Origin of the sequence: Kitasatospora sp. NPDC059146 (assembly GCF_042786665.1) — a bacterium.
GTDB lineage: Bacteria > Actinomycetota > Actinomycetes > Streptomycetales > Streptomycetaceae > Kitasatospora.
The window spans coordinates 1-55497 of the sequence record NZ_JBHZCY010000013.1; the positions used below are offsets into that span (position 1 = coordinate 1).

At 73.6% G+C, this 55497-nt stretch carries 51 protein-coding genes (1 of these 51 only partly in view); 20 read left to right on the forward strand and 31 right to left on the reverse strand.

Features of this window, described 5'->3' with window-relative positions:
• Positions 1-78 precede the first annotated feature (78 nt).
• From ACFXPX_RS08155 to ACFXPX_RS08170, 4 genes are all read right to left on the reverse strand, one after another.
• A complete protein-coding gene (locus ACFXPX_RS08155) occupies positions 79-1050 on the reverse strand; it encodes an L-tyrosine/L-tryptophan isonitrile synthase family protein (RefSeq protein ID WP_380640093.1) in 972 nt (323 codons plus the stop codon).
• Positions 1051-1113: 63 nt separating this feature from the next.
• Positions 1114-2472 carry a cytochrome P450 gene (locus ACFXPX_RS08160; protein WP_380640095.1) on the reverse strand — a complete coding sequence of 453 codons (1359 nt, stop codon included), beginning with the start codon at positions 2470-2472 and terminating at the stop codon, positions 1114-1116.
• A gap of 39 nt (positions 2473-2511) precedes the next feature.
• On the reverse strand, positions 2512-3888 hold the full coding sequence (locus tag ACFXPX_RS08165; RefSeq protein WP_380640097.1) for an MFS transporter: 1377 nt from the start codon (positions 3886-3888) through the stop codon (positions 2512-2514).
• Positions 3889-4178: 290 nt separating this feature from the next.
• Positions 4179-4742 (reverse strand): sigma-70 family RNA polymerase sigma factor, encoded by a 564-nt coding sequence (locus ACFXPX_RS08170; protein WP_380520846.1) that lies wholly within the window; start codon positions 4740-4742, stop codon positions 4179-4181.
• A gap of 70 nt (positions 4743-4812) precedes the next feature.
• Between ACFXPX_RS08170 and ACFXPX_RS08175 the strand changes: the two genes are divergently transcribed.
• Positions 4813-5079 carry a zf-HC2 domain-containing protein gene (locus ACFXPX_RS08175; protein WP_380640099.1) on the forward strand — a complete coding sequence of 89 codons (267 nt, stop codon included), beginning with the start codon at positions 4813-4815 and terminating at the stop codon, positions 5077-5079.
• Between the two features lie 337 nt (positions 5080-5416).
• On the opposite strand, the gene ACFXPX_RS08180 is transcribed toward ACFXPX_RS08175, so the two are convergent.
• Complete coding sequence (locus ACFXPX_RS08180; RefSeq protein WP_380590905.1) at positions 5417-6343, reverse strand: hypothetical protein; 927 nt, start codon at positions 6341-6343, stop codon at positions 5417-5419.
• Positions 6344-6601: 258 nt separating this feature from the next.
• On the opposite strand from ACFXPX_RS08180, the gene ACFXPX_RS08185 reads away from it, so the two are divergent.
• A complete protein-coding gene (locus ACFXPX_RS08185) occupies positions 6602-7861 on the forward strand; it encodes a cytochrome P450 (protein WP_380640101.1) in 1260 nt (419 codons plus the stop codon).
• A gap of 62 nt (positions 7862-7923) precedes the next feature.
• Here the strand turns inward: ACFXPX_RS08185 and ACFXPX_RS08190 are convergent, their stop codons facing one another.
• Positions 7924-8619, reverse strand: coding sequence for an N-acyl homoserine lactonase family protein (locus tag ACFXPX_RS08190; protein ID WP_380520854.1), 696 nt, complete (start codon positions 8617-8619; stop codon positions 7924-7926).
• A gap of 227 nt (positions 8620-8846) precedes the next feature.
• Between ACFXPX_RS08190 and ACFXPX_RS08195 the strand changes: the two genes are divergently transcribed.
• Both ACFXPX_RS08195 and ACFXPX_RS08200 read left to right on the forward strand, forming a co-directional pair.
• Positions 8847-10337, forward strand: coding sequence for a CoA transferase (locus ACFXPX_RS08195; protein ID WP_380640103.1), 1491 nt, complete (start codon positions 8847-8849; stop codon positions 10335-10337).
• 98 nt (positions 10338-10435) lie between these two features.
• Positions 10436-11074 carry a DUF6461 domain-containing protein gene (locus tag ACFXPX_RS08200; protein ID WP_380640105.1) on the forward strand — a complete coding sequence of 213 codons (639 nt, stop codon included), beginning with the start codon at positions 10436-10438 and terminating at the stop codon, positions 11072-11074.
• Between the two features lie 28 nt (positions 11075-11102).
• On the opposite strand, the gene ACFXPX_RS08205 is transcribed toward ACFXPX_RS08200, so the two are convergent.
• Positions 11103-11783: an HdeD family acid-resistance protein gene (locus tag ACFXPX_RS08205; protein ID WP_380520860.1), complete on the reverse strand. Its 681-nt coding sequence runs from the start codon at positions 11781-11783 to the stop codon at positions 11103-11105.
• Positions 11784-11855: 72 nt separating this feature from the next.
• On the opposite strand from ACFXPX_RS08205, the gene ACFXPX_RS08210 reads away from it, so the two are divergent.
• Complete coding sequence (locus tag ACFXPX_RS08210; protein WP_380640107.1) at positions 11856-13736, forward strand: NAD-binding protein; 1881 nt, start codon at positions 11856-11858, stop codon at positions 13734-13736.
• A gap of 149 nt (positions 13737-13885) precedes the next feature.
• Here ACFXPX_RS08210 and ACFXPX_RS08215 read toward each other — a convergent pair whose 3' ends face one another.
• The 5 genes from ACFXPX_RS08215 to ACFXPX_RS08235 all read right to left on the reverse strand — a co-directional run bounded on the left by ACFXPX_RS08215 (position 13886) and on the right by ACFXPX_RS08235 (position 20496).
• Complete coding sequence (locus ACFXPX_RS08215; RefSeq protein WP_380640109.1) at positions 13886-14677, reverse strand: enoyl-CoA hydratase; 792 nt, start codon at positions 14675-14677, stop codon at positions 13886-13888.
• Positions 14678-14819: 142 nt separating this feature from the next.
• Entirely contained in the window at positions 14820-17549 is a 2730-nt protein-coding gene (gene aceE, locus ACFXPX_RS08220; protein WP_380640111.1) for a pyruvate dehydrogenase (acetyl-transferring), homodimeric type, read from the reverse strand.
• A 207-nt stretch (positions 17550-17756) separates the two neighbouring features.
• The gene (locus ACFXPX_RS08225) at positions 17757-18434 is read right to left on the reverse strand and encodes a GntR family transcriptional regulator (RefSeq protein ID WP_380640113.1); all 678 of its coding nucleotides are present in this window, start codon (positions 18432-18434) and stop codon (positions 17757-17759) included.
• A 103-nt stretch (positions 18435-18537) separates the two neighbouring features.
• Entirely contained in the window at positions 18538-19662 is a 1125-nt protein-coding gene (locus ACFXPX_RS08230) for an enoyl-CoA hydratase/isomerase family protein (RefSeq protein WP_380640115.1), read from the reverse strand.
• Between the two features lie 189 nt (positions 19663-19851).
• Positions 19852-20496 (reverse strand): TetR/AcrR family transcriptional regulator, encoded by a 645-nt coding sequence (locus ACFXPX_RS08235; protein ID WP_380640117.1) that lies wholly within the window; start codon positions 20494-20496, stop codon positions 19852-19854.
• A 95-nt stretch (positions 20497-20591) separates the two neighbouring features.
• On the opposite strand from ACFXPX_RS08235, the gene ACFXPX_RS08240 reads away from it, so the two are divergent.
• Positions 20592-21365: an SDR family oxidoreductase gene (locus tag ACFXPX_RS08240; RefSeq protein WP_380640119.1), complete on the forward strand. Its 774-nt coding sequence runs from the start codon at positions 20592-20594 to the stop codon at positions 21363-21365.
• 157 nt (positions 21366-21522) lie between these two features.
• Here ACFXPX_RS08240 and fahA read toward each other — a convergent pair whose 3' ends face one another.
• The 5 genes from fahA to ACFXPX_RS08265 all read right to left on the reverse strand — a co-directional run bounded on the left by fahA (position 21523) and on the right by ACFXPX_RS08265 (position 27735).
• On the reverse strand, positions 21523-22743 hold the full coding sequence (gene fahA, locus ACFXPX_RS08245) for a fumarylacetoacetase (protein WP_380640121.1): 1221 nt from the start codon (positions 22741-22743) through the stop codon (positions 21523-21525).
• Positions 22740-23609 (reverse strand): hypothetical protein, encoded by an 870-nt coding sequence (locus ACFXPX_RS08250; protein WP_380640123.1) that lies wholly within the window; start codon positions 23607-23609, stop codon positions 22740-22742. The genes fahA and ACFXPX_RS08250 overlap by 4 nt, the downstream gene beginning before the upstream one ends.
• Positions 23606-24808: a homogentisate 1,2-dioxygenase gene (locus tag ACFXPX_RS08255; protein ID WP_380520880.1), complete on the reverse strand. Its 1203-nt coding sequence runs from the start codon at positions 24806-24808 to the stop codon at positions 23606-23608. Before ACFXPX_RS08255 ends, ACFXPX_RS08250 begins: the two co-directional genes overlap by 4 nt.
• Before the next feature lie 66 nt (positions 24809-24874).
• Positions 24875-26089 (reverse strand): 4-hydroxyphenylpyruvate dioxygenase, encoded by a 1215-nt coding sequence (gene hppD / locus ACFXPX_RS08260; protein ID WP_375890714.1) that lies wholly within the window; start codon positions 26087-26089, stop codon positions 24875-24877.
• 269 nt (positions 26090-26358) lie between these two features.
• Positions 26359-27735, reverse strand: coding sequence for a phosphoribosyltransferase family protein (locus ACFXPX_RS08265; protein ID WP_380640125.1), 1377 nt, complete (start codon positions 27733-27735; stop codon positions 26359-26361).
• 347 nt (positions 27736-28082) lie between these two features.
• On the opposite strand from ACFXPX_RS08265, the gene ACFXPX_RS08270 reads away from it, so the two are divergent.
• Genes ACFXPX_RS08270 through ACFXPX_RS08280 form a run of 3 tightly spaced genes read left to right on the forward strand, consistent with a single transcriptional unit; the run spans position 28083 to position 29640 of the window.
• On the forward strand, positions 28083-28523 hold the full coding sequence (locus ACFXPX_RS08270) for a hypothetical protein (RefSeq protein ID WP_380640127.1): 441 nt from the start codon (positions 28083-28085) through the stop codon (positions 28521-28523).
• Positions 28520-28930, forward strand: coding sequence for a hypothetical protein (locus tag ACFXPX_RS08275; RefSeq protein ID WP_380520887.1), 411 nt, complete (start codon positions 28520-28522; stop codon positions 28928-28930). The genes ACFXPX_RS08270 and ACFXPX_RS08275 overlap by 4 nt, the downstream gene beginning before the upstream one ends.
• A 26-nt stretch (positions 28931-28956) precedes the next feature.
• On the forward strand, positions 28957-29640 hold the full coding sequence (locus ACFXPX_RS08280) for a hypothetical protein (RefSeq protein WP_380520889.1): 684 nt from the start codon (positions 28957-28959) through the stop codon (positions 29638-29640).
• Between the two features lie 26 nt (positions 29641-29666).
• Here ACFXPX_RS08280 and ACFXPX_RS08285 read toward each other — a convergent pair whose 3' ends face one another.
• Both ACFXPX_RS08285 and ACFXPX_RS08290 read right to left on the reverse strand, forming a co-directional pair.
• Complete coding sequence (locus ACFXPX_RS08285) at positions 29667-29891, reverse strand: hypothetical protein (protein WP_380520891.1); 225 nt, start codon at positions 29889-29891, stop codon at positions 29667-29669.
• Positions 29892-30069: 178 nt separating this feature from the next.
• Complete coding sequence (locus ACFXPX_RS08290) at positions 30070-32169, reverse strand: ATP-binding protein (protein WP_380520893.1); 2100 nt, start codon at positions 32167-32169, stop codon at positions 30070-30072.
• A gap of 229 nt (positions 32170-32398) precedes the next feature.
• Between ACFXPX_RS08290 and ACFXPX_RS08295 the strand changes: the two genes are divergently transcribed.
• The gene (locus ACFXPX_RS08295; protein ID WP_375890700.1) at positions 32399-33094 is read left to right on the forward strand and encodes a response regulator; all 696 of its coding nucleotides are present in this window, start codon (positions 32399-32401) and stop codon (positions 33092-33094) included.
• Positions 33095-33204: 110 nt separating this feature from the next.
• Here ACFXPX_RS08295 and ACFXPX_RS08300 read toward each other — a convergent pair whose 3' ends face one another.
• A complete protein-coding gene (locus ACFXPX_RS08300; RefSeq protein ID WP_380520896.1) occupies positions 33205-34905 on the reverse strand; it encodes an acyl-CoA dehydrogenase family protein in 1701 nt (566 codons plus the stop codon).
• A 143-nt stretch (positions 34906-35048) separates the two neighbouring features.
• Positions 35049-35615: a PadR family transcriptional regulator gene (locus ACFXPX_RS08305; protein WP_380395886.1), complete on the reverse strand. Its 567-nt coding sequence runs from the start codon at positions 35613-35615 to the stop codon at positions 35049-35051.
• A 188-nt stretch (positions 35616-35803) separates the two neighbouring features.
• Here ACFXPX_RS08305 and ACFXPX_RS08310 point away from each other — a divergent pair, with 188 nt between their 5' ends.
• Positions 35804-36274, forward strand: coding sequence for an SPW repeat protein (locus tag ACFXPX_RS08310; protein WP_380395887.1), 471 nt, complete (start codon positions 35804-35806; stop codon positions 36272-36274).
• An 88-nt stretch (positions 36275-36362) separates the two neighbouring features.
• Here the strand turns inward: ACFXPX_RS08310 and ACFXPX_RS08315 are convergent, their stop codons facing one another.
• Together ACFXPX_RS08315 and ACFXPX_RS08320 are read right to left on the reverse strand one after the other, a co-directional pair.
• Positions 36363-37769, reverse strand: a complete 1407-nt coding sequence (locus ACFXPX_RS08315) for a class II fumarate hydratase (protein ID WP_380640129.1) — start codon at positions 37767-37769, stop codon at positions 36363-36365.
• Between the two features lie 53 nt (positions 37770-37822).
• Complete coding sequence (locus tag ACFXPX_RS08320; RefSeq protein WP_380640131.1) at positions 37823-38620, reverse strand: carbon-nitrogen hydrolase family protein; 798 nt, start codon at positions 38618-38620, stop codon at positions 37823-37825.
• Positions 38621-38915: 295 nt separating this feature from the next.
• Here ACFXPX_RS08320 and ACFXPX_RS08325 point away from each other — a divergent pair, with 295 nt between their 5' ends.
• On the forward strand, positions 38916-40784 hold the full coding sequence (locus tag ACFXPX_RS08325) for a cholesterol oxidase substrate-binding domain-containing protein (RefSeq protein WP_380590954.1): 1869 nt from the start codon (positions 38916-38918) through the stop codon (positions 40782-40784).
• Between the two features lie 93 nt (positions 40785-40877).
• On the opposite strand, the gene ACFXPX_RS08330 is transcribed toward ACFXPX_RS08325, so the two are convergent.
• On the reverse strand, positions 40878-41468 hold the full coding sequence (locus ACFXPX_RS08330; RefSeq protein ID WP_375890687.1) for a helix-turn-helix domain-containing protein: 591 nt from the start codon (positions 41466-41468) through the stop codon (positions 40878-40880).
• Between the two features lie 198 nt (positions 41469-41666).
• On the opposite strand from ACFXPX_RS08330, the gene ACFXPX_RS08335 reads away from it, so the two are divergent.
• Together ACFXPX_RS08335 and ACFXPX_RS08340 are read left to right on the forward strand one after the other, a co-directional pair.
• Positions 41667-42422 (forward strand): AzlC family ABC transporter permease, encoded by a 756-nt coding sequence (locus ACFXPX_RS08335; protein WP_380590957.1) that lies wholly within the window; start codon positions 41667-41669, stop codon positions 42420-42422.
• Positions 42422-42730: an AzlD domain-containing protein gene (locus ACFXPX_RS08340; protein WP_375890767.1), complete on the forward strand. Its 309-nt coding sequence runs from the start codon at positions 42422-42424 to the stop codon at positions 42728-42730. The genes ACFXPX_RS08335 and ACFXPX_RS08340 overlap by 1 nt, the downstream gene beginning before the upstream one ends.
• A gap of 86 nt (positions 42731-42816) precedes the next feature.
• On the opposite strand, the gene ACFXPX_RS08345 is transcribed toward ACFXPX_RS08340, so the two are convergent.
• Together ACFXPX_RS08345 and ACFXPX_RS08350 are read right to left on the reverse strand one after the other, a co-directional pair.
• Complete coding sequence (locus ACFXPX_RS08345; protein WP_380395893.1) at positions 42817-43131, reverse strand: hypothetical protein; 315 nt, start codon at positions 43129-43131, stop codon at positions 42817-42819.
• Positions 43132-43190: 59 nt separating this feature from the next.
• Positions 43191-43730: a GNAT family N-acetyltransferase gene (locus tag ACFXPX_RS08350; RefSeq protein WP_380590960.1), complete on the reverse strand. Its 540-nt coding sequence runs from the start codon at positions 43728-43730 to the stop codon at positions 43191-43193.
• 89 nt (positions 43731-43819) lie between these two features.
• On the opposite strand from ACFXPX_RS08350, the gene ACFXPX_RS08355 reads away from it, so the two are divergent.
• The 6 genes from ACFXPX_RS08355 to ACFXPX_RS08380 all read left to right on the forward strand — a co-directional run bounded on the left by ACFXPX_RS08355 (position 43820) and on the right by ACFXPX_RS08380 (position 49852).
• Positions 43820-45007, forward strand: coding sequence for an acyl-CoA dehydrogenase family protein (locus ACFXPX_RS08355; protein ID WP_380640133.1), 1188 nt, complete (start codon positions 43820-43822; stop codon positions 45005-45007).
• Positions 45008-45080: 73 nt separating this feature from the next.
• Positions 45081-45458 (forward strand): hypothetical protein, encoded by a 378-nt coding sequence (locus ACFXPX_RS08360; RefSeq protein WP_375890678.1) that lies wholly within the window; start codon positions 45081-45083, stop codon positions 45456-45458.
• Positions 45459-45463: 5 nt separating this feature from the next.
• The gene (locus ACFXPX_RS08365) at positions 45464-46261 is read left to right on the forward strand and encodes an ATP-grasp domain-containing protein (RefSeq protein ID WP_380590963.1); all 798 of its coding nucleotides are present in this window, start codon (positions 45464-45466) and stop codon (positions 46259-46261) included.
• Positions 46262-46434: 173 nt separating this feature from the next.
• Complete coding sequence (locus ACFXPX_RS08370; RefSeq protein WP_380520916.1) at positions 46435-47313, forward strand: alkaline phosphatase family protein; 879 nt, start codon at positions 46435-46437, stop codon at positions 47311-47313.
• Positions 47314-47832: 519 nt separating this feature from the next.
• Positions 47833-48315, forward strand: coding sequence for a hypothetical protein (locus ACFXPX_RS08375; protein WP_375890675.1), 483 nt, complete (start codon positions 47833-47835; stop codon positions 48313-48315).
• A 220-nt stretch (positions 48316-48535) separates the two neighbouring features.
• Positions 48536-49852: a multidrug effflux MFS transporter gene (locus tag ACFXPX_RS08380; RefSeq protein WP_380520918.1), complete on the forward strand. Its 1317-nt coding sequence runs from the start codon at positions 48536-48538 to the stop codon at positions 49850-49852.
• A 97-nt stretch (positions 49853-49949) separates the two neighbouring features.
• On the opposite strand, the gene ACFXPX_RS08385 is transcribed toward ACFXPX_RS08380, so the two are convergent.
• The 5 genes from ACFXPX_RS08385 to ACFXPX_RS08405 all read right to left on the reverse strand — a co-directional run.
• Positions 49950-52004: a glycosyl hydrolase family 18 protein gene (locus ACFXPX_RS08385; protein ID WP_380590966.1), complete on the reverse strand. Its 2055-nt coding sequence runs from the start codon at positions 52002-52004 to the stop codon at positions 49950-49952.
• A 494-nt stretch (positions 52005-52498) separates the two neighbouring features.
• Positions 52499-53071, reverse strand: a complete 573-nt coding sequence (locus ACFXPX_RS08390; protein ID WP_380590969.1) for a hypothetical protein — start codon at positions 53069-53071, stop codon at positions 52499-52501.
• A gap of 196 nt (positions 53072-53267) precedes the next feature.
• Positions 53268-54245, reverse strand: a complete 978-nt coding sequence (locus tag ACFXPX_RS08395; protein WP_380640135.1) for an ABC transporter substrate-binding protein — start codon at positions 54243-54245, stop codon at positions 53268-53270.
• Between the two features lie 50 nt (positions 54246-54295).
• Positions 54296-54973 (reverse strand): ABC transporter permease, encoded by a 678-nt coding sequence (locus tag ACFXPX_RS08400; protein ID WP_375890664.1) that lies wholly within the window; start codon positions 54971-54973, stop codon positions 54296-54298.
• Positions 54970-55497, reverse strand: partial view of an ABC transporter permease gene (locus tag ACFXPX_RS08405; protein ID WP_375890662.1) — the 3' portion only. Its footprint extends 141 nt past the window's final position; only the last 528 of its 669 coding nucleotides appear in the window; the start codon falls outside the window, past its right edge — the gene reads right to left on this strand; its stop codon occupies positions 54970-54972. The genes ACFXPX_RS08400 and ACFXPX_RS08405 overlap by 4 nt, the downstream gene beginning before the upstream one ends.

A 55497-nucleotide genomic window follows, 5' to 3' on the forward strand; every position in this document is an offset into this window, starting at 1 on the left:
GGCCGGTGCCGACCCGGCGGGTGCTGACCCGGCCGGGTCAGCACCCGCCGGGTCCGTCGTGCCGCGGAGGTCCGGGGCTCAGGGCCTGGCCGGGTAGCCCTCGTAGTGGCTCGGGCGGCCGTCGCGCAGCACCGGCCGGCCGAGCCGCGCGGCCTCCTCGTTGCGCAGCAACTCCCAGCCGCCGTCCGACCGGTGGAGCACGGCGGAGTGCCAGGGCGTCATCCAGGCGTCGGCGGCGGCGAGCAGCCGGATGCCGAACTTGGGCGCCCCGGCCAGCTGTGGATGGATCGACAGCCGCACCGCCCGAGGATGCTGCTCGGCGATCAACTCGCCCCAGGCGCGGCTGCGTTGGATCACTCCGTAGGCGCGCCGGCGGCACTCCCGCTGGAGGGCCGACCTGGTGCCGGGGAAGTTCACGGCGTCCTCGGTGAGGAAGCGGGTGATGCCCCGGTAGAGCCGCAGGGTCTCCTGCTCGGTCAGCACCTGCTCGCGCAACTCCTCGACGCTCGGCGCGTACCGCGCGTGCACCCGGGCGCGCTTCTCGTCGTACGGCAGGTCGCCGAGCACCGCCCGCAGGTCGAAGGTGTCCAGGTGGCGCAGGCCCTCGCGCTCGATCATCGCGGTCAACTCGTCGGAGTACTCGTCGATGTGGTGGTCCGGGACGTCGATCAGGTCGCCGAAGATGTGGCCGTCCGAGCAGATCAGGATCCGGGCGCCGGGCGGGTGGATCCGGGCTATCCGCCGGCAGAGCCCGTCCAGGAAGGTCAGCGACAGCCGCTCGCCCTCGTCGGGCAGGTGGCCGAGCACCTTGGCCGGGTTCGGCGACTTGCAGGGGAAGCCCGGGAGGGTGAGGGCGATCGGCTCACCGGCCGCGATGAAGTCCGCCAACTGCGCCAGCTGGAAGGGGAAGTGCTCGGGCCGGGCGTCGAACTCCGGGTCGGAGGCGCGGCGGTGCGGGAGCAGCAGGCCGAGGACGCGGGCGGCGAGCTGCGCCGTCGACGGCTGACCGGGGGCGCTGGTGGCGAGGGTGGCGGTGCCGACGGGCGGCATGATGGATCTCCTCCGGGGGCGGCGGGTAGGGCTGGTCGGTGGGTGTGGCGAGGGGCGGGGGGCTCAGCGGCGCCGGTCGTAGGCGACCGGCAGCCGGTTCACCCCGCGGGCCAGGACGGCCGGGATCCAGGCGAGTTCGTCCAGGCCGTCCCCGGGCGCACCGGCCGGGCGCAGCCCGTCCAGTCGGCCGACCAGGGCGTGGACGGCGATCTGGAGCTCGGCCCGGGCCAGGGCGGCGCCCGGGCAGTAGTGGATGCCGTGGCCGAAGGCGAGGTGGGCGTTCGGCGTACGGTCGAGGTCGAGGCGGTCGGCCTCCGGGAACTGCGCGTCGTCCCGGTTGGCGGCGCAGAGCGAGACGATCACCGAGTCGCCGGCCGGCACGGTGGTGCCGAACAGGTCGCTGTCCTCGGCGAAGAAGCGCCAGGTGGTGAGCTCGAACGCGGCGTCGTGGCGCAGCAGTTCCTCCACCGCCCGGGCCAGTCGGCCGGGCTCGTCGAGGCCGGCGCGCAGCGCGGCCAGCTGCTCGGGGTGGCGCAGCAGGGTGATCAGCATGGTGGTGATCTGGTTGGTGACCGGCTCCTGGCCGGCGACCAGCAGCTGGAACACGATCGAGTCGAGCTCCTCGCGGCTCAACTCGCCCGCGTCGTGGGCGGCGACGAGCCGGCCCAGCAGGTCCTCGGCCTCGGTCCAGCCCGGCTCCCGGCAGTCCGCGCGCTTGCGGGCGACCACTTCGGCGATGTACGTCTGCAGCCCGCGCAGCCGTGCCTCGTACGCCGGTCGGCCAGGGTCCTGCGGGCCGACCGGCTGGACCACCTTGCCCCAGTCGCGGTCGAAGCGCTCGGCCAACTCGGCGGGCAGGCCGATGACTTCGGCCAGCACCCGGAAGGGGTAGTGGGCCGCGAAGCCCGCCACCAGGTCGGCGCCGCCGGTGGCGGGCAGGCCGTCCACCAGCGAGTCGGCGAGCTCCCGCAGCCGCGGGCGCAGCGACTCCACCCGGCGCGGGGCGAAGGCGTCCAGCACCAGGCGGCGCATCACGGTGTGCTTGGGCGGGTCCTGGTGCAGCAGGTGGACCTGGAGCTGGGAGTGCTGCGGCTCCGGCATGATCGAGGCCAGCCGGCGCCAGTTCTCGTTGCCCAGGCTGTGGTTCTTGCCGAGCCGGGGGTCGTTGAGGGTCGCGTGGGCGGCCTGGTGGCCGGTGACCAGCCAGGCGTGGATGCCGCTCGGGAACTCCACCCGGTGCACCGGCCCGGCCTCGCGCATCCGGGCGTAGAGCGGGTACGGGTCGCTCTTGTAGGCCTCGCCGTACAGCGGGACGGGACTGGGGAGCCGGTCGTGCCCGTACGGGCAGCGCGGGGGTTCGGCCTCGGCCGGGGCCTGCGCCCCGGTTCCGGACGTGGTGGGCATGGGGGCGGTGTCGGTCATGGGTGTGCTTCCTCCGAGGGGGCGGATGTGTCGGGGGCCCTACGCGCGCGGGCGGCGGCCGTGCAGGGCGAGCAGCGGTACGGCGGTGGCGGCGGCCACGGTGGCCAGGGCGATGCCCGCGTGGGTGCCGGTGGTGGCGCGGTCGCCCGCCAGGGCGGCGGCGGTGGCCAGGGCCGGGCCGAGGGCGAAGCCCAGGCTGCGGGAGAGTTGGACGGCGGAGCCGGCGGTGGCGAGCTTCCCGGGCGGGGCGGCGGTCATCACCAGGGCCTGGGTCGGGCCGCCGTTGAGGCCCATGCCGGCGCCCGCGACGGCCAGCCGGACGGCGATGTCGAGGGCCGACCAGTCGCCGCCCACCGGAATGAGCGAGGCCAGGCCGCAGGTGGTGACGACGGCGCCGGTGAGCGCCGTCGGCCGGGCGCCCCAGCGGTCGGCCAGCCGACCGCCGACCCGGCCGGCCAGCACCATGCCGAGCGGGAAGGCCAGCATGGTCAGCGCGGTGGCGGTGGCGCTCTCGTCCCGGGGGCCGCGCAGCTGCTGGACCAGCAGGTACTGGCAGGCCGCGAAGCCGGCGGCGAGCGCGAGCACCGAGGCGTTCACCCCGGTCGTTCGGGCGGCCCGCAGCACCTCGGCGACCGGCCGCCCGCCCGGGCGGCGCAGCCACCGCAGCACCAGGGGGACGGCGGGCAGCGCGAGCAGCAGCCACGCCGGGGCCGTGGGTGCCAGGGTGAGCCCGAGCAGCACGGCGGCCACGGCTCCGCCGATCAGGGCGGCGTCGCCGAGCGAGCCCCGGTCGGGCAGGCGGAGCCCACCGCGCCGCGGGGCGTGGCGGTGCACGATCAGTACGGCGGCCAGGCAGACTGGCAGCTTCACCAGGAAGACCGCCCGCCAGCCGAAGTGGTCCAGCAGCAGGCCGCCGACCACCGGGCCGGTGACGGCGCCGAGCGGCCCCAGCGTCGCGGGCACGCTCATCGCCCGCCCGCGCAGCTCGGGCCGGACGGAGGTCGCGGCCAGGACCGGCATCAGCACGAACAGGACGGCCCCGAAGGCACCTTGCAGCAGCCGTGCGGCTATCAGCCAACTCGCCCACGGGGCAAGGGCGGCCAGCACGCTGCAGGCCGCGAAGCAGCTGACGGCGAGCAGGAGCGCGGACCGGGTGCCCACCTGGTCCAGCCACCGCCCGGCCGGCAACAGCAGCGCCACCAGGGGGAGTTGGTAGCCGAGCGCGGCCCACTGCGCGACCCCGGCGGAGACGTGCAGGCCGGAGGCCAGGTCGGTGAGCGCCAGGTTGACCACGTTCATATCGAGCATCGCGACGAACGAGAGCATCCCTGCGGCCACGACCAGGCTCCACCGGTCCACCGGTTCGATCTGATGGTCCGTCAGGTCGTTCGTGGCCGAGGGGCGTTGCGCTCGCATGAAGGTCCTCCGTTCCCCGCTGCCGTACCGGCACCGCCTCGGCGGCGGCGTCCGGTACAGCAGTCGGAGGCGGGCGGGCTCCAGTTCCGAACACTTGGGGGATTTTTCGGCGGAGGCCGTCGCGGCGTCGGCGGCGAACAGATGACAGCAGACGGATAACAGATGACAGAGTTCGAAATCTGTCATCTGTTATCCGTTATCTGTTCGCTGTCATCTGTTCGCCGTCGGTCGTCGGTCGTCGGCCGCCGACTGTTGGATGTCAGCCGTCAGCCGTCGGCTGCGCCCGCCCCTCAGCAGGCCGCCGCGAGTTCCCCGGCCTCGGCGGCCCGCAGGCGCGCGACCAGTTCCTCCCGTGCCCGGGCGACCCGGGAGCGGACGGTGCCGATCGGGCAGCCGGCGACCTCGGCCGCCTCCGCGTAGCTCAGGCCGACCACCTGGGTCAGGACGAAGGCCTCCCGTCGCTGGGCGGGTACCCGTTCGAGCAGGTCCCCGAGGGCGATCCCGTCCTCGAACCCGGCCGTCGGGGTGCCGCCCTGCCGTTCCGCCGCCTCCTGCCAGTCCGGCAGCGCCGCGCAGCGCGGCCGGGCGGCGGCCATCCGGTACCGGTCGATGACCGTGCGCCGGGCGATCGACAGCAGCCAGGTGCGGGCCGAGGAGCGACCGGCGAAGGCGGGCAGGCCGCGCAGGGCCCGTAGGAAGGTCTCCTGGGCGAGGTCGTCGGCGGACTGCACGTCGGTCAGGTGGGCGACGAAGCGCCAGACGTCCCGCTGGGTCGCCCGGACGAAGGCCTCGACGTCCGCCGCCCGGCCCGAGCGGGCGGTCAGCGCGAGTGCGGTGAGCTGGTCGTCATCCACGGCGGCCCCCGATCCGGCCCGCGCTGCCCCGGCCCGTACCACCCTGGTCGCCGTGCGGGACGATGGTCATATGAGATGCGCGCAGTTCCGTACCGCTCTGTCCGCCCGGCTCGACGGCGAACCGAGCGGCCTGCCCGGCACCCGGCTGGACAAGCACCTGGCGCGCTGCGCCGGCTGCCGCGACTGGCTGGACCGGGCCGAGCGACTGCGCGCCCAGGTGCGGGCGGCCGCCGACGACGGCCCGGCGCCCGAGTGGGCGGCCGGGCTGTCCGCCCGGCTGGGGCTGGAGGGCCCGGTCGGCCCCGCGCCGGAGGCGCCGCAGGCCACGGAACGGTAGGACGGTGGCGCCGGTGTGAACCGGTGCGCCGTCGAAGTGAGGCATGGGAAGGTCCCGAGGGGAAGGCAGGGAGCGGCGCCGCGCACAGCGGCACCGCAGGCGTCCATGGGCCGGCCGCGCGGCGCTGCGCACCTCCCGCGGAGGTGTCGGCGGTCGCGGATCCGGGCCCGGGCCCCGACGGCACCCACGGCGCGGGAGGCGACGACACGGGACGTGACGGCGCAAGGGCGCGGTGGAGCGGCAGGGCGACCTGCCCGACGGCGGGGTCCCGGAAGTTCCGGCAGCGGGGCCGGTCACCGACCGGTCATCGGCCGGATGGGGGAGCGCGTCGGGCGCGTCAGCAGGCGAGGGCGAACGCCGGTGGGCCGCGCCGGACGACGGCATGCGTGAGCAGTACCGACCGGGCCAGGCCGTCCGGCCGTTCGACGGGCCGGGGGACGACCGGCGGCCGGTACCCGAAGGGGCGGGCGAACAGCGTCAGCAGCGGAAGCGGCAGCGCCCCGGCGACGACCGCCCCGAGGGCGGCGAGCAGCTCGAAGACCCGGACCAGCGCGGCGTCACCGCGCCAGAGCAGCAGTGCGCAGGCCAGCGCCGCCAGGACGTGGGCGAGTGCCATCCCGGGCGACATGCCGTGCGCCATGTCGTGGCCCATCCCGTGACTCATCCCGTGGGACGTCCCGTGGGCCGGGCCCGTCGGCAGTGCGTGAGACATCCCCGGCATGTCCGGCATCCCGGACATGCCCATGTCCATGGACGCCCCGTCGGCCATCCCGCCCCCGCCCCCGCTCCCGGGAGCGACCCCGGTCCCCGCCGTCGCTCCGTGGTGCATGCCCGCCATCGGCCGCAGGCTGCCCGCGGCCGGGGGGACGTCCGGGTCGATGCCCGCCATCCGGGCCAGCTCGGCGGGCGAGAGCCCGCCGGCCGTCCGGTCCGGGTTGCAGAGCAGCAGGGCGGCCCAGTCCGTGGCGGCGAGCCGGCCCAGGCCCCCGCCCCCGCGGCCGAGCGTCGCGGCGTGTTCGAAGAGCAGGTGCAGGGCGGCCTGCGCCGAGACCATCCAGGCGCTGATGACCCCGAGCCCGCGCCGCTTCCCGGCCAGCAGCCAGGTCAGTCCGAGGACCGCCCCGAACGCGCCGAGCAGGACCGGAGCCGAGACCCCGGCCCCGGCCATGGCGACGTGCGCCGCGGCGGCCATCGCCACGCACAGCGCGGCGAAGACCGCGGCGCGCAGCAGGCGGATCCGGTCGGTCATCACGATGGCACTCATCGTCGCACCCGCCACGCCCCGCCCGTGCCGCACCCTCCGGTGATGGCCGGTTCCGGCCCGTGAGACCATGCCCGGCCCGTCGGGTCGACCGGCCACCGGCCTCTAACACCACCCCGCACCACGGTCCAACCGGCTTGACACGCGCACCCTCCACTCACTAAATGTGCACACTCCGGCACGGAACGTGTGCGCCGGAACGAACCCTGACCGAACCGGCACGAGTCGGCGCGAACCCGACCGGAAGCAGGAGGCACGGCCATGGACACCCCGACGGAGGTCTCCGCCCCGGCGGCAGGCACCCCCGACCTCACCGACCCCCGCTTCTGGCAGCTACCCGCCCCCGCCCGCGCCGCCGCCTTCGCCGAGCTCCGCCGCCGCCCCGCCCCCGTCTACTTCGGCGACCGCGCCACCGGCCGGGGCTTCCACGCCCTGGTCCGGCACGCCGACGTGGTCGAGGCGAGCCGCAACCCCGCCGTCTTCCGCTCCGCCCCCGGGGTGACCACCCCCGAACCGGCCCGCTGGGTCCGGCTGCTGTTCGGCGACTCGATGGTCAACCTCGACGACCCCCGGCACGCCCAGCTGCGCCGGATCGTCTCCCGGGCCTTCACCCCGCGGCTGCTCGGCCGGGTCGAGGAGGACATCCGGCACGTCTGCACCGCCCTGGTCGACGCGGTCGAGCGCGACCGGCCCGAGGACTTCGTCCGCTCGGTGGCCGCCCAGCTCCCGTTCCAGGTGATCTGCACCATGATGGGCATCCCCGAACAGCCCCGGCGCACCATCCTCGACCTGGTCGACCGCAACTCCGCGGACGTCGGCGTGGCCCGGCCGCTGCGCCGACGGCTCCGGGTGCCCGGGCGAGGCCTGGCGGCGCTCGCCCGGATGCAGGGCATCGTGGCCGCGGTCGGCCGCGAGCGCCGACGCCGTCCCGCCGAGGACCTGATCTCCGCGCTGGTCGCCGCCGACGTGGACGGCCGCCGGCTCACCGGCCGCGAGCTGGGCGCCTTCTTCTCGCTGCTGCTGGTCGCCGGGGTCGAGACCACCCGCAACGCGCTCGCCCACGGGCTGCACCTGCTGACCGTCCACCCCGAACAGCGCGCGCTGCTGCTCGCCGACCTGGACGGCCGGCTCCCCGGGGCGGTGGACGAGATGGTCCGCCACGCCACCCCGATCGTCCAGTTCCGCCGGACCGTCGCCGTCGACCACGAGCTCGGCGGCCCCGGCGGCCCGCTGCTGCGGGCGGGGGAGAAGGTCACGCTGTACTACGGCTCGGCGAACCGGGACGAGGCGGTCTTCCCCGATCCGGAGGCCTTCGACATCACCCGCACCCCCAACCCCCACCTCGGGTACGGCGGCGGCGGGCCGCACTACTGCCTGGGCGCGCACCTGGCCCGGCAGGAGATGACGGCGCTGTTCCGCGAGCTGTTCACCCGGCTGCCCGGGGCGCGGTCGGTCGGCGAACCGGTGCTCGTCCCGTCCAGCTTCGACCACCGGGTCCGCTCACTGGGCTTCACCTTCTGAACCCGCACCGCTCGGCTTCCGGACCAGCACGGCTCGGCCGGACCCGCACGGCTCGGCGTCGGCTAGACCGACAGCTCCCACACCGCGTGGTCGTGCGCGAACATCGCGTGGCACGGCCGGTGCTCCGCGACCCGGTCCAGCCAGGCCCGGTAGCCGGGCAGCGGCGCCGCCACCCCGTCGCGCGCGGCCTGCCGGGCCAGCACCGCCTGTCCGTACTCGGAGGCGAAGTCGTACGCCTGCCCGGCCAGCAGCACCCTGGAACCGTCCATGCGCTCGACCAGCAGCGACTGGTGCCCCGCGGTGTGGCCGGGCGTGGGCAGCACCCGGACGCCGGGCCAGAGTTCGGTCTCGCCGTCGAGCTCCTGGTGGACGGCGCCGGGGAAGTCGACCAGGGCGTCGATGGTGTAGCCGCCGCGCCGGGCGGTGGCCAGTTCCCCGGCCTGGACGAGGACCGGTGTCCCGGCGAAGAGCGGATTGCCGCCGCAGTGGTCGAAGTGCAGGTGGCAGTTGACCACCAGGTCGATGTCCGAGACCGCGACGCCGGCGGCCGCGAGCGCCTCCGGCAGCGGACGGCGGGACGGGCGGTAGTGCGCCTCGGTCTCCGGCGAGCCCGCGCCGATCCCGGTGTCGAACAGCAGCAGCGACCCCGGGCCGCGGACGAGGTACGCGAGCACCGGCTCCACCCGCGGTTCGGGGCCGCCCACCTCGGCGGCCGGCCGGACTATGTGGCCCAGGTCCAGACGGCGGATCGTGTGCATGCGTCCCCCTTTTCGCTCAGCCCCCGTGTGCCGGCCGTGGCGGCCGCCGTTCGCACCCTACCCGGCGTCCGGAAGCCGCCGGCCGGACTTCGGCTGCTCGTCCGTCAGGGCTGCTCCGGCGGGCAGGAATGCGGGGCGGAGTGGGCGGCGTGGGCGGCGCGGACGGTCGGCAGGCGCGGTGGCGTGCGTCACGGCGGGCGGTCCGGATGCGGAGCACAATGCGCGGCATGACCGATCGTCCGACACCGCCCGAGTCCGCGCCCGAGTCCGCGTCTGCACCCGAGCCCCGGCCCGAGCCCTGGCCCGAGTCCCGGTCCGCGGGCGGCCCTGCCGCCGACCGTCCCACCGCGGAGGTCTGGGCCGCCCTCGGCGGGTCGGCCGGGCTCCTCGACCGGGTGGCCTTCCACGGCCCGCAGGGCGGCCTGCCCTCGGGCCTGCCGGTGAGCCGGTTCGCCCGGGCCACGGTGGCCGCCTGCTCGCTGGCCGCCGCCGAACTCGCCGCGCTCCGCAGCGGCGGGCCCGTCCCCGCGGTCCGGGTGGACGAGGGGGCGGTCGCCACCTCCTTCGTCAGTGAGCGCCACCTGGAGATCGACGGCCGCAAGCCGGTCGGCTTCGCCCCGCTCTCCGGCTTCTGGCGCACCGCCGACGGCTGGATCCGCACCCACGCCAACTACCCGCACCACCGGGACCGGCTGCTCGCCGTCCTCGGACTCGCCCCCGGCGCCGGGCCCGAGCAACTCGCCGAGGCGCTCGGCAAACTGCCCGGCGAGCAGGTGCAGGAGCGCGCGTACGCGGCCGGGGCGCTCGCCGTGGCAGTCGCGCCGGTGAGCACGGCCGCGCACCCCCTGGTGGAGTGCCGGGAGATCGGCGCCGCGCCCGTGCGCCCGCTCGCCGCGGCCCCGGTGGACCGCCCCGCCGCCGGGATCCGCGTCCTCGACCTCAGCCGGGTGATCTCCGGACCGGTCGCCACCCGCACCCTCGCCCTGCTCGGCGCCGACGTGCTGCGGATCGACTCGCCCCGGCTGCCCGAGGCCGAGGACGCCCACACCGACACCGGCTTCGGCAAGCGCTCCACCCGCCTCGACCTCGCCGACCCGGCCGATCGCGCCACCTTCGAGGGCCTGCTCGACACCGCCGACGTCGTCGTCAACGCCTACCGGCCCGGCTCCCTCGACGCCCACGGCCTCGCCCCCGAGGCGCTGTTCGCCCGTCGGCCCGACCTGGTCCTCGCCCGGATCAGCGCCTGGGGCTGGACCGGCCCATGGGCCGGACGCCGCGGCTTCGACAGCCTGGTCCAGGCCGGTGTGGGGATCGCCGCCCACGAGGCAGGGCCCGACGGCCGGCCCGGGGTGCTGCCCGCCCAGGCACTCGACCACGGCACCGGCTACCTCCTCGCCGCCGCCGTCCTGCGCGCCCTCACCGAGCAGCGCACCCACCGCCCCGGCGGCCGCCACCTGCGCTTCTCCTTCGTCGGCTCGGCCTCCTGGCTGATGCACGGCATCCCGGCCGGGCCGGCCGAACCGGTTGACCAGGGCGGCCCGGCCGGACCGGGGCTGCCGGGCACCGAGCCGTACGACCCGGCGCGCTGGCTCACCGAGACCGACTCGGCGTACGGGCGGCTGCGGTACGCCCTGCCGCCGATCGGCTACGCCGGCGCCCCCACGGACTGGGCCCGCCCGCCCGGGCGCTGGGGGACGGACGCGCCGGTCTGGCGCTGAGCGGGGTCGGGCCGGGGCATGGGCCGGGCCGGGCCGGGGTGTGGGCGGGGGGCGGGGGCGGGGTGGGCGGTGTCGGTGAGGTCTGACAGCATCACCGCATGACCGCCCCGCACGCCACCGACTTCACCTGGTTCGACCAGCGCTACCCCGTCCTGGGCGAGGCCTACTGCCTCACCCACGTCCAGGCGGTGACCGGTGAGGAACTGCTGCCCCGCTTCGACGCCCTGACCGGCCGGGAGGTGACCGGGCTGAACGCGGTCGTCGCCGCCTGGGAGACCTTCGACGACGGCGAGGACGCGGAAGCCGAGGAACTCTTCGACCTGGACGAGGACCGGCTGCTCGTCGCCGTCACCGAGCTCGACGGCTGGGCCCTCGCGATCGAACCGTACGGATACCTCGGCAGCCTGCCCGAGGTCATCTCCCGGCTCACCGAGGGCACCCGGCTGGTCTCGCACTTCCGCAACGCCAACGCGGTGGACCACTTCAACTGGTGGGAACGCGCCGCCTGCCGCCTGCAGTTCGAGCCGCTCTTCGCGGACCAGCGGCACGGCGCCGACGCCGACGCCCCGGGCATCCCCGAACTGCTCACGGCCTGCGGCTTCCGGCTGGACGGGGAGCGCGGCGCGCTGCACACCGAGGCCGCGTTCGCGCTCGCCGAGCGGCTCACCGACGTGCGGCTCACCCCGGAACGGCTGGAGGCCGCCACCTTCCGCCTCGGCTACGCGCGCCGACCGTAAGCCGCGGCCTCCCCGCGGTGGCGGTGGGTCAGACCCCGGAGGGGATCCGCTTGGCCCGACCGCGCACCTGGACGGCGGTCGCGATCTCGACCAGGCCCAGGATCACCAGCCAGCACCCGGCCAGCACGGTCAGCGCGGCGATCGAGCCGACCGGCCAGACCATCAGCAGCACGCCGGCCAGGGTGTTGGCCGCGCCCGCGAAGGCCTGCCAGCCGCGGGCGGGCATCAGCGGGTCGGAGATCGCGGCGGCGAGCTGGGTGATGCCGCGGAACAGCCAGCCGATCCCGATCCAGAGGGCGAGCAGCAGCAGCGACTGGACCGCGCTGCGGAAGCAGAGCAGCCCGAGCAGCACGCAGATCGCGCCGCTGATGAAGGCCAGCACCCGCAGGGCGGTGGTGGCGTGGGTGCCGAACGCGGCGACCAGCTGGACGACGCCGATGACCAGCAGGTAGAGGCCGAACAGCACGCCCACCACCAGCAGCGTCTCCCGTGGCCAGGCGAAGACGACGATCCCCAGCGCGAGCGAGGCCACTCCCGCGGCCAGCAGCACCTGCCAGGCGGCCTTGGCGAGCAGGCCGAGCGGGCCCTGGACCGGGGTTCCGTCGGGGGTGATGATGGGAGGGGCCACGGCGGCGTACTCCTCGTGGTCGGGGGCGGAGAACGAACCCCAGCCTCCGCGCACCGTCACCGGACCGCCCGTCAGGTACATCCGTTCGAGTGATCCCCCTCGGTCTCCGGATTGACACCCTCCGGTCACCTGCCGTCGATACCATCCGTCGGTATGACTTCTGAAGGGTGGGGGACCCCTCCGGTCGAGCCGATCAGCCAGCACTACATCGTGTGCGGGGGCAATGCCCTGGCGCACCGGCTGGTCCTGGAACTCGTCGAGCACTACGAAGTCCCGGTCGTCGTCCTGGTCACCGACCGCACCCGGGACCACGCACCGCGGATCGAAGAGATCACCGGCGTCGCCGCCGTCGTCGAATACCCAAACATCACCGAGGAGGCACTGCGCGCGGTCTCCGTCGACACCGCCCGCGGCCTGGCCCTGGTCGAGGGGAGCGACCAGGAGAACATCCACGCCGCGCTCAGCGCCCAGGGCCACAACCCGAACATCCGGATCGTCTTCCGGATGTTCAACCAGCGCCTCGGCGAGAACATCGAACGGCTGCTCAGGAACGGCGCCGCGCTCTCCGGCTCCGCCACCGCCGCCCCGGCCTTCGCCGCGGCGGCGCTCGGCCGGCCCAACTCGGTCGAGATCGGCGGCCGTTACCTGCACATCGCGTTCGACGACGCCATCACCCCGGACCGGATCTGCGTGGTCGCCGACCAGATCGACCGGCAGGACCTCAGCAAGATTCGCCTGCTGCCGGAACAGGAGGGCGACTCGGCCGAGTTCGTCCGGCTCGCCTCCGAGTTCGGCGGCGACGGGCCGGTCCGGCCCGGCGGGGTCCGCCGCGAGGCGGCGCAGGGGCCTGAGCCCGAGCCGGTGCCCGAGCCTGTGCCGGGGCCTGGCCTTGAGTCGGAGCCCGAGCCGGAGCCCGAGCCCGAGGAGTCGCCGGGTGGGATCGCCGCCCTCCAGGCGCTGCGGATGGAGCCCGGGGAGCCGATCACCTGGGCGCGGCGGCTGCGCTGGCGGGTGCTCGACACCATGCGCTTCTTCACCAGCGCCCGGATGCGGCTGGTGCTGCTCACCGCGCTCGCTGCCGTGCTGCTGGCGTTCAGCGTGCTCTGGTACCTCAGCCGGGACTTCGGCTGGACGGTCTACATCTCCCTGCTCGACCTGGCCGGCGCCGCCCAGCCCGACCAGCAGGCCGACATCGCCGCCGGGACGGGTACGGGCGGGGCCTGGCAGCGGGTCGCCCAGGTGGTGATCACCCTCTGCGGGATCACCTTCGCACCGGTCGCCACCGCCATCGTCGTCGAGGTGCTCGGCTCCGGACGGCGCGGACTTCCGCGCAACCCGAGCGCCGGCACCCGGGACCACGTGATCGTCGTCGGGCTCGGCAACGTCGGCACCCGGGTCGCGACCCAGCTGCACGAGATGGGGGTGCCGGTGGTCTGCATGGAGCGCGACCCGCAGGCCCGCGGCATCGCCGCCGCCCGGGCGCTCGGCATCCCGGTCGTCCTGGGCGACGGGCCGTTCGAGGAGCAGCTGCGCCGGGCCCGGTTGAAGCACAGCCGGGCGGTGGTCGCGGTCAGCGGGGACGACGCCACCAACCTGGAGGCGGCGCTGGAGGCGCGCCACGGCAATCCCGAGGTCCGGGTGGTGGTCCGGCTCTTCGACGACAACTTCGCCGGCCACTTCTACAAGACGCTGGACAACGCGGCCTCCCGTTCGGTCTCCTACCTGGCGGCGCCCGCCTTCGCCGCCGCGCTGATGGGCAGTGAGGTGCGCGGGACGCTCTCGGTCTTCCGGCACGCGCTGCTGATCGCCGAGCTGACGGTGGAGGACGGCAGCGGACTGATCGGCCTGAACCGGCACGACCTGGAGGACCCGGGCGGCGTCCGGGTCATCGCGGTCCGCTTCGCCCGCAGCAACCAGCTGCACTGGGGCTTCGCCGACCGCACCCGGCGACTGACCCCGGGCGACCGCATCGTGGTCGCCGCCACCCGCAGTGGGCTGGCGCGGCTGAACACGGTGCTGGTGGAGGAGGGCTGACGGCGAACAACTGACAACAAACAGATGACAGCGAACAGATTTCATCATCTGAAATCTGTTCGCTGTCATCTGTCGTCTGTTATCTGTTCGCCGCCACCCGCCACCGGTCACCGGTCACCCGTGGTCGGTCGTCGACCGCCTGTCGGCCGTCAGCGGTTCTCGAACTTCGGCGCCCGCTTCTCGGCGAAGGCGGCCATGCCCTCCTTCTGGTCCGCCGTGGCGAACACCGAGTGGAACAGCCGGCGTTCGAAGCGGACGCCCTCGGCGAGCGTCGTCTCGAAGGAGCGGTTGACGCTCTCCTTGAGCATGACCGCGGCCGGGCTGGACATCGCCGCGACGGTCTCGGCGGTGGCCAGCGCCTCGGTGAGCAACTGGTCGGCCGGGACGATCCGGGCGACCAGGCCGGCCCGCTCGGCCTCCTCGGCGCCCATCATCCGGCCGGTGAGGCACAGGTCCATCGCCTTGGCCTTGCCGATGGCGCGGGTGAGGCGCTGCGAGCCGCCGATGCCCGGGAGGACGCCGAGCTTGATCTCCGGCTGCCCGAACTTCGCGGTGTCCGCGGCCAGCAGGATGTCGCACATCATCGCCAGCTCGCAGCCGCCGCCCAGCGCGAACCCGGCGACCGCCGCGACCACGGGCTTGCGCAGCGCGCCGAAGCGGTCCCACGGGCCCAGCCAGTCGTCGAGGTAGACGTCCGGGAACCGGTTGCCCTGCATCTCCTTGATGTCGGCGCCGGCCGCGAAGGCCTTCTCCGAGCCGGTGATCACCAGACAGCCGATCTCCGGGTCCCGGTCGAACGCGGTGGCCGCCGCCACGACCTCGTTCATCAGCTGGGTGTTCAGCGCGTTCAGCGCCTTCGGCCGGTTGAGCGTGATCAGCCCGACCCGGCCCTTGCGCTCGACCAGGATCGTCTCGTAGGTCTCGGTCCCGCTCTCGGTCATCGCCGCACTTCCCATCCGCTGCTCGGCCATTCCACTGCTCGCCGCCCTAGGGGCGCGCCCTGACCACCCAACGATCTACGACGCGCCCCGTCGCGCGCCAGTCCCGGCATGCGAGACGCCGGTCACCAGCGCGGCGGGGGGTTCAGAACCGGACGCCGTACCGTTCCGCGGCCTGCCGTACGGTCTCGGCCTTGACCTCGCCCCGGCGGGCCAGTGCGGCCAGCGCGGCGACCGTGACCGACTCGGCGTCCACCCCGAAGTGCCGCCGGGTGGCCGCCCGGCTGTCCGAGAGGCCGAAGCCGTCGGTGCCCAGGGAGGTCCAGTCCTGCTCGACCCAGGGGCGGATCTGGTCCGGCACCGCGCGCATCCAGTCGCTGACCGCCAGCACCGGGCCGGGTGCCCCGGCCAGCGCCCGGGTGACGTACGGGACGCGGTCCGCCGCGCCGGTGCCGGCCGCGGCCCGGGCCAGGTTGGCGGCGTCGCAGTCGAGCGCCTCCCGGCGCAGCTCGGTCCAGGACGGTGCGGACCAGACGTCGGCCGCCACGCCCCACTCCTCGCCGAGCAGCCGCTGTGCGGCGAGTGCCCAGTGCACGGCGGTGCCGGAGGCGAGGAGTTGGAGCGTCGGTGCGTCGGTGGGCAGGTGGTCGGCGTCGGCCGCGCGGTACCGGTAGAGCCCGCGCAGGATGCCGTCGACCACTCCCTCCCCGGCCACTCCGTTCGCGGCCGCCGGGCCGTCCGGGAGCGCGGGCTGGGGCAGTGGCTCGTTGTAGACGGTCAGGTAGTAGAACACGTCCTCGCCGTCCGGGTGTTGCTCGCTACGGCCGTACATCCGGCGCAGTCCCTCGCGGACGATCACGGCGACCTCGTAGCCGAAGGCCGGGTCGTAGGAGAGTGCGGCCGGGTTGGTGGAGGCGATCAACGGGGAGTGGCCGTCGGCGTGTTGCAGGCCTTCGCCGGTCATGGTGGTGCGCCCGGCGGTGGCGCCGATCAGGAAGCCGCGGCCCAACTGGTCCGCCAGCGCCCACATCTGGTCGGCGGTGCGCTGCCAGCCGAACATCGAGTAGAAGATGTAGAACGGCACGACCGGCTCGCCGTGGGTGGCGTACGAGGTCGCGGCGGCGGTCAGCGAGGCCATCGAACCGGCCTCGGTGATGCCCTCGTTGAGGATCTGGCCGCTCACCGACTCCTTGTAGTGGAGGAGTTGGTCGCGGTCGACGGGGTCGTAGGTCTGGCCGAGCGGGGAGTAGATCCCGGCGGTCGGGAAAAGCGACTCCATGCCGAAGGTGCGCGCCTCGTCCGGGACGATCGGCACCCAGCGGTGGCCGGTGGCCCTGTCCCGGACGAGGTCCTTGACCAGCCGGACGAAGGCCATGGTGGTGGCGATCTCCTGCGTGCCGGAGCCCTTGAACAGTGTCTCGAAGGGCTTGGCGGGCAGTTCGGGCAGCGGGGTGAAGCGCACCCGGCGGGCCGGGGCGGGGCCCCCGAGCGCGGCGCGCCGTTCACGCAGGTAGCGGACCTCGGGCGAGTCCGGGCCCGGGTGCGCGTACGGGACCAGCTCGGCGTCCAGGGCGCTGTCGGGGATGGGGAGTTCGAGCAGGTCGCGCATGGCGCGGAACTGCGCCCCGGAGAGCTTCTTCATCTGGTGGTTGGCGTTGCGGGCCTCGAAGCCGGGGCCGAGGGTCCAGCCCTTGACGGTCTGCACCAGCACCACGGTGGGGGCGCCCCGGTGCTCCAGGGCGGCCCGGTAGGCGGCGTACACCTTGCGGGGCTCGTGGCCGCCGCGGGAGGTGGCGACGATCTCGGCGAGCCGTCGGTCCTCCAAGGAGTCGGCGAGGGCGCGCAGTCGGGGGTCGGCGTGGAAGAGGTGCGCGCGGATGTAGCGGGCGTCGGAGGCGGCGTAGGTCTGGAACTGCCCGTCCGGTACCTCGCCCAGCCGGCGGACCAGGGCGCCGCCGGTGTCGCGGGCCAGCAGCTCGTCCCAGGCCTCGCCCCACAGCGACTTGACCACGTTCCACCCGGCCGCGCGGAACTGGCGCTCCAGCTCCTGCACGATCTTCCCGTTGCCGCGGACCGGACCGTCCAGGCGCTGGAGGTTGCAGTTGACCACGAAGGTGAGGTTGTCCAGGCCCTCGCGTGCCGCCAGGGCGAGGGCGGCGGTGGACTCCGGCTCGTCCATCTCGCCGTCGCCGAGGAAGGCCCACACGTGCGAGCCGGAGGTGTCCTTGATCCCGCGCGCGGTCAAGTACCGGTTGAAACGGGCCTGGTGGATCGCGGAGAGCGGTCCGAGCCCCATCGAGACGGTGGGGAACTCCCAGAACCAGGGCAGTCGGCGCGGGTGCGGGTAGGAGGGCAGTCCGTCGCCGCCGGTCTCCTGGCGGAAGCGGTCCAGCTGGGCCTCCGTGAGCCGGCCCTCCAGGAAGGCGCGGGCGTACACGCCCGGGGCGGCGTGGCCCTGGACGTACAGCTGGTCGCCGGAGCCGTCGGCCTCCTTGCCCCGGAAGAAGTGCTGGAAGCCGACCTCGTACAGCCAGGCGGCCGAGGCGTAGGTGGCCATGTGCCCGCCGAGGCCGCCGCGGTGGTTGCCCCTGGTCACCATGGCGGCGGCGTTCCAGCGGTTCCAGGCGGTGATCCGCCGCTCCATCTCCTCGTCGCCGGGGAACTCGGGTTCGGCGGCGGTGGGGATGGTGTTGACGTACGGGGTGTCCAGGAGCGGGGGGATGTCGAGGCGGCGCAGTTGGGCGTGTTCGACGAGGCGGCGCAGCAGGTGGGCGGCGCGGTGGGGCCCGCCGAAGTCGCGGGCGGCGTCGAGCGAGTCGCGCCACTCCGCGAGCTCCTCGGGGTCCTGGTCGTGAAGCTGGTCGAGCTGGGACACGGGTGGTTCCCCTTTACCGGTTGCCTCAGGGCACTTATTCCGTGATGCGGAATAGTGTTTCTCCTAATGGAACTCACTGTGGACGGTAGGGAGTGGCGGGGCGGTGCGTCAACCGCTACCGGTGAGTAGTCTGCTCGATGATCGATCATCCCTGTGCGAACAATGGGAGGGTGGGGAGACGCCGAGCGGGGGCGTCGAAGCCGGTGCTCAGTGGGAGCGGTCGGCGTACTCCAGGACGTGCTCCGCGAGCAGCCGCCCGACCTCCGGGTCCTGCCGCCGGAAGGCCTCGATCAGCGGGAGGTGGTCGGCGGCGTTCTCGTGCAGCTCGGGCCGGACCCGGTGCAGCGACAGCACCGTCCAGACCTCCACGCCCAGGCCCTCCCAGGTCCGCAGCAGCGTCCCGTTGCCCGAGGCGGCGACGATCTCGCGGTGGAAGGCCACCCCGTGCCGGGCCTGCCCGAGGGTGTCACCGGCCGCCGCGGCGCTCGCCATCCGTTCGGCGTGCCCCTCCAGTGCGGTGGTGTCACCGGCCAGCCGGACGACCGCGGCCTCGGCGGCCGGGCGTTCCAGTGCCGCCCGTACCAGGTAGACCTCGCGCAGTTCCGCCGGGCCGATCTCGCGCACCCGGACGCCCCGATTGGGCTCCGCGTCGAGCAGCCCGAGGGTCTGCAGCGAGCGCAGCGCCTCGCGCACCGGCGCCTGGCTGACGTTCAACTCGGCGGCCAGGCGCCGTTCGACGATCCGGTCACCGGGCTGCCAGCGACCGCCGAGCAGGCCCTCCAGCAGCAGCCCGCGCACCTGCTCGCCGAGCGGGACCCGGGACAGCGGGTCGGCGCCCCCGTCCGGCGTCGGCGTGGCCGCCCGCGTCGGCAGCGGATGGGTCATGGCGTTCTCCAGGCGTTCCGGGGAGCAGGTGTTCCGGCGGGGAAGGTGTTCCGGCGGGGTGGGCTTTCCGGCGGGGTGGGTGTTCCGGTGAGGGGCGGGCGGGTCAGGCGAGGCCCAACTCGTCGCCCTCGCGCGGGGCGAAGAAGCTCGCGACCTCGGCCTCCGTCACCTCGGCGAGCGTGCGCGGCGACCACTGCGGATCGCGGTCCTTGTCGATCACCTGGGCGCGGATGCCCTCGGCGAGGTCCGGCCGGTCGAGCGCGGCGCAGGAGATGCGGTACTCCTGGTCGAGCGCGGCCTCCAGCGAGGGCAGCGTACGGGCGCGGCGCAGTGCGGCCAGGGTGACCTTGACGGCGGTGGGGGAGTTTCCGAGCAGCAGCTCGGCGGCCTCCTTCGCCTCCGGCACGCCGGAGTCGAGCAGGAGCCGGACGATCTCCTCGACGGTGTCGGCCGCGTAGCAGGCGTCGATCCACTCCTGCTGAGCGGCCAATCCGGCGGGGCCGGTGGTCCCAGTGGTCCCGGTGGCTTCGCCGGCTCCGGTGGTTCCGGCGGTCGGCGCGGGCTCGGCGTGGGCGGCGACGGTCGCGGCCGGATCGGCGCCACCGGCGAGGGCGTCGAGCAGCTCGGGCAGGCGGGAGGACGGGACGAAGTGGTCCGCGAAACCGCACAGCAGCGCGTCGGCGGGGCCGATCGAGGCCGAGGTGAGCCCGAGGTGGGTGCCGAACTCGCCCGGGGCACGGGCGAGCAGGAGGCTGCCGCCGACGTCCGGGGTGAGCCCGATCCGGGTCTCGGGCATCGCGATCACGGAGCGCTCGGTGACGATCCGCACCACGGCGTGGGCGGACAGGCCGATGCCGCCGCCCATGGTGATGCCGTCCATGACCGCGACGAAGGGCTTCGGGTAGCGGGCGATCAGCGCGTTCACCCGGTACTCGTCGCGGAAGAAGGCGCGGGTGCCGGCCCCGCCGGCCGTGACGTCGGCGTGCATCGCGCGCAGGTCCGCCCCCGCGCACAGGCCGCGCTCGCCGGCGCCGGTCAGGACGACGGCGCGCACCCGGTCGTCGGCGGCCCAGTCGTCCAGCGTCGCCCGGATGGCGGTGATCATGCCGTGGGTCAGGGAGTTGAGGGCCCGCGGACGGTTGAGCACGATCCGCCCGAGGCCGCCGTCGCCGTCCAGGACGGCCTGGACCTCCTGGACCGCTGCCGTCTCTGCCGCCCCTGCGCTCATCGGAACCGCTCCCGTCCCCTCGGTGATCTGGCCTGCCGCGGTCCACCGTACCGGGGCGGTGGGGCCGTTGTGATCACGAGGCCGCCCGGGCCTGCGGCCCCCCGGGTGGGGCGGCAGGGGCGGCCGGGGTGACGGTTGTGGCCGAGGTCGTGGCGGGCGCTCGTGGCGGGCGGCCGCGGCAGGTGGTGGCTACGGCCAGGCGCGCAGGGCGAGTTCGGCGACTCGGCCGAGCTCCTCGGCGGTGGCGCCGTCGCGGGCCTGCTGGGACATCCCCTGGATGACCGTGGCGAGATACCCGGCCAGCGCCTTCGGGTCGGTCCCGGGCGGCAGTTCGCCGTCCTGCCGGGCGGCGAGCAGCCGGTCCTCGAAGACCTGCCGGTTCCGGTTGCGCAGGTCGCGCAGGAGGGCCTGGACCCCGGCGTCCTGCGGGGTGACGTTGGTGGCGGCGCTGATCACCAGGCAGCCGGCGGGGTGGGACGGGTCCGGGTAGATCGCGGCGGCCTCGCGCAGGATCCGGGCGAAGGCGGCCCGGGCGCCGGTCTCCTCGGCCAGCGCGACGCCGACGAACGCGCCGACCGGGGAGTGCCCGTACCGGCGGACGACCTCCTCGAAGAGCGAGCGCTTGTCGCCGAAGGCGGCGTAGAGGCTGCCGGGGCGGATGCCCATGGCGGTGGTCAGGTCGGTGACGGAGGTGGCCTCGTAGCCGCGTTCCCAGAACAGCCGGGTCGCGGCGGACAGGGCCTCGTCCCGGTCGAAGGCGGGTGGCCGTCCGCGTCGGGGGCGGGGGGCCGGGCCGGCCGCCGGTGCGCTGTCGGGTGTCGCTGCCTCGGTCATGGATCGAATTTTAGAGCAGTCGCTCAAGAAGTGTGTGCTAGGTTCCTTTTTGAGCGATCGCTCAAGAAGTGTGGACGCAGCAGGAGGGCTCGGTCATGGGTGCGTACGGACTCGGGGGCAAGGTGGCGCTGGTCACCGGCGGCAGCAGGGGGATCGGCCGGGCGATCGCCCGTCGGCTCGGACGGGACGGTGCCGTCGTCGCGGTCGGCTACGCCCGGGACGACGCGGCGGCACGGGAGGTGGTCGACGGGATCCGGGCCGACGGCGGGCGGGCCTTCGCGCTGCGCGCCGAACTGGGGCGGCACGGGGACGCGGCCGCGCTCTGGGCGGCCTTCGACGCGGAGGTCGGGGCGCACGCGCCCGGCGGCGGGGTCGACATCATCGTCAACAACGCCGGGATCGGGCGTAGTTCGGACCTCGCGACACTGACCGAGGAGGGTTTCGACGAGGTGTTCGCGGTGAACGTCCGGGCGCCGTTCTTCGTGGTGCGGCACGGGCTGGAGCGGATGCGGGACGGCGGCCGGATCATCAACGTCTCCAGCGGGGCCGCCCGGCTGGCGATGCCGGAGATCATCGCCTACGGCGCGACCAAGGGCGCGCTCGACACCTTCACGCTCAACCTGGCCAAGCAGCTGGGCCCGCGCGGGATCACGGCGAACTCGGTCGCGCCCGGCGTGGTGGACACCGACGTCAACGCGGGCTGGCTGCGCGGCAACCCGCAGGCGGAGGCGCACGCGGCCTCGCTCGCCGCGCTCGGCCGGGTCGGGCAGCCGGAGGACATCGCGGACATCGTCGCCTTCCTGGCCTCGGACGATGCGCGTTGGGTCACCGGGCGGGTCGTCGACGCCACGGGCGGCGCCGGGCTGTAGGCGGGGGCGGGCACAGGCGGGGCGGGGGTGGGGCGGGCGAACAACGAACAGCTGACAGATTTCAGATGATGAAATCTGTCAGCTGTTGTCCGTCGTCTGTTATCTGTTACTTGTCATCTGTCATCTGTCATCTGTCAGCCGCCGAGCCGCCGAGCCGTCAGCCCCGCACCCGCCCAGAGACCTCGCCGAAGCCGACCGGCACGCCGTCCGGCCCCGGGGCCGTCGCCGTGATGACGACCTCGTCGCCGTCCTCCAGGAAGGTCCGGGTGGTGCCGTCCGGCAGCTTGAGCGGCTCCTCGCCGTTCCAGGTCAGCTCGATCAGCGCGCCGCGGGTGTCCCGCTCCGGCCCGCTGACCGTCCCCGAGGCGAACAGGTCGCCGGTGCGCAGCGAGGCGCCGTTGACGGTCATGTGGGTCAGCTGCTGCTGCGCCGTCCAGTACATGGAGGCGAACGGCGGCCGCGACACCAGGTGCCCGTTCAGCCGGACCTCCATGGCCAGGTCCAGGCCCCACGGCTCGCCGCCGCGGTCGTCCAGGTACGCCAGCGGCTCGACGTCGCGCTCCGGCGGCGTGACCCGGGCGTGCTGGAGGGCGTCCAGCGGCACGATCCACGGCGAGATCGAGGTCGCGAAGGACTTGCCCAGGAAGGGGCCGAGCGGCACGTACTCCCAGGCCTGGATGTCGCGCGCCGACCAGTCGTTGAGCAGGCAGACGCCGAAGACGTGCTCGCGGAAGTCGTCCAGCACGACCGGTCGGCCCAGCTCGGACGGCGTGCCGACGACGAAGCCGACCTCGGCCTCGATGTCCAGCCGCCGGGTCGGCCCGAAGCTCGGCGCGGCGTCGGCGGGCGCCTTGCGCTGCCCGTGCGGGCGCACCACCGGCGTGCCGGAGACCACGACCGTGCCCGCCCGCCCGTGGTAACCGATGGGCAGGTGCTTCCAGTTGGGCGTGAGCGGCTCCGAGCCCGGGCGGAAGATCCGGCCCAGGTTGGTGGCGTGGTGCTCGGAGGCGTAGAAGTCGACGTAGTCCGCGACCTCGAACGGCAGGTGCAGTTCGACCTCGTCGGCCGGCAGCAGCGCCGGCGACAGCGCCTCCCGGAACGTCTCGTCGGTGAGCCAGGTGGTGAGGTCGGCGCGCACCTGCGTCCACACCGAACGACCGCCCGCCATCAGCGGGTTGAGCGAGTCCGCGTCCAGCAGGACGGACGGCGCCCCGGCCGCTCGGGCCGCGGCCCCGGCGTCCAGCACGAAGTCCCCGACGCGCACGCCGATCCGGCGCCGCCCGGGCCGGTCGGCCGCGGTGAAGACGCCGTACGGCAGGTTGTGCACGCCGAACGGCGAGTCCTGGGCGCTGGCCAGCCAGCTGCGGGGGGTGCTCAACGGTCCTCCTGGAGGAGTGGACTGGGCGACAGCAGGCCGAGCGCGGCCAGGTCGTCCAGGGGTTCGGCGACGCTGCAGGTGCCGAACGCGGTGAACGAGTTGCGGATCACCGTAACCTGGTGCCCGGTGAGGGCGTGGACGGCCTTGGCCAGTACCTCGCCGTCGCGTTCGGCCAGGACCGCGGCGGCTGCCGCGCGGTCGGTCTCCTGGGCGGCCAGCAGCACGTTGAGGAAGCCGTGGTGCTCGAAGCCGGTCACCGGGTCGGTGTGCCGGACGGCGTTGTGCAGTCCGGCCGTGCACTTGTACGGCAGGCCGCGCTGCGCGCAGCCGGTGAGGAAGGCGGCCAGTTCGTCCTCGTCCGGGAAGGCCGCCGCGACGACCCCGCCGGTGCGGAACTTCGCCCGGTAGGCGCTGTCGACCAGGGCGTCCAGGGTCTCGTCCAGGCCGTCCCCGCGCAGGAGTTCGCGCGGCAGCTCGACGGCGGCCGGCACGTCCGGCGGCAGCAGCCGGTCCAGTTCGGCCACGGCCTCCCGCACGTCCCGGGTGGCGAGTTCGACGCCCGCGAGCTCGAACGGTGCGGCGGCGGTGAGCGCCGGCCCGAGCTCGGCGCTGCCCCCCGGCAGCACGAGCCCGACCCTGAGCGGCCCGGTGCCCGCCACCGCCGCGGCCAGTTCGCCCAACCGGCCCGCCCCGCACAGGAACGGGCCGACCGCGTCGGCGTACCAGGCCGTGCGGTGGACGCGGTGCGCGGGCACCGCCTCGACGACCGGCAGGTTCCCCGGGGGGAACACCGCCGCGTCGTCGAAGAGGCCGCGGAACAGCTCCGGGACCGGCGAAGCCTGTGCCGGCGAGCCGTCGGCGCTCATCGCGCGGGCCCCCGACCCGCCCAGGTCCAGGCGTAGTTGGCGTCCTCGCTCGCCCGCCCGCCCTCGCCGAGCTCCAGCGGGCGGAAGGTGTCCACCATGACGGCCAGTTCGTCGAAGAACTCCGCGCCGATGCTGCGCTCGTAGGCGCCCGGCTGCGGCCCGTGGGTGTGCCCGCCCGGGTGCAGCGAGATCGAGCCCTGGGCGATGCCGGAGCCCTTGCGGGCCGCGTAGTCGCCGCCGCAGTAGAACATCACCTCGTCGCTGTCCACGTTGGCGTGGTAGTAGGGCACCGGGATCGACAGCGGGTGGTAGTCCACCTTGCGGGGAACGAAGTTGCAGATCACGAAGTTGTTGCCCTCGAACACCTGGTGGGCCGGCGGCGGCTGGTGGATCCGCCCGGTGATCGGCTCGAAGTCCCGGATGTTGAAGGCGTACGGGTACAGGCAGCCGTCCCAGCCGACCACGTCGAAGGGGTGGTGCGGCACGGTGTAGCGGGTGCCCGCGACCCCGTTCGGGCCGCGGTGCTTGACCAGCACGTCGACGTCGCCGTCGGCGTCGACCACCAGCGGCCCGACCGGCCCGCGGAAGTCCCGCTCGCAGTACGGCGCGTGCTCCAGCAGCTGCCCGTACTTGGAGAGGTAGCGCTTGACCGGGGTGATGTGGCTGTTGGCCTCGATGCAGTAGGCGCGCAGCGGTTCGTCCCCGGTCGGCACCCAGCGGTGGGTGGTGGCGCGCGGGATGATCACGTAGTCGCCCTGGCCGACCTCGATCGAGCCGAAGACCGTCTCGACCGTGCCCGCGCCGGACTCCACGTACACGCACTCGTCGCCGAGCCCGTTGCGGTACAGCTCGCTCGGGGCCCCGGCGGCGACGTACGAGATCCGCACGTCGCCGTTGCCGAGGACGAGCCGGCGGCTGCCGACGACGTCCGCGGACTTCCACTCCTGGTCCGCGAACAGCTCGTGCAGCTTGAGGTGGCGGGGGAGCAGGGGATGGTTGGGCACCGTGGACTGGTCGGGCAGCTCCCACGGCACCGCGTCGACCACCGCCGAGGGGATGCCCCGGTGGTAGAGCAGCGAGGAGTCGGAGGAGAAGCCCTCCTCGCCCATCAACTCCTCGTAGTACAGCCCGCCTTCGGGTGTGCGGTGCTGGGTGTGCCGCTTGGGCGGGATGCTGCCCAGCTGCCGGTAGTACGCCATCTCCGTGCTCCTCCTCGACGCCTCGAACGTCCGTCAGGGCCGCCGTCAATCAGGGTAGGCCGACGCTCACAGGTTGCCGCGACGGTCCTGCTCGCGCTCGATGGACTCGAACAGCGCCTTGAAGTTGCCCTTGCCGAAGCCCAGCGAACCGTGCCGCTCGATGAACTCGTAGAAGACGGTCGGACGGTCGCCGATCGGCTTGGTGAAGATCTGCAGCAGGTAGCCGTCCTCGTCGCGGTCGACCAGGATGCCGCGCTTCTTCAACTCCTCGATCGGCACCCGCACCTTGCCGATGCGCTCCCGCAGTTCCGGGTCGTCGTAGTAGGCGTCCGGGGTGTTGAGGAACTCGACGCCGCGCGAGCGCAGCACGTCGACGGTGGTGAGGATGTCGTTGGTGGCGAGTGCCATGTGCTGGCAGCCGGGGCCGGTGTAGAACTCCAGGTACTCGTCGATCTGGGACTTCTTCTTGGCGATGGCCGGCTCGTTGAGCGGGAACTTCACCCGGTGGTTGCCGCTGGCGACGACCTTGGACATCAGGGCGGAGTACTCGGTGGCGATGTCGTCGCCGACGAACTCGGCCATGTTCACGAAGCCCATGACCCGGTTGTAGAACTGGACCCACTCGTCCATCCGGCCCAGCTCGACGTTGCCGACGGCGTGGTCGAGGGCCTGGAACAGGCGCTTGGGGGTGCCCTCCGGGCGGGTGACGCTGCTCTTCGCCACGACGTAGCCCGGCAGGTACGGGCCCTGGTAGCGGGAGCGGTCGATCAGGGTGTGGCGGGTCTCGCCGTAGGTGGCGATGGCCGCGCGGCGCACGGTGCCGTTCTCGTCCGAGACGTCGTTCGGCTCCTCCAGGACGGTGGCGCCGCTGGCCCGGGCGTGCTCGATGCACTTGTCGACGTCCGGGACCTCCAGGGCGAGGTCGACCACGCCGTCGCCGTGCCGGCGGTGGTGGTCCAGCAGCGCGCTGTCCGGCTGGACGCCGCCCTTGATCACGAAGCGGCAGGAGCCGGAGCGCAGCACGTAGGCCTTGCGGTCGCGGCGGCCGGTCTCCGGGCCGGAGTAGGCGACCAGCTCCATGCCGAACACGACCTGGTAGAACTGGGCCGTCTGGGTGGCGTTGCCGACCACGAAGACGACCGCGTCCTGGGCGGTGACCGGGAACGGGTCGGAGGCCTGGTCGTGCTCGACGAGGCCGACGAGGCGGCGCAGCTGGTCGGCGTCGAGGCCGGCCTCGCGCTCCTCGGGGGTCAGCTCAAGGGCGTGGGACTGCGGGGTCATCGCTCGTTCCTCCAGTCAGGGCCTCGGCGTTGAGGCTTCCGGGGGTGTTCGGGGGCCTTGCGGCCCGCCGGGTCGGATCGCGTGGATCGCGGCCGCACGGCGACGGGTGGGCGGTGCGGTTGCGGAGAGCTTGCTCCTGTCGTGGGGGTTGGGCAACAGGTCGGTTTTTCACTGCTCAATGTGTACAAGCTGGCCAGGAAATCCCGGCTTCGGCTGCGCAAAATGCGCTGCCTCCGGGCGGTCGCCGCCCGAATTCTGTGCAGCCGCACCTACCGGTCCACGGGGCCGGGCCCGTCGGCGGGCGGGAGGTGGCGCAGGAACCAGTCCCCGGCCAGCTCAGCGGCCTGGTCGAGGGTGCCGGGCTCCTCGAACAGATGGCTCGCGCGCGGCACCACCACCAGCTCGCCCACGCCGCCCAGCCGGGCCAGGGCCCGCCGGTTGAGGTCCAGCACGGCGGTGTCGAGCGCGCCGACCACGAGCAGCGTCGGCGCGTCCACCCGGGCCAGCACGTCCGGCCCGGCGAGGTCCGGCCGCCCGCCCCGGGAGACCACGGCACCTACCGCGGGGCCCAGTTCGGCGGCCGTGTACAGCGCGGCGGCCGCGCCGGTGCTGGCGCCGAACAGCCCCAGCGGCAGCCCACGAGCCCCCTCGGTGCGCCCCAGCTCCTCGGCCACGGCGGTCAGCCGCGAACCGAGCAGGGCGACGTCGAACACCTTGCGCCGGTCCGGCTCCTCGGCCTCGGTGAGCAGGTCGAACAGCAGGGTGCCCAGCCCGCGGCGGTTCAGGTGCCGGGCGACGTGCCGGTTGCGCGGACTGCGCCGGCCGCTGCCGCTGCCGTGCGCGAAGACCACTGCCGCGCGGGCCCCGGCCGGCACGGTCAGCCGGCCGGTCAGCCGGACCCCGGCTACGGCCAGCGGCAGCTCGCGGTCGATGCCGTTCCCGTCGGGTGGCTCGCCGTCGGGCGGTTGGCGGTCGTGCGGTTCGCCGCCGGGCGGTCCGCGTCGGGCCTCGGCCAGCAGCCGCAGCACCTCCTCGTCGCCGGTCTGCGTGAAGTCGGCGTAGAACTCGCCGATCGCGAAGAACGGCGACGGCGTGTCGACGCAGACCAGCTCGTCGGCGACCTCGGACAGCCGCTCCGTCCAGTCCTGCGGCGCCACCGGGACGGCCAGCACCACCCGCGCCGCCCCGCGCGCCCGGACGATCCGGCAGGCGGCCCGGGCGGTCGAGCCGGTGGCGACGCCGTCGTCCACCACGACCACCGTGCGCCCGCGCAGGTCCGCCGCCGGGCGGTCGCCCCGGTAGCGCAGCGCCCGGCGCTCCAACTCGGCGCGCTCGCGCCACTCCACCTGCGCCAGCTGCCCGTCACCCACCCCGGCGAGCCGGATGACCTGCTCGTTCAGCACCCGGATGCCGTCCTCGCCGATCGCCCCCATGCCCAGCTCGGGCTGGTACGGCACGCCCAGCTTGCGGATCACGCAGATGTCCAGCGGCGCACCGAGCGCCGCCGCCACCTCGGCCGCCACCGGTACGCCGCCCCGGGGCAGGGCGACCACCACGGTGCCGGGGCCGGCGAGGTGGCCGAGCCGGCCGGCCAGGCGGCGGCCGGCCTCTGCGCGGTCGGTGAAGGGGGTTCCGGTGACGTGCATTCCACGGCCTCCGGGTTCCACCGTACGCCGGTCCGGTACACCGGTCCCGGGCGTCGCTGCGGGGGGTTCGGTGGGCTGTCCGGCGGCCGCCTGCTGGGGGCCGTACGGGGGGCGTGCGGGGCCGGTGGGACAGGGGGCGGGACCGGGGTGGGACCGGGGCGGCCACGGGCCCGGGACCGCGACGGGCACCGCCCGGGACTTCGCGCGTACGGGCCCGGGACGGTCCGGCCGCGCGGCCGGGAACGGGACGGGACGACACCCCCGTGCGACCGGGACGGCGGGCGGCGGAACGTGGTGCGCAGAGGCGGTCCGCAGAGCCCGCCCAGAGCACCGAAGGAGCGTCCGAGATGCCGGGCACCGTCATCACCGACCTGCGCCGCCGCGGCTGCGCCGTCGACCCCGGAGGCCTGCTCGCGGGACCGCTGCGCGCCGTCGGCCTGCAGTGGCTCGAACCGGGACGGAGCGCCGAGGTGACCGCCGAGGGCGTCGAGCACGCGCTGTACGTCACCGCGGGCTCCGGCCTCGCCGCCTTGCCGGAGGACGTCGTGCACCCCGACCACCCCGAGCGCGCCGACACCGGCCTGCCGCTGGTCGAGGGCACCGCCGTCGTGCTCCCGCTCGGCGCGCGGACCGTCCTGACCGCCGGAACGGCCGGACTGGAGTACTTCCACGCCGTCCTGGCCGTCCCCCCGTCCGCGGAGCCGGCCGCCGAACCCTCCCCCGAAGTACCCGAAGTACCCGAAGGACTCGAAGAACCCGAAGAACCCGAAGAAGGTGACCAGAGGTGATCGTCACCACCGACACCGGCTCCGCCATGGTCCTGCTCGGCCCGAACGGGGAGCGGGTCCGGATCCGCTCACTGGCCCGTCGTGCCATGCTCGCCAGCGCCTGCGAGGCCTTCGACCACCTGCGGCTGAGTCCGGGCGCCCATCACGTCCTGCCCGGGCGGCCCGACGCCGAGACGGTACTGCACGTCCTGCGCGGCGCCGCCGTCATCGGGCAACTCGCCGACCAGCCGGACCATTTGGCCTCGGACGGCGACCTGCTGCTGGCCCGCAGGGGCCGCACCCTGCGGATCGAGGCCGGCCCGCTCGGCGCGGAACTGCTCTGCCTCACCCTGGCCGTGCCCCGCCACCGCGCCGGCACCCGGGCTTCCCTCGCCCACCGTCGCGCCGAACGCCGCGACCGGCCCTGACCTTCACCGTTCTCCGGGAGCCACTTGTGATCCTCGTCCCCGCTGCCGTCCCGCGCACCGCGCCCGTCTTCCAGCGGCTGATCGACCCCGGGCGCCGTCCGGCCGTCCGTGCCGCGCTGACCGTCGAGACCCTGCCGCCCGGCGTCCTGGTCGAGCAACTTCCTTGCGAACCGGTCGAGTCGGTCACCGTGGTGCTGGCCGGACGGCTGTCCGCGGGCGGCCGGATCCTGTCCCCGGGCGAGGCGCTGCACCACCCGCCCGGCAGCAGTCACCGGCTCACCGCCGTGCGCGGCGCACCGACCGCCGTGCTCACCGTCCGGCCGGTCCTGTCCGCAGCCGACATCCCCGTCCAGCGCGGCGGTTCGCGAGCCCTCGGGCCCGTCCGGTCCGCCCGGCGGATCGCCGTCGACACCGTGCTGCTCGCCCCCGGCGGGCAGCACGGGCCGTACGCCGTGGCCGCGGTGGACACGTTCCTGGTGCTGCTCTCCGGCGCCGACGCCCGCCTCGCTCTCGGCGACCGTGAAGTGCCCTTGTTCCCAGGTGACTTGGTCTACCTCCGGGCCGGTGAGCGGTACGTCCTGCGGGCCGGTGCGGGTGAGCCGGTGGCCGCCGTGCGTGGCCGGGTCGGCGCGGTTCTGGGACCTGAACAGGACCTCGAACCCATGCGAACGGGGCAGGCCCGTCCGCACAGTGGTGGGCAGAGCGATTGATCGATCGGATCGGCCGCTCGGAAGAATCAGGAGTACCACCTCATGTCCACGAACACCGCGACTGCCTCGACGACTGCGACCATGATGATCTGTACGGCTGGAGTGCTGGCGGGCGTGATCGCGGCAGCCCTGGCACTGCGCAAGGTCTGTTCCGGCTCCGCCTCGGAGTCGATCGGGCGTTCCGGGTCGAAGTCCGGCACGGTCACGCCGAAGGATTGCCCGTTCGGATGCGGGCCCGGCCAGTAGCTCACCCCGGCCGCCCCCTCTTCCGACTGACAGATGACAACGAACAGCTGACAGATTTCAACATCTGTCAGCTGTTCGTTGTCATCTGTCAGCTGTTATCCGTCGGCTCTCGCCCGCTGCCGGCTGCCCGCTGCCCGCCGCCCGCTCGCACCGCCACCCCCGGGCCCGCTAGTGCTGAGCCCGCTACCGGTTGGCCGCCGCCGAGCGCGGCAGCACCGCCAGTACCTGCGTGCCGTGCTGCTGGGGCAGCGGTCCGACGGTGCAGCGGCCGCCGATCTCCGCGGCCCGGTCCGCCATCGACCGCAGGCCGACCCCGCCGCCGGGCGGTTCGTCGACGGTCTCGGTCTCCCGGTACCCGACCCCGTCGTCCTGCACGGTCAGCGTCAGCGCCTCGTCGTCCACCCGGAGCGCCACCCGCACGGTCCGGGCCCGGGCGTGCCGCAGCACGTTGTTGAGCGCCTCCGCGCTGATGCGGTAGGCCGCGACCTCCACCGCCGCCGCCAGCTCCGGCAGCGGCTCCGGCGAGACCTCGACCGTCACGGTCAGCCCGGCCCCGCTGAAGTTGTCCGCCAGCTGCCGGACCGCCCGGGCCAGTCCGAGTTCGCCCAGCGGCGCCGGCCCGAGCCGGTCGGTGATCCGGCGGACCTCCTGGATCGCCATCCCCAGGCCCTCGGAGACCGTGTGCAGCGGGTCCGCGAGCCCGCCCTCCGCCGTCGAGGCCGCGTTGTCCACCCGCAGTCGCAGGCCGGCCAGGGCCGGTCCGAGCCCGTCGTGGATGTCCCGCCGCAGCCACCGTCGTTCCTCCTCCCGGGCGGCGATGATCTGCTCCCGGCTGGCCAGCAGGTCCTCCTGGAGCTGCAGGGAGGCGACGGCGGGCGAGGCCTGGTCGGCGAGCGAGCGCAGGATGTCGACGTCGGTCGCCGCCAGCCGCTCCTCGCCCGTCCGCAGCCCGACGGTCAACTCGCCGATCGGCAGCCCGTTGTGGACGAGCGCGAAGCCCTGGCTGCGGCCGTTCAGCCGCCCGGCGGTGGCCAGCGTGCGCCGTCCGGCCCGGGTGGTGACGGCCAGGGTGACGCCGGGCAGTTTGAGTTCCTCGGCGACCGTCGCGCACAGCGCCGCCGGCAGCTGCTCCGGGTCGACGACCTGCCGCACCCGCCCCGCGAGCGTGCGCAGCACCTGGTAGGGCTGCGCGCGTTCGCCGTAGTACAGCCGGTCCACCACGGCGACGGCTCGTCGCGCCGCCTTCGGCAGGGTGGCGCCGAGCGCGTACACCAGGGCGATCAGCAGCAGGGCGGGCCCACCGCGCCCCGGTAGCAGCGAGTTGGACAGTGCGGCGGCGGCCACCACGAACAGTCCGGTGACGCCGGTGCCCAGCAACAGCCCGATCAGGACGCTGCGGGCCGCCCGGTCGAGCCGCCAGCCGTGGTCCCGGATCACCAGGAAGCCGATCGCGACGGCCCAGACCGCCCCCGCCGCGGTGAACAGCCAGTAGCTGAGCCAGTAGTGGTCGGCCCGGTTGCGCATGTAGAAGTCCTGCAGCGCGACCCAGAGCACGTACGCCCCGAGCATGCCCGCCACCCGCAGCCGGTGCCGACGGGTCTCGGCCGCGTCGCGCCCCGGGACGGCGGCCGGCCGCAGCAGCCGGGACAGCAGGACCAGCGTGACGAACCCGAGCACGCACTCGCTGATCAGCAGGTCGTGGCCGCCCAGTCCGTCGACCACTCTCACGGCGAGGTGCGCCGGCGGGCTGTCGGCCAGCGGATTGGTCCGCCCGTAGGTCGTCGGGTCGGCGAGGCCCTGGGCCACCTCGGCGTTCACCCACACGCCGACGGCCCCGATGAACCACCACCATCGCCGCGTCGTCAGCCGTCCGCTCGGCAGCCAGAGCGGCAGCGCGTAGATGAGCGTCGTCCTGACCGCGCTGAGCACCGTGTCGAAGGCCAGCACGGCGCCGGCGATGCCCGGGTCGCGGACCTCGACCCAGAGCGGTGCGGCCGCCACCCGGGGGAGGATGTTGGTGAGCGCGTAGACGAGCATCACCCAGCCGAGCGGGCTGCCCGGGCGGTGCGCGTGGAGCAGCATGCCGGCCCCGGCGGTCGGCAGGGCGTAGACCAGGATGGCGAGTTCGTCGCGGGGGTGGGAGACGCCCGGTTCGCCGAGGTGGACGAGCACGTAGCAGATCCACACCGTCGCCGAGACGAAGCAGAGCGCGGTGACGACCGCGGCGGCGGTCAGTTGCCGCTCGGCCCGGGTGCGGCGCGGGGGAGAGGAGACCGTGATCATGGCACCACCTCGGTTCTCGACAGCGGGTGTTCCGCCGGCCGCGTCGTGGTCCGCCGGCGCCTCGTCCCCAGGGTGTCCGGTCCCAGTCTGCTCGGCCCGGTGTCCCGGTCGCCTGAGGCAGCGGTCACGCATTCCGGGCGGGACGGCGGTGGGCGCCACCCCCGCCGTGCGGACGACCTCCGGGCATGTCACGGAGAGTCACGTGATCGCCGCTGCTAGTGTCGGCCGGGTGGATGAACACCAGCTGGTCGCACCCTCCGGCCCGGCGGGCGGGGCGGCACCCGTTCGGGTACTGATCGTCGACGATCACCCCCTCTTTCGGGAGGGGCTCAAGGCGGCGCTGGAGAGTGCCGAGGGCGTCACCGTGGTGGCCGAGGCCGAGCGGGTCGCCGATGTCCCGGACGCGGTCGCCCGACACAGCCCGAACGTGGTGATCATGGACCTCTCCCTGCCCGACGGCTCCGGGCTTGAGGCCGTCCGCCGGCTCTCCGGCCAGGAGCAGTCCCCGCCGGTGCTGATGCTGACCATGTCGGACGACGACGGCAACCTGCTCGCCGCGCTCCAGGCGGGCGCCCGCGGCTACCTGGTCAAGGGCGCGGGGCGCGAGGAGGTGCTGCACGCCGTCCGGACGGTCGCCGCGGGCGGCGCGGTGTTCGGCGGCGAGGTCGCCGGGCGGATCACGGCGCTGCTGGCCGGGGCGAAGATGCGCGAGGCCGGGCAGCTCTTCCCCGACCTCACCGCCCGCGAGGCCGAGGTGCTGGACCTGGTGGCGCGCGGCCACGACAACCGGCGGATCGCCCGGGAGCTCGTGGTCGCGGAGAAGACCGTCCGCAACCACGTCACCCACATCTTCGAGAAACTGCACGTCGCGACCCGCGCGGAGGCCGTCGCCCGGGCCCGCGACATGGGCCTCGGCGACGGCTGAAACCGCCCCCGACGGGGGAGCGCCGCAGCCGTCCGGGGGTGCCGGTCCGCCGACCGGCACCCCCGGAGTCGTCCTGGTCCCACCGGACCTACGACTGCGTCACCATTGCGTCACGGCTGCATCTCGTACGCGCCCGAGAGCGCCTCGACCCGCGCCCACACCTTCGCGGCGCGCTCGGCGTCCGCCACCGGGCGGCGCACGTTGGCCAGCGCCCAGGCGGCCTGCTCCTCGGTGGCGGAGGCCTTGCCGTGCAGCTCGGTCGCGTGCGCGGAGAAGTCGCGGACCAGCGCGTCGAACACCTGGTCCAGGACATCGGCGTCGAGGCCGGTCAGCTCGGCCTGCTCCAGCACCAGCTGGCCGTAGACGATCAGCGCGAACAGCTGGCCGATCTCCAGCAGGAAGTCCAGGTCGGCCTGCTGCTCCTTGCTCGGCGCGTGCTTGAGCAGCAACTCGCAGAAGCCGTCGGCCTGCTCGCGGAAACGGGCGACGTTCGGCAGCTGGGCGTGCCGGTCGTAGGCGGCGCGCCAGTCGTGGAAGCGGATCGCGCCGAGGCCGCGGGCCGGGCCCTGGTGGAACAGGAAGGCGTCGTCGGCGGCGTCCAGCCGGGTCGGCACCGGCGGGTACTCGGCGGGTGCGAACAGGTAGTTGCCCATGAACTTGAGGATCAGCGCCAGGTTGACGTGGACCGTGCCCTCCAGCTTCGGCAGGCCGCGGATGTCCTTGGCGGCCTTGTCGAAGTAGGTGTCCGCCTCGAAGCCCTTGGCCGCGATGACGTCCCACATCAGGTCGATGACCTTCTCGCCCTCGGTGGTGACCTTCATCTTGGTCATCGGATTGAAGAGCAGGTAGCGGCGGTCCTCGGCGGAGGCCGTGCGGAAGTAGTCGACGGCCCGCGCGCTGAACAGCTTCATCGCCACCAGACGGGCGTACGCGTCGGTCAACTCCCGCCGCACGTGCGGGAAGTCGGTGACCTTGCGGCCGTACAGCACCCGGTTGTGGGCGTGCGTGACGGCCTCGTACATCGCGTGCTCGCAGATGCCGACCGAGGCGGTGCAGAGGTTGAACTTGCCGACGTTGACGGTGTTCAGCGCGGCGTCGAAGGCGGCCTGCCCGGTGTGCAGCACGTCCTCGGCCCGGACCGGGTAGTCCTCCAGACGGAACTCGCTGACGTACATCTGGGCGTTCACGACGTTCTTGACCAGGTGGTACGCGTCGTGGCGGCTGTCGGCGGCGAAGAAGACGTAGCCCTCGGGGCCCTCGACGTCCGAGCGGCGGCCGAACACCGAGACCAGGCCGGCCACGTTGCCGTTGCCGATGTAGTACTTGGGGCCGGTCGCGGTGAAGCCGCCCTCGCCGTCCGGGGTGAGGATCATGTCGGTGGAGTAGATGTCGGCGCCGTGGGAGCGCTCGGACAGGCCGAAGGCCATCACGTGGCCCTCGGCGAGGAGCTTGGCGGCGCGGGCCCGGACGGCCTCGTTCTCGCTCTGCCAGACCGGGCCGAGGCCCAGGATGGTGACCTGCCAGGTGTACCAGTAGCCGAGGCCGTAGAAGCCGAGGATCTCGTTCAGCTCGGCGATCCGCGCGGTGTCCCAGCGCTTGTCGGCGTCGGCCGCGGACGGGGTCAGGAACTCCGCGAACAGGCCCTCCCTGGCGGCGAATTCGAGGAAGTCGCCGTACCAGGCGCGGTCGATGTAGGTGTCGATGAGCGCCTTCTTGCCGCGGGACTCGAACCAGTCGACGGTCGCGCGCAGCAGTCGGCGGGTCGGCTCGTCGAACTGCGCGGGGTCGTAGGTGCGCGGGTTGAAGAGCATCGGGGGCTCCCAGGGGGTCGAGGGTGTGAGGACTCGGCGGGGCGGGGTGCGGCGGGCGGGTGGACGGACGGCGGCGAACAGAGTTCAGAAGACAGATGTCAGCGAACAGATTTCAGATTTCAAACTCCGTCATCTGTTATCTGTCATCTGTGATCTGTTCCCCGTCCGTCCTCCGCGAGCCGGCGCAGGGTGGCGAGCACGTCGTCCAGCCAGGCGAGGGTCATCCGCTCGAACTCGATGCCGCCGCGCAGCACGACGTGCTGGAGCTCCTGCCGGGTGTCCAGCGCGGTGAGGTCGGGGAAGTCCCGCTGCTCACCGTGCAGGTAGCGGGCGAGGAGGGCGGCGTGGCTGTCGCGGTGCCGCTCGACCTCGGAGATCAGCGCGGCCGGGTCGTCGAAGGCGGCGGCCCGGATCTTGACCGCGAGCTCGTGCCGTACGGTCTCCGGTTCGACCGGTTCGCGCAGCCAGTCGGCCAGCGCGGCCCGTCCGGGCCCGGCCGCCGAGTAGACCTTCTTGTCCGGGCGGCCGTCCTGCGCGACCTCCTCGGCGGCGACCCAGCCGTCCGCCTCCATCCGCCGCAGCACCCGGTAGATCTGCTGGTGGGTGGCGGTCCAGAAGCGTCCGATGGAGCGGTCGAAGCGCCGGGCCAGTTCGTACCCGGAGCCGGGCTGCTCCAGCAGCGAGACGAGGATCGCGTGCTCCAGTGCCATGCCCAGCATCCTGCTATGCAACGAGTTGCATAGGCAATGGGCCCTCGGAGTGTTGAGACGCAGGTCACCGGCGTGATCGGATGGTTATCGGTCATTCCGGACTATCAGGTGCAAAACCTTGGAGAAGCGCCAGAATAGGTACGGGGCTTGCCCCTTCCCATGGTCCGAAACCACAGGAGGTGGTATCGGTGGCAACCCATGTGCCGACAGGCATGGAGCACCACCCGGACATCGTCGAACTCCGGGAACACTACGAGCGGGTCACCTCGACCCCCCGCGCCCAGGGCGTCGAAGCCCTGGCCGTTCTGGCCGGCCTGTTCCTCGCGGCATCGCCGTGGATCGTCGGCTTCACCGCGTTCAGCACCCTGACCGTGACCTGCCTGATCGTCGGGCTGGCCTACACGGCACTGATGGCCGGCTACGGCTCGGCCTACGAGCGCACCCACGCGAGGGCCTGGGCCGCCGCCGCGCTCGGTATCTGGACGATCATCTCTCCCTGGGCCGTCTCCGGGTCCGTCGCGCACGGCAAGAACATCGTCACCTGCGTCATCGTCGGTGCCGTGATGTTCCTGCTCGGACTCGCGGCGATCTCGATGGCCACGATCACGTCGAACGGAGCAGCGATGCGGCTCGGCCGGGCCGGCCGCGCCAAGGGCTGACCTTCCCCGCAGCCCGCGTCCGGGGCACGGAGGGCACTCGTGCCCGCCGCGCCCCGGCGCACCGGCCGACGAGGCCGGGCCGGGCCGGCTACGGGTGCGTCATCCGCAGCACGTCCAGCGCCCGGTCCAGCTCCTCCTCGGTGAGCGCGCCCCGCTCGACGTACCCGCGTTCCAGCACCACCTGGCGGATGGTCTTCCGCTCGGCCAGCGCCTGCTTGGCGACCTTCGCCGCCTCCTCGTACCCGATGTAGCGGTTCAGCGGCGTCACCACCGAGGGCGAGGACTCCGCGTACTCGCGGGCCCGTTCGACGTTCGCGGTGATGCCGTCCACCGTCCGGTCCGCCAGCAGCCGGGCGCTGTTGGCCAGCAGCCGCACCGACTCCAGCACGTTGCGGGCGATCACCGGGAGCATCACGTTCAGCTCGAAGTTGCCGCTCGCGCCGGCCAGCGTCACCGTCGCGTCGTTGCCCACCACCTGGGCGGCGACCATCAGCACCACCTCGGGCAGCACCGGGTTCACCTTGCCCGGCATGATGGACGAGCCGGGCTGCAGATCCGGCAGGTTGATCTCGCCCAGGCCGGTGCGCGGACCGGAGCCCATCCACCGCAGGTCGTTCGCGATCTTCGTGAACCCCACCGCCACCGTGCGCAGTTGGCCGCTCAGCTCGACCAGCGCGTCCCGCGCGCCCTGCGCCTCGAAGTGGTCGCGGGCCTCGGTCAGCGGCAGCCCGGTGGCCCGGGCGACCTCCTCGATGACGGCCGCCGGGAACCCGGGCGGGGTGTTGATGCCGGTGCCCACCGCCGTTCCGCCGAGCGGCAGTTCGGCGACCCGGGGGAGGGTCGCCAGCAGCCGCTCCCGCCCGTGCCGCACCTGGGCCGCGTAGCCGCCGAACTCCTGGCCGAGGGTGACGGGCGTGGCGTCCATCAGGTGCGTACGGCCGGACTTGACCACCTGCGCGAACTCGACCGACTTGCGCTCCAGCGCCTCCGCCAGGTGCTCCAGCGCCGGGATCAGGTCGTGGGTGACGGCGGCGGTGGCGGCGATGTGGATCGAGGACGGGAACACGTCGTTGGACGACTGGCTCGCGTTCACCTGGTCGTTCGGGTGGACCGGCCGCCCCAGCCGCTCGCCGGCCAGGGTGGCGATCACCTCGTTGGCGTTCATGTTGGACGAGGTGCCCGAACCGGTCTGGAACACGTCCACCGGGAACTCGTCGTCCCAGCGGCCCTCCGCGACCTCCTCGGCGGCCGCCGCGATCGCCCCGGCCGTCTCCTCGTCCAGGACCCCGAGGCGGGCGTTCACCCGCGCCGCGGCCGCCTTGACCCGGGCCAGCGCGGCGATGTGCGCGCGCTCCAGCCGTTGGCCGGACACCGGGAAGTTCTCCACCGCCCGCTGCGTCTGCGCCTGCCACTTCGCGGCCGCCGGCACCCGCACCTCGCCCATCGAGTCGTGCTCGACCCGGTACTCCTGCGGCTTCTCCCGCTCGTCACCCATCGCGCGCTGCACCTCCTGTACGGGCCGGTCCGGCCCGGTCACGGGACTTCCGATCACCACAGCCGCTCGCGGGCCCCGGGTATTTCCACCCGCAGCAGCCCACCCGGCTCGGCGCCGAGCTGCCCGACGACCGTGCCGTCCGGGGCCCACACGCCGGAGCGGCCCGAGGTCTCCGCGAACTCGCCGCTGGCCCCGGCACTGGTGGACAGTACGCCCCAGACCCCGTGCGCGCCGGTCCGCTCCCGCAGGTGCCCGGCGAGCCGCTCGGCCTGCGCGGGGCCGGGACCGTACAGGGTGGAGGCGACGTAGGCGTCGATGCCGAGGGCGGCGGTCTCCTCGGCGTGGGCCGGGTCGGCGGCGTCGGCGCACACCGCCAGGCCGAGCCGCAGGCCGTCCAGCTCCAGCACGACGGGCCGCTCGCCGGGGCTGAACCGGTCGAGCTCCGGCCCGTGCAGCCGCATCTTGCGGTAGACGACCCGGGCGCCCCCGCCGGTGACCGCCAGGGTGGCGATGGACTCGCGCCCGTCGGCCTCCGCGACCGGCGCGCCGACCAGCGCCAGGGCGCCGGTGGCGCCGCAGGCCTCGACCAGCGGGGCGAGCCGGGCGTCCGCCGGGTCGACGGCGGGGGCGGTCAGGTCGTAGCCGGTCAGGGACAGCTCGGGGAACACCACCAGTCGGGTCCCCGCCTCCCGGACGGCCGCGGCGTGCCGTCCGGCGTTGACGGCCAGGGTGTCCGGACGGCCGGGGGCGGCGCAGACGGGCTGGGCGACGGTGACCGTGACGGCGGCGGGGGTGGCGGGCGCGGTGCCGACGTCGGCGAGCGGCGCGGACGCAGGCGCGGACGAGGGCACGGCGGAGCCTCCGGCGGGCGGGGGAGTCGATGGTCAAGATCAACCTATGGGTCCCTCGGACGGCCGGGCAACAGTTCGGCGACCGCCGAAACCACGCCGCCCCGCCCCGCCGACCGCACCAGGTGGACGGCCCTCGGCCGTTCGCGCCATGATCACTCGAACGAGTGAGATCCCGGCCGGAACGCTTCAAACGGTCGTACGGCACTTCGTACGCTCCTGACCGGGTCGGGCGGATTCCGACCGCCCCGGAGCGCCGCGATCCGGCCCGGGGAAACCGACGCAGGGGGCGGACCGGATGACCACAGAACACGACGGCAACGACACCCACCGCGGCCTGACCAGACGGCAGCTGCTCGGCGCCTCCGCGGCGCTCGGCGGCGCAGCCTGGCTGCTGCGCGGCACCATCGGCCCCGACAGCGCCGAGGCGGCCACGCCCGTACCGCCCGGCCTTCCCGCCGGCACCGAGCTGTACCAGCGGGTGTTCCAGAACTGGTCCGGCGAGATCCGCACCGACCAGCTGTGGACCTGCGCACCGCGCACCCCCGAAGAGGTCCCGGCCCTCGCCGACTGGGCGCACGCCAACGGCTGGCGGCTGCGCGCCACCGGCTACCGGCACACCTGGGCCCCGCTCACCGTCGCCAACGGCACCCCGGCCGACGCCCGCGTCCTACTCGTGGACACCAACCGGTACCTCACGGCCATCACCGCCGACTCACCCACCACCGTGCGGGCGCAGACCGGCGCGAGCATGGACGCGCTGCTCACCCACCTGTCCGACCGGGGCCTCGGCCTGACGGCCTGCCCGGCGCCGGGCGACCTCACCGTCGGCGGAGTGCTCGCCATCGGCGGCCACGGCACCGCCACCGGCGCCGGCGGCGAACTGCGCCCGGACGGGCATGGCTACGGCTCGGTCAGCAACCAGGTGGTCAAGCTCACCGCCGTCGTCCTCGACCCGGCGACCGGCCGCTACGCGCTGCGCACCTTCGACCGCGCCGAGGCCGACAGCGCCGCGTTCCTGGTGCACCTCGGCCGCGCCTTCCTCACCGAGGTCGTGCTGCGCGTCGGAGCCGACCGCCCGCTGCGCTGCGTCAGCCGGCTGGACATCCCGGCGAGCGACCTGTTCGCCCGCCCCGGCACCCCCACCGGCGGCGGCGGACTGCTCGGCGGACTGCTGGGCGGCGGCGGTGGCCCGCGCACCCTCGCCGACTTCGTCGAGCGCGACGGCCGGGTCGAGGCGATCTGGTTCGCCTACACCGACTACCCGTGGCTCAAGACCTGGACCGTCGCCCCGAGCAAGCCGCTCGCCTCCCGGGCCGTCGACCAGCCCTACAACTACCCCTTCTCGGACAGCATTCCGGAACCGGTCGCCCGACTGGCCGGCCAAATCATCTCCGGCGCCTGGGGATCGGCCCCGCTGTTCGGCCAACTCCAGTACCTCATCGCCAAGGTGGCGCTCACCGGCGACCTCACCGACGTCCTGCTCTCCGGCGGACTGCTGCGTGACCTGCTCACCGGCGACCTGATCACCCACCTGCTCGCCGGCGGCCTGCGCTCCGACCTCTGGGGCCCCTCGCGCGCCCTGCTGCAGTACGTCCGGCCCACCACGCTGCGGGTCACCGCCAACGGCTACGCGATCCTGACCAAGCGCGCCGACCTGCAGTGGGTGGTCAGCGAATTCGCCGCCTACTACCGGCAGTTGCTCGGCGAGTACCAGGCCAGGGGCGAGTTCCCGGTGAACGGCGCGGTGGAGATCCGGGTCACCGGCCTGGACGACCCGTCCTACTCCGGCGTCCCCGGCGCCCGGCCGCCGCTGCTGTCCGCGCTGCGCCCCCGGGCGGACCGCCCTGAGTGGGACACCGCGGTCTGGCTCGACGTCCTCGCCTTCCCCGGCACGCCCGGACTGGAGCGCTTCGCCCGGGACTTGGAGCAGTGGCTGCTGCGCACCTTCGACGGCACCCGGGCCGGGGCGAGGGTCGAGTGGTCCAAGGGGTGGGCGTACACGGCGGACGCCGCCTGGTCCGACCAGGACGTGATCGGCCGGGCCATTCCCGACAGCCTGCGCGCCGGGGGCGGGCCCGGCTGGGACGAGGCGGTCGCCACGCTCGACCGGTACGACCCGCACCGGGTGTTCGGGAACCCATTCCTGGACGGGCTGTTGAAGTAACGGCGAACGGCGAACGGCTGACAGAGAACAGGTAACAGATGACAGCTGACAGATTTCGAAATCTGTCAGCTGTCATCTGTTTGCCGTCACCCGTCAGATGTGCTCCATCACGATCACCGCGAGGGTGTCCGGGGCCAGTGCGCGGAAGACGTGGGGGGCATCCCCGGGATAGCTGATGTAGTCGCCCGGGCCGAGTTCGACCGGCGTCTCGGTCGGGCCGACCAGGGCCCGGCCCGAGCCGATCAGCACGTGCTCGACGGTGCCGGGCATATGGGGCTCGGAAGCCCTGGTGTCGCCCGGCTGGGCCTCGATCCGGTAGATGTCGCGCCGGGCGTTCGGCGGGCAGGAGGAGAGCACCGTGGCCGCGTAGTTGGCCTGCTCGGAGTGGGTCACCGGGCCCTCGCCGGCCCGGAGCACCTTGACGGTGGGGCGCGGCGGGTCGACCAGCCTGCTGAACGGCACGTTCAGCGCGACCCCCAGCGCCCAGAGCGTCTCCACGCTGGGGTTGCCCGCGCCCGACTCCAGCTGCGAGAGCGTCGACTTGGCGATGCCGGCGCGGCGGGCCAGCTCGGCCATCGACAGTCCGCTGCGTTCGCGTTCGCGCCGGATGGACGCGGCGATCTGGCCGATCAGCTCCGCACCGGAGCCGTTGGCGCCCTCGGGTCGGGTGGTCCGGTCACTCATGCTCGCCACTCACGCTTTCTCCAGGCTCCTTCGGTCGGCTTCCCGCTGGTGGTGCCGTTCATGCTGCCACGCCGGTCCCCGGGTGGGTCGGGGTCATGGGGCCATGGGGCATGGGGCTGCGGGACCCAAGGGCGTTCGCCATATCGGTCCCTCCGTTCGCCTTGACGAACACGGGCTTCCCGGTTCATTCTGATGAACATGCGTTCGCTACTCCGAACACTCGAACATGCGACCCTTCGCGACATCGCCCTGGTCTGCCTCGCCGACGCACTCGTCGGCGCCTCCTTCGGCGCGATCAGCGTCTCCGGCGGCCTGCCGCTCTGGGTGCCGACCGCCCTCTCCGTCCTGGTCTTCGCGGGCGGCTCGCAGTTCGCGGCCGTCGGCGTGGTGCTGTCCGGTGGTGGCGTGCTCGCGGCCGTCGCCACCGGGCTGGTGCTCAACGCCCGGCTGCTCCCGTTCGGGTTCGCGGTCGCCGACGTACTCCAGGGCCCCTGGTGGCAAAGGCTGTTCGGGGCGCAGATGCTCACCGACGAGAGTGCGGCCTTCGCGCTCCAGCAGCACGAACCGCGCCGCCGCCGGGCGGCGTTCTGGGTCTGCGGGGTCTCGCTGTTCGTGGTGTGGAACGTGGCGGTGCTGCTCGGCGGCCTCGCCGGCGGACTGATCGGGGACACCGACGCGCTCGGGCTGGACGCGGCCTTCCCGGCCGTGCTGCTCGCGCTGGTGCTGCCCTCGCTCACCGACCGCGCGACTCGTACGGCCGCGGTGGTGGGCGCGGTGGTGGCCGTCGCGGCCACGCCCTTCGTGCCGGGCGGGCTGCCGGTGCTGCTGGCCCTGGCCGGGCTGCTGTTCGCCGGGCGGCCCGGGGCGGGGTCGGAACCGGGGGAGCCGGGGGAGCCGGGGGAGCCGGGAGAGCAGGCGGTCGCCCCGGCGGCCGTGAAGGAGGAGGTCCGATGATGCCGCTGTACGCGATCCTGCTGCTGGCCGCCGGCACGTACGCCTATCGGGTGGCCGGCCCACTGCTCGGGCACCGGCTCGCGCTCTCCGCGCGGGTCCGGCACCTGCTGGCGGTCGCGGCGGCGGTACTGCTGGTCGCACTGGTCGCGACCGGCGCGCTGACCCAGGGGCACGGCTTCGCCGGGTGGGCCCGTCCGGCGGGGGTGCTGGTCGCGGGCGTGCTCGCGTGGCGCCGGGCACCCTTCCCGGTGGTGGTCGTGGCCGGGGCGGCGACGGCGGCGCTGCTGAGGCTGTGCGGAGTGTGGTGACGGCGGACGGCGGACAGTGTTCAGCGAACAGATGACAGATTTCGAAATCTGTCATCTGTTCGCTGAACACTGTCATCTGTTATCTGTCAGTCGTCAGTCGTCAACCGCTCCGCCTGCACCTCGGGCCGCTTGCTGTCCCACAGCAGCTCCCACACCTTGAACACGCAGTGGTAGTCCCGCATGCTCCCCCGCGAGATCAGCAGGTAGGTGTCCCCGTCCCGCAGCAGCGTCTGCTGCCGACTGCTCATCGGATGCTCCGGGGTGTAGGTCGGGACGATCCGCCGCAGCTCCGCGACGGCCTCCTCCCGGGTGCCCTCGACCTCGCCGAGCACCTTGTTGCCCCAGGTCCGGTCCTTGCCGATCCCGACCGTCTCCTCGACGACCAGCGCCCAACGCGCCATGCCCCGCCTCCCCTTCCGTGTTCCGTACCGGCCGTTCGCGTTCGGCCCGGCCGTTCCCGTCAGCGCACCAGCGACTTGAAGAAGATGGTCGTCGGGTGCAGCACGCCGGTCGTGTCGGCCGCGTAGTCGGGCACCGAGCCGACCCGGGTCCAGCCCGCCGCCTCGTACATCCGCTCGGCCGGGCTGCCCGTCTCGGTGTCCAGCACCAGCAGCCGGATCCCCGACCGAGCCGCCCGCTCCTCCAGCGCCGCCAGCAGCCGCCCGGCCAGCCGCTGCCCGCGGTCCGCCGGGTGCACCATCAGCTTGGCCACCTCGCCCCGGTGCCGCCCGTTCGCCGTCGTGGCCGGCCGCAGCTGCACCGTCCCGGCGAGCCGCCCGTCGGCCGCCGCCCGGGCGGTCCACAGCACCAGCCGTCCGGCCGCGAGCTCGGGGACCAGTGCCCGCCACCACGCCGCGGACTCGTCCGGCTCCAGCGGGGCGAGGAAGCCGACCGAGGCACCGTCGTGGACGGTCGCCGTCAGCAGCCCGGCGAACTCGGCCACCGAACCGTCCAGTTCCTCGGCCGTCACCTCGTCGACCACGTACGCCGTGCCGGACATGTCGCCTTCCTCACTCGCTCCCGTCGGTCCCTGACCGGGCGGGTTGCGGAATACTCGCCGATGTCCCGCCGAGACTACAAGGAGCTTCCATGCCGAAGCCGACCCGGATCGACCCGGCCGACCTGCTCGCGGTCGGCGACCTCCTCACCGACGAGGAGCGGCTGGTCCGTGACACCGTCCGCCGGTTCACCGAGGAGCGGATCCGCCCGCACATCGGCGACTGGTTCGAGCGCGGTGTCTTCCCTGCCCGCGAACTCGCCCCCGAACTCGGCGCGCTGGGCGTGCTCGGCATGCACCTCGACGGCTACGGCTGCGCGGGCGCCGACGCCGTGGCGTACGGGGTCGCGTGTATGGAGCTGGAGGCGGCCGACTCGGGGCTGCGCAGCTTCGTCTCGGTCCAGGGCTCGCTGGCGATGCGCTCGATCCACGCCTTCGGCTCGGAGGAGCAGAAGCAGCGCTGGCTGCCCGGGATGGCGGCCGGTGAGCTGATCGGCTGCTTCGGCCTCACCGAGCCCGACTTCGGCTCGGACCCGGCGAACATGCGCACCCGGGCGGTCCGCAAGGGCGGCGAGGGCGGCGACTGGGTGCTGTCCGGCAGCAAGATGTGGATCACCAACGGCAGCATCTCCGACGTCGCCGTGGTCTGGGCGCAGACCGAGGAGGGCGTGCGCGGCTTCCTGGTCGAGCGCGGCACCCGTGGCCTGACCGCGACCGACGTGCACGGCAAGCTCTCCCTGCGCGCCTCCGTCACCAGCGAGCTGGCCTTCGACGAGGTCGTGCTGCCCGCCGACGCCGTGCTGCCCGGCGTCACCGGCCTGCGCGGCCCGCTCTCCTCCCTCAACGAGGCCCGCTACGGCATCCTCTGGGGCACCGTCGGCGCCGCCCGCGACTGCTACACCGCCGCGCTGGACTACGCGAAGAGCCGGATCCAGTTCGACCGCCCGATCGCCGGCTTCCAGCTGACCCAGCAGAAGCTGGTCGAGATGATGCTGGAGGTCGAGAAGGCGTACCTGGTGGCCCTGCGGATCGGCCGGCTCAAGGAGGAGAGCGCGGCCCGCCCGCCGCACGTCAGCTTCGGCAAGCTCAACAACGTGCGCACCGCGCTGGAGATCGCCCGTAGCGCCCGGACCGTCCTCGGCGCCAACGGCATCACCACCGAGTACCCGGTGCTGCGGCACGCCAACAACCTGGAGTCGGTGCTCACCTACGAGGGCACCAGCGAGATCCACACCCTGGTCCTCGGCGAGGCCATCACCGGCGAGTCCGCCTACCGCTGACCGACCGCCGGCCCCGCCCCGAACGGCGAATAACCGGTGGCCGGGCCCCTCGCGGCCCGGCTACCGTCCCGCCATGACCAGTCAGCCCGCCCGGCAGCAGCCCCCGACCACCACCCTCTGGCGCCCCACCGGCCCGGAGGAGCTGGCCCTGGTCGAGGCCGCCGACCGGCGCGCCTGGCCGCCCCGGCTGCCCGAGCAGCCGATCTTCTACCCCGTGCTGAACGAGGACTACGCGATCCGGATCGCCCGCGACTGGAACGTGCCCGCCTCCGGCGTCGGCTACGTCACCCGCTTCGAGGTGGAGACGGACTTCCTCGCCCGCTACCCGGTGCAGCGGGCCGGCGGCCGGACGATCCTCGAACTCTGGGTGCCCGCCGAGGAGTTGGAGGAGTTCAACCGGCACATCGTCGGCCGGATCGAGGTCGTCCACGAGTTCCGGCCGGAGGGCTGACGGCCGTGCGCGCGCCCGTCCTGCTCACCTCCGCCCAGCCGACCGGCACCACCGGCCTGCTCACCGGGGCCGCCGCCCGCCGGGGCCTGGCCACCGCCGTACTGGCCGGGCCGGACACGGTCGGGCGGCTCGCCGGACGGCCCGTCCACTGGTACGGCGGGCCGCTCGCGGCCGCCCGGATCGCGGCGCCGCTCGGGCTCGCCCTGCTCGAACCCGAGGACGACTGGCTCGCCCGCCTCCCCGAGGAGTTCACCCGCCGCCGGATCGAACTCACCACCCTCGCCGAGGCCTGGACGCTGCGCCACCCCGCCTTCGTCAAGCCGCCCGCCGACAAGTCCTTCCCGCCCGCCGTCCACCCGGACGGCTCCCGGCTGCCCCGCACCGGCGAGCGGATCGGCCCGGACACCCCCGTCCTGGTCAGCGAGCCGGTGACCTTCACCGCCGAGTACCGGCTGTTCCTGCTCGACGGGCAGGTGCGCACCGGCAGCCGCTACGCGCGCTTCGGCCGGCTCGACCCGGCTCCGCTCACCGCCGAGGCCACCGCGTTCGCCCGCCGCCTGCTCGACGCCGTCGGGGGCACCGGGCCGCTGGCCCTGCCCAGCGCCGTCGCGCTGGACGTCGGCCCGATCGCCGACCCGTACGACCCGGTCGAGCACTGGGCCGTGGTCGAGGCCAACCTGCCCTGGTTCGCGAACTGCTACGCCGCGGACCCGGACGGCGTCCTGGACGTCGTCCTGCGCGCGGCGGGGCCGGCCGCCGACCTCGCGGAGTCCGACCGCCGCTTCGTCCGGGCGGCGGGCTGACCTCGCGACACCTCGCGACACCTCGCTAGGCTCCCGACGCTCCCGACACCTCGCGGACACCCGCCGTTCGGCACCCCGTCGCCGACCGGTACGGCCGGCCGTGAAGCATGGCGCGGTCGGCGGCGCCCTCGGCGGGCGCGGCCGGGTGTGCACGACCGAAAGGAAGCCCCACCATGTCCGCAGTCCAGTGGCCCCGCCCCCGCGTCCTCGTGGTCGGGATCGACGGAGTCCGCCACGACTACCTCGCCCAGGTGCCGATGCCGCGCCTCCAGGAGGTCGCCGAGGCCGGGTTCCTGGTGCCGGTCACCGTCGCGGACTCCACCCCGACCATGTCCGGACCGTGCTGGGCCACCATCGTGACCGGCGTCGAGCCCGCCAAGCACGGCGTCTGGGGCAACCACCTCGGCGGCAACCGGCTGGACGTCTTCCCCGACTTCGCCACCCGCCTCAACCGCGGCGACCGCCGCCGCACCTTCGTCGCGGCCGGCTGGGACCCGCTGATGATCAACGAGTCCGGCGGCCCGCTGTTCCGCGCCCCCGGCCGGCTCTCCTACGTGGCCCCCGCCGAGGACACCCCCGAGGCCTGGGAGGCCGTCGACGAGGAGGTCACCCGGGAAGCCGTCCACGTCCTGGGCACCGCCGACCCCGAGGCCTCCTTCGTCTACCTGGGCGCCGTGGACGAGACCGCCCACTTCCTCGGCTGCGGCGAGGAGTACCGCGCCTCGATGCGCACCGCCGACGAGCGCCTCGGCCGCCTGCTCGACGCCGTCCGCGGCCGGGAGGGCTATCCGCAGGAGCAGTGGACCGTCATCGTGGTCACCGACCACGGGCACGTCGACGCCGGCGGCCACGGCGGCCGCACCGTCGAGGAGCGGACCGCCTGGGTCGCCTGCGCCGGGCACGACATCCCGGCCGGCCCGCCCGCCGGCGAGATCCGCCACCCCGACGTCGCCGCCCAGGTGTACGCCTCGCTGCTGCGCCCGATCGACCCGCACTGGACCCTCGACGGCCGCCCCTTCCCCGTCGCCCGGCCGGTCGCCGCGACCGTCTGACCCGGCGCCCCGCCCCCAGTCCCGCCCCCAGTCCCAGCCCCGGTCCAGCCCTGGCTCCGGCCCGCCGTGCGCCCGGTCCGCCGCGGGCCGGTGCCCCGGGTGCAGCACACCGGGCTGCGGCGGCGCCCCGCCTGGGTCAGGCTCGATCGGGGCCCGGGACGTACCCGGGCCCGGCGTGGCAGCCCGAGCGCCGGAGCGGCACCTACCTCCGGGGTCGGCCCCACGGACATACGCCTGAAGGTGGAGACGGTACCCCGTGGGTTGGATGCAAGCTCGCGACCTGGTGGTGACGATCCGGAAGGTCGGCCCGCGCCACCATGGATACACCCGGACGGCGGACCGTTCAGCTCGGACGGGTCACGGACGGGCCGGCGACGGTCCCGGCCGCACCGGACGTCGTACAGGCACCGGGCGTCGTACAGGCACCGCACGCAGCACAGGCAACGGACGCAGCACAGGCATCGGACGTACCGGACCCACCGGACGCACCGGCACCGCACACGGAGAGGGCAGCCAGGCATGAAGGGCATCGTGAGCAAGGTCGCGCTGGGAGTCGCGGGCACCGGCATGGCCGTCGCCGTGGCAGCGGTGGCAATCGGCCCGCGGGTGTCCGAGTGGTACGACGGGCGCCACCAGGAGCAGGCCGCGTTCGACAGCGGCTCGCAGGCCAAGGCCGAGCGTCGCTCGATGCCGACCTGGCTGCCCGACAACGCCTCCTCGGTCAAGTACCTGAGGTCCACCACCGGCGACGACCGGCTGCTGCGCGCCACCCTCCCCGAGGGCCGGCTGCCCTCCGGCTGCAACACCGGGGTGCCGGGCAAGGGGCCGCACCCGGTGCCGGTCTCGCTCAAGGCGGGCTGGTTCCCGGAGGGCATCGCGGCCAAGGCCATCGGCACCTGCGGGCACTACAATGTGACGCTCACCGGCAACCAGCTCTACGCGTGGCAGGACGGCGCGACACTGCAGGCGGCCCTTCGCGCCGAGCACGTCGCCAAGCACTGAGGGTGCTGACCGGGCACTGGTCCCGGATCAGCCGTCCTGACCAGGGAACGAACGGCCCGCCGGGCACCGGAAGGTGCGGGCGGGCCTTCGTCGTGCGCGTGCTGTGGATCGGCCGGTGGGCGGATCCGTCCCGGCGCACCCCTGCCGTCAACGCGTCCGAGGGGCTGCGATAGGACGGATCGCGAACGAACCCCACGTCACCGCGTCCGTTAGGAGAGCCATGCCCGGCCCGACCGTCGGTCCCACCGACGACACGTCGACCGATCCAGCCCAAGCCCCGGCCCCGGCGTCCGGCAGGTCGGCAGCCGCCGGCCGGGCCACCGTCGTCGTCCTCGGCGGCCTCACCGCGCTCGGCCCGCTCACCACCGACCTCTACCTGCCCGGCCTGCCCGCGATCGCCGACGACCTGGTCGCCGAACCGGCGGCCGTCCAGCTCACCCTCACCTTCTCGATGGTCGGGGTGGCGGCCGGGCAACTGCTCTTCGGGCCGCTCAGCGACCGCTTCGGGCGCCGGCCGCCACTGCTCGCCGGGCTGGTCGTCTACACCCTGTCCAGCGTGGTGTGCGTGTTCGCGCCGAACCTGGCGGTGCTGATCGCGGCCCGCTTCGTCCAGGGCGCGGCCGGGTCGGCCGGACTGGTCATCGGAAGGGCCGTCGCCCGGGACCGCTTCCAGGGCGTGGCGATGCTGCGCTTCCTCGCCTCGATCGCGCTGATCTCCGGGCTGGCACCGATCCTCGCCCCGATCATCGGGGCGCAGCTGATGCGCTTCACCTCCTGGCGCGGCACCTTCGGGGCGCTGACGGCGCTCGGACTGCTGCTCACCCTGGCCGCGTTCGGCGCGCTGCGCGAGAGCCTGCCGCCGCAGGCCCGGGACGGCGGTGGGGTCGCCGCGACGCTGCGCACGATGGCGCGGCTGCTGCGCCACCTGCCCTTCCTGGGGCTGGCGTTGACCAGCTCGCTGGCGTTCGGCGCGCTGTTCGGGTACATCAGCGGGTCTTCGACGGTCCTCCAGCACGTCTACCAGGTGTCGCCGCAGACCTACAGCCTGCTGTTCGGGCTGAACTCGCTCTCCATCGTGGTGATGACCCAGCTGAACGGGCGGGTGCTTGCGCCGCGCTTCGCCGCGAGGTCGCTGATGCTGGCCGGGCTCGGGACGGCGGTCGCGGCCGGGGTGGCGCTGGTGCTGCTGACCGCGGTGTGGGACTTCGGGTTGGCCGGGTTCTGCCCGCCGCTGTTCGTGCTGATGGGCAGCCTCGGGGTGGTGCTGCCGAACACGGCGGCGCAGGCGCTGAGCCTGGTGGAGCCGCAGGCGGCCGGGACGGCCTCGGCGCTGTTGGGGACGGGCAACTTCCTGTGCGGCGCGGTGGTCGCGCCGTTGAGCAGCCTCGGCGGGCGGCCGTCGGCGACCCTGCTGGCGCTGGTGGTGCTGGGCTGCGGTGTGCTGGCGCTGGCGACGTACGCGACGCTGTGCCGGCCTGGGCAGCTGCGGGAGGGGGCGGAGGGGTCTGAGCGGGCCCGAGTGGGCCCGGACAGATGACAACAAACGGATAACAGCTGACAGATGTTGAAATCTGTCAGCTGTTATCCGTTATCTGTTACTTGTCAGCTGTCAGCTGCCGTCTGCCGCCCGTCGCTCAGGAGATCGAGAAGTCGTCCCCGTACACGCTGCCCTGCCCGTACCAGCCGTGCAGGTACACCGTGACGCTGCCGGAGGCGTCGGTGGTGAAGGGGACGGAGAGCTTGGTCCAGCCCGAGGAGATGGTCCAGGTGCTGGCGTTGGCGCCACCGCTGACACCCAGGTAGGCGTAGTTGCCCTGCACCCAACCGCTCAGCGTGTAGCTGGTGTTGGGCTTGAGCGTCACGGTTTGGGTGCAGTCGCCGGTCTGGCTCGCGGAGGCCGCGGCCTGCAGCGCGTACGAGCCGGAGTGGACCGGCGTGGTCACGATGCCGCCGCCGCTCTGGCAGGTCCAGGGGGCCACCTTGCCGGTCTCCAGGTCACCGTTGACCAGGCCGGTCGACGGGGCCGTGCCGGTGACGGTCAGCGAGTAGGTCGCCGTGTGGCTGCCGGAGGGCGCGGTGGCCGTCACGGTCAGCGGGTAGGTGCCCGCCGCCGCGGCCGAGGTGGTGGCGATGTTCAGGGTGGCGCTGTTGCCGGCGGTGACGCTACCGGGGGTGACGGTGGCGGTGACGCCGGTCGGGGCGCCGCCGACCGAGAGGTTGACGCTCTGCGCCGAGCCCGCCGTGACCGCCGTGGCGATCGCCGCCGAGGCGGACGAACCGGCCGCGACGGTACCGGAGTTCGGGTTCACCGCGACCGAGAAGTCGTTGCCCGGCTGGTTGCCCGTGACGGTCAGCGTGAAGACGCCGGTGTGGCTGCCGGAGGCCGCGCTGCCGGTGACCGTCAGCGGGTAACTCCCGGGCACCACCGACGAGGTGGTGGTGACGTTCAGGGTGGCGCTGTTGCCGGCGGTGACGCTGCCGGGGGTGACGGTGGCGGTGACGCCGGTCGGGGCGCCGCTGACCGAGAGGCTGACGCTCTGCGCCGAGCCCGCCGTGACCGCTGTCGCGATTGCCGCCGAGGCGGACGAACCAGCCTTTACGGTGGCGGAGTTGGGGTTCACCGCGACCGAGAAGTCGTTGGTCACCGTCGAGCCGCTGGTGAAGGGCGCGAAGATGTGGGTGAAGTCCCAGGTGCCCTGGTTGATCCCGGAGCAGGAGTCGTCCCCGCCCTTGCCCGGGCAGCCGCCGTTGTCGCGCTGGAGTGCCCAGAAGGACAGCGTGTTGATGCCCTTGGACACCGCCCAGTTGTACACGGTGGTGGCGTTGGCGACCGTGAAGGTCTCGGCGGCGCCGAAGTCGTCGATGCCGGGCATCTCGGTGATCCCGATCGAACCCCACAGCTGGGTGGGGGACTTGGTCGGGTAGAGCTGGGCCAGCTGGTTGTACAGGCCCTGCGCCGAGGTCTGGGTGTCCGCCGCCATGTCGTGGGTGGCGTTGTCGTAGTAGTCGAAGGTCATCATGTTGACGACGTCGATCCGCGCCTTGTTGCTGACGGCGTTGCGCAGTACCGCGAGGCCGTTGTCGGCCAGCCCGCCGGTGGTGGTCGGCAGCGTGTAGGAGAACTGGATGCTGCGCCCGTTGGCGGCGGCCCAGTCCTGCACGACCTTGATCGCCTTGTTGCGGCGGTCGATGCCGGCCGTGTTGGTCAGCGAGTTGTCCTCGATGTCGAGGTCGATCCGGCTGATGTCGTAGGTGGTGATCAGGTTCTCGTAGGCGGTCGCGATCTGGTTGACGTCGGTGCAGCTGTCCGCCAGTTCGGTGCCGGTGTTGTCGGCGGTGTAGCCGCCGAAGGAGGGGATCACGTCCCCGCCGTTGGCGCGGATGGTGGCGATGTCGGCGCCGAAGGTGGAGGAGGACACCGGCTTCGAGGTGTCGCCGTTCCAGTACGGGGTGCAGGAGCCCTTGGTGGCGGCCTGGAGGAAGGCCATCGTCAGGTACTTGGCGCCGGACTGGGCGGCCAGGGTGGCGGGGCTCTGACCGGTCCAGGACTCGAAGTAGGGCGCGAAGACCCGGGTGGGGAGCGGGGTGGCGGCCTGGGCGGAGCCCGTCCCGGCGGCGACCAGACCGGCCGAGGCGGCCAGTGTGACGCAGGCCGTCAGCGCGGCCCGGAGGGTTCTGCGAAGACGCATGGATTCTCCAACAGACGTGGTGGGGCAGGACGTTGGGGATGTGCGGGCCACGGCTCGTCCGGTGGTCGTGTGGGGTCGACCGCGCGGACGTGCGGAGCCGGAGGCGGGTGTGCGGGGGCGGGTGCAGGGGGCGTTCGATGCGGACACAAGGGCGTGCGGAGCCCACCGCCTCGGGTGGAGGCGGGAGGTGGTGCGGGAGGTGGTGCGAAGGTGCGCACGCCGTACGGAGCGGGGGTGGAGCGGAGCAGGGCAGGGCAGTGCCTCAGCCGCCGGTGGTCACACCCCCACAGTGCATCCCGGTCGGATCGACATGCTTATGTTTGGACTAGACCACTGGTCTGTCAAGAGACCTAACAGTTCGTCAGCGGACGGCCCCGGCCGCCGAAGGGCGGGGACGCCGATGGCCGCGCACCCGGCGGGCGGGGCGCGGCCACGGCTGCCCGGAGCTCAGGACACCGGGCGGTTCGGGGTGGTGCGGGGCGGCGTGGACGGCGTCAGCGCGCCGCCGGGCAGAGGGTGGAGCGCAGTGCGTCGTCGATCTTCGAGGCGGTGTCCGGTCCGAAGCCCTGCGGGTGCTCGGGCGAGGTGAAGTGCTGGTCGGCCAGTTGGGCCAGCTTCGCCTTGTCCTTGGGGAACTGGTACAGCGCCTGGCACTGCTTGCGGGCCTGTTCCACCGCCTGGTCGGGCTTGCCGCCGACGATCGCCGGGTCGATCGCGTTCAGTGCGGCGACCACCTTGCCGGTCAGGTCGGCGTCCGGCTTGGCGGGCAGGCCGGCGTCGGCCGGCGGTGCGGGCTTGGCCGGGGCCGAGCCGTCCGCGCCGGCCGTGGAGCCCGGGTCGGCGGGCGCGGACGGCGCGGCCGTGGTGGGTGCCGGGGTGCCTGTCGAGGCCGTGGCGTCGGCCGTTGCGTCAGCGGTGGCGGCGACGGTGGGGGAGCCGGCCGCGACGGTGGCCTTGGCCGAGCTCGAGCCGGAGCCCGATCCCGAGCTCGAACCGGAGCTGGAGCAGGCAGCGAGGCTCACCGCGGCGAGTGCCGTGAGGGAGGCGGCGAGGAGACGAGTGCGCATGGCGCCACACTGTCATGTTCGCGGCGTAGAAGGGAAGGTCCCGTGGGGCCGCCCCGAACGGCCCGGGAACGGCGAACGGCGGCCCCGGAGGGAAACCCTCCGCGCCGCCGTCCGCTGCCGTCGATCCCCGGGCCGGGCCAGGTCGAGCCGAGCCGGGTCCAGCCGGGTCCAGCCGGGTCAGGACCGGGTCGGACCGTCAGCCGAGCCCGTTGCTCTTCAGCCAGTCCTTGGCCACCGCCGACGGGTCCTCCTTGTCGACCGAGACCCGCTTCATCAGCGCCGTCAGCCCGGCCGTGTCGAGCTTGGCCGACACCGCGTTGAGCGCCGCCGTCGCGTTGGCGTCCACGCCGGCCTTGTTGATCAGCGGGGTGACGTTCTGCGCGCCGAAGACGTTCTTCGGGTCGCTCAGCGGCACCAGCTTGTACTGGACGATCTTCGGGTCGGTGGTGAACACGTTGCCGACCTGGATGTTGCCGTCCTTGAGCGCGTTCGCGGTGGTGTCGGCGGTTGGCTTCCACTCCTTGAAGGTCAGCCCGTAGACGTCCTTGAACTGCTGCTCGCGGCGGGTCTTGAACTCCGGCGGGCCGCCGATGGTGAACTCGCCGGCCTTGGCCGCGAGGTCCGCGATGCTCTTGAGGCTGTACTTGTCGGCGGTCTCCTGGGTGACGCTGAGCGAGTCCTTGTCCTCCGCGGGGGAGGAGTCGAGGATCGCCAGCGAGGCGGGCAGTGCCTTGGTCAGCGCCGCGTTCACGTCCGGGGTGGTGACGGCGGTGTTCTTGGCGTCCAGGTAGGCGAGCAGCGCGCCGTTGTACTCGGGCAGGACGGTCAGGTTGCCGCTCTGCAGCTGCCCGTAGAGCACCTCGCGGCTGCCGATGTTGAACTTCTCCTGGACCTTGACGCCCTTGGCCTTGAGGGCCTGGGAGTAGATCGAGCCGAGCAGCACGTTCTCGGGGAAGTTCGCCGAGCCGACCACCACGGTCCCGCCGGAACCGCCCGCACCGCCGGACCCGCCCGAGGCGGCACCGCTGCCGGAGGCCGTGGCGCCGGCTGAGCCGCTCGACCCGCCGCCGAGCGGGTCGCCGCTGCCCGATGAGCCGCAGGCGGTGGCGCCCAGGGCGAGTGCGGCGAGAGTGCCGAGGAGCACGGCGCGGCGGCTTCCCTTGAATGTCGACATGGTGACAGTTGTCCTTCCGGAGCGGATGGGAGGGAGAAGAGGGAGGGGCCTCAGCGGGTCCGGCGCTGGGCGCGCACCCCGGGCGGGAGCGCGAACCGGGCGAGCAGGGCGAAGAACAGTTGGGCGCCGACCGCGAGCAGCACCACCAGCAGCGCGCCGCCCACGGTCACCGCGTACTGCCGGGTGGCCAGCCCGTCGATGACGTAGCGGCCGAGGCCGCCCAGCCCGACGTAGGCGGCCACCGTGGCGGTCGCGATCACCTGGACGGTCGCGGTCCGGAAGCCCGCCAGCAGGGTCGGCGCGGCGGAGGGCAGGCAGACCTGGAACAGCACCTGCGGGTGGGTGAGGCCGATCCCGCGCGCGGCGTCCCGGACGTCCGGGTCGGTGCCGCGCACCCCCTCGACGGCCGCCACCAGCAGCGGCGGCGCCGCCAGGGCGACCAGCGGGAACAGGACGGCGGTGTCGCCGACCCCGGCGAGCAGCACCGCGAGCGTGACCAGGCCCAGGGTCGGCAGGGCGCGGGCGGCCCCCGCCAGCGCGGTGACCACCGTGACCCCGCGCCCGGTGTAGCCGATCAGCAGCCCGAGCGGGACGGCCAGCAGCGCCGCGAAGAGCAGGGCCTCGCCGGAGAGCAGCAGGTGCTCGGAAACCCGGTGCACGATCGAGTCCGGACCGCTGCGGCGGTCCGGGGCGGAGAAGAAGTCGTTCAGCCAGTTCAGCCAGTTCACGAGCCCGCCCCCTGCTCCCGGACGGCCCACGGCGCGAGCAGCCGGCGGGCGGCCACCAGCAGCAGGTCGACGGCCAGCGCCAGCACGGCGATCAGGACGATCCCGGCCACGATCGGGGTCGGGAAGGTCCGCTGGAAGCCGTCGATGAACAGGTAGCCCAGCCCACCGCGGCCGATCAGCGCGCCGACGCTGGCCAGCGAGATGCTGGACACCGCCGCGACCCGCAGCCCGGCGATCAGGTACGGCACGGCGGCGGGCAGTTCGACGGCGGTCAGCCGGTGCCAGGGCCCGTACCCCATCGCGGTGGCGGCCTGCCGGACGGAGTCCGGGACGGCGCGCAGCCCGTCCACCGTGGTCGGCAGCAGGACGGCGAGGGCGTAGAAGGTGAGCGGGATCATCACGGTCGCCTGGGTGGCGAGCCCGGTGTACGGGATCAGCACCACGAAGACGGCCAGCGAGGGCAGCGCGTAGACGATGTTGAAGACGGCGGACAGCGGCTGGTACAGCCGGGGGAAGCGGGCGCA

Coding starts and splice junctions, on each gene's coding strand:
- ACFXPX_RS08155 (WP_380640093.1), bottom strand. CDS start 1,050: ATGCCGCCCGTCGGCACCGCCACCCTCGCCACCAGCGCCCCCGGTCAG.
- ACFXPX_RS08160 (WP_380640095.1), bottom strand. CDS start 2,472: ATGACCGACACCGCCCCCATGCCCACCACGTCCGGAACCGGGGCGCAG.
- ACFXPX_RS08165 (WP_380640097.1), bottom strand. CDS start 3,888: ATGCGAGCGCAACGCCCCTCGGCCACGAACGACCTGACGGACCATCAG.
- ACFXPX_RS08175 (WP_380640099.1), top strand. CDS start 4,813: ATGAGATGCGCGCAGTTCCGTACCGCTCTGTCCGCCCGGCTCGACGGC.
- ACFXPX_RS08180 (WP_380590905.1), bottom strand. CDS start 6,343: ATGAGTGCCATCGTGATGACCGACCGGATCCGCCTGCTGCGCGCCGCG.
- ACFXPX_RS08185 (WP_380640101.1), top strand. CDS start 6,602: ATGGACACCCCGACGGAGGTCTCCGCCCCGGCGGCAGGCACCCCCGAC.
- ACFXPX_RS08190 (WP_380520854.1), bottom strand. CDS start 8,619: ATGCACACGATCCGCCGTCTGGACCTGGGCCACATAGTCCGGCCGGCC.
- ACFXPX_RS08195 (WP_380640103.1), top strand. CDS start 8,847: ATGACCGATCGTCCGACACCGCCCGAGTCCGCGCCCGAGTCCGCGTCT.
- ACFXPX_RS08200 (WP_380640105.1), top strand. CDS start 10,436: ATGACCGCCCCGCACGCCACCGACTTCACCTGGTTCGACCAGCGCTAC.
- ACFXPX_RS08205 (WP_380520860.1), bottom strand. CDS start 11,783: ATGTACCTGACGGGCGGTCCGGTGACGGTGCGCGGAGGCTGGGGTTCG.
- ACFXPX_RS08210 (WP_380640107.1), top strand. CDS start 11,856: ATGACTTCTGAAGGGTGGGGGACCCCTCCGGTCGAGCCGATCAGCCAG.
- ACFXPX_RS08215 (WP_380640109.1), bottom strand. CDS start 14,677: ATGACCGAGAGCGGGACCGAGACCTACGAGACGATCCTGGTCGAGCGC.
- ACFXPX_RS08225 (WP_380640113.1), bottom strand. CDS start 18,434: ATGACCCATCCGCTGCCGACGCGGGCGGCCACGCCGACGCCGGACGGG.
- ACFXPX_RS08230 (WP_380640115.1), bottom strand. CDS start 19,662: ATGAGCGCAGGGGCGGCAGAGACGGCAGCGGTCCAGGAGGTCCAGGCC.
- ACFXPX_RS08235 (WP_380640117.1), bottom strand. CDS start 20,496: ATGACCGAGGCAGCGACACCCGACAGCGCACCGGCGGCCGGCCCGGCC.
- ACFXPX_RS08240 (WP_380640119.1), top strand. CDS start 20,592: ATGGGTGCGTACGGACTCGGGGGCAAGGTGGCGCTGGTCACCGGCGGC.
- ACFXPX_RS08250 (WP_380640123.1), bottom strand. CDS start 23,609: ATGAGCGCCGACGGCTCGCCGGCACAGGCTTCGCCGGTCCCGGAGCTG.
- ACFXPX_RS08255 (WP_380520880.1), bottom strand. CDS start 24,808: ATGGCGTACTACCGGCAGCTGGGCAGCATCCCGCCCAAGCGGCACACC.
- hppD (WP_375890714.1), bottom strand. CDS start 26,089: ATGACCCCGCAGTCCCACGCCCTTGAGCTGACCCCCGAGGAGCGCGAG.
- ACFXPX_RS08265 (WP_380640125.1), bottom strand. CDS start 27,735: ATGCACGTCACCGGAACCCCCTTCACCGACCGCGCAGAGGCCGGCCGC.
- ACFXPX_RS08270 (WP_380640127.1), top strand. CDS start 28,083: ATGCCGGGCACCGTCATCACCGACCTGCGCCGCCGCGGCTGCGCCGTC.
- ACFXPX_RS08290 (WP_380520893.1), bottom strand. CDS start 32,169: ATGATCACGGTCTCCTCTCCCCCGCGCCGCACCCGGGCCGAGCGGCAA.
- ACFXPX_RS08300 (WP_380520896.1), bottom strand. CDS start 34,905: ATGCTCTTCAACCCGCGCACCTACGACCCCGCGCAGTTCGACGAGCCG.
- ACFXPX_RS08305 (WP_380395886.1), bottom strand. CDS start 35,615: ATGGCACTGGAGCACGCGATCCTCGTCTCGCTGCTGGAGCAGCCCGGC.
- ACFXPX_RS08315 (WP_380640129.1), bottom strand. CDS start 37,769: ATGGGTGACGAGCGGGAGAAGCCGCAGGAGTACCGGGTCGAGCACGAC.
- ACFXPX_RS08325 (WP_380590954.1), top strand. CDS start 38,916: ATGACCACAGAACACGACGGCAACGACACCCACCGCGGCCTGACCAGA.
- ACFXPX_RS08330 (WP_375890687.1), bottom strand. CDS start 41,468: ATGAGTGACCGGACCACCCGACCCGAGGGCGCCAACGGCTCCGGTGCG.
- ACFXPX_RS08335 (WP_380590957.1), top strand. CDS start 41,667: ATGCGTTCGCTACTCCGAACACTCGAACATGCGACCCTTCGCGACATC.
- ACFXPX_RS08340 (WP_375890767.1), top strand. CDS start 42,422: ATGCCGCTGTACGCGATCCTGCTGCTGGCCGCCGGCACGTACGCCTAT.
- ACFXPX_RS08345 (WP_380395893.1), bottom strand. CDS start 43,131: ATGGCGCGTTGGGCGCTGGTCGTCGAGGAGACGGTCGGGATCGGCAAG.
- ACFXPX_RS08350 (WP_380590960.1), bottom strand. CDS start 43,730: ATGTCCGGCACGGCGTACGTGGTCGACGAGGTGACGGCCGAGGAACTG.
- ACFXPX_RS08355 (WP_380640133.1), top strand. CDS start 43,820: ATGCCGAAGCCGACCCGGATCGACCCGGCCGACCTGCTCGCGGTCGGC.
- ACFXPX_RS08360 (WP_375890678.1), top strand. CDS start 45,081: ATGACCAGTCAGCCCGCCCGGCAGCAGCCCCCGACCACCACCCTCTGG.
- ACFXPX_RS08370 (WP_380520916.1), top strand. CDS start 46,435: ATGTCCGCAGTCCAGTGGCCCCGCCCCCGCGTCCTCGTGGTCGGGATC.
- ACFXPX_RS08375 (WP_375890675.1), top strand. CDS start 47,833: ATGAAGGGCATCGTGAGCAAGGTCGCGCTGGGAGTCGCGGGCACCGGC.
- ACFXPX_RS08380 (WP_380520918.1), top strand. CDS start 48,536: ATGCCCGGCCCGACCGTCGGTCCCACCGACGACACGTCGACCGATCCA.
- ACFXPX_RS08385 (WP_380590966.1), bottom strand. CDS start 52,004: ATGCGTCTTCGCAGAACCCTCCGGGCCGCGCTGACGGCCTGCGTCACA.
- ACFXPX_RS08390 (WP_380590969.1), bottom strand. CDS start 53,071: ATGCGCACTCGTCTCCTCGCCGCCTCCCTCACGGCACTCGCCGCGGTG.
- ACFXPX_RS08395 (WP_380640135.1), bottom strand. CDS start 54,245: ATGTCGACATTCAAGGGAAGCCGCCGCGCCGTGCTCCTCGGCACTCTC.